Source organism: Pseudomonas sp. TH34 (assembly GCF_016650865.1).
Taxonomy (GTDB): domain Bacteria; phylum Pseudomonadota; class Gammaproteobacteria; order Pseudomonadales; family Pseudomonadaceae; genus Aquipseudomonas; species Aquipseudomonas yamanorum.
In genome coordinates, this window is sequence record NZ_JAEKFB010000032.1 from 115,344 (window position 1) to 173,014 (window position 57,671).

Sequence of the window (57,671 nt, forward strand, 5' to 3'; positions counted from 1 at the left end):
TTACAGCGGCTCACTTTGGAAAAGCCCCAAAGTAAGCAAAGGGCTCTGCCCCGCCTGTCGGCGCCTCGCTAGGGCTCGGCGTTCCCTCACTCCGGCATTGCTCCGCGGGCCGCCGCGACGGGCCATCCATGGCCCGGCGCGGCTAAACCGGCGTCCTGCCGGTTTACCCGCTCCGCACTGCCTGCGTTCGGCCTCGGGCTTATTGGGGCAGTCAGATCAAGATCAAAAGCAGATCAAGAGCACAGCGGCCTCCCGGCCGGCTTGAGTGTTAAAAGCAAAGGCAAAGACCAGAGCGAAAGCCAAATCTGAAGCTGATGCAGCTCTGCTTTTCTGTGGGAGCTGGCTTGCCTGCGATGCAGACACCTCGGTTTTTCAGATACACCGAGGCGATGCCATCGCAGGCAAGCCAGCTCCCACATTTGACCGTGCCCGCTTTAGATTTTGATTTAGCTTTTGCTCTTCAACACTCAAGCCGGCCGGTAGGCCGCTGTGCTCTTGCTTTTGATCTTGATCTTAGGCGCCCCGTTAAACCACGCTGGCCGAACGCAGGCTTTGGAGCGTGGGTAACCCGGCAGGACGCCGGGTTAGCCGCGCTGGGCCAAGGATGGCCCATCGCGGCGGCCCACGGTCCAAAGCCGGAGTGAGGGCACACCGAGCCTAAGCGAGGTGCCGAGTGGTGGGGCAAGAGCGTTTTGCTTACTTTTGCGCTTTTCAAAAGTGAGCCGCTGTAAGAGCGGAACCAATACCAGCCATAACAAAAATAACGGATATACACCCCACCCCATTGGCACAGACAAACAACCACTTGGCAGCCACAACAATTCTTGCAATCCCCCCACAAGGCAGAATCCAGTTGCAAGAATCTGCCAAAGCACCCGCGATTAGCAAAACACAAAAAATTCAGGGAGTGCCCCTAATGCGAAGCAACAGGATCAACGTACAGTCAGCGCTGGGTCTGGGCCTGCTTGTACTCGGCTTGAACAGCGCCCAGGCGGATTTACCGCCAGACACCATAGGCCAGACCACCCTGGCCTTCCCACCGGAAGCCCACCGCGCCTTCGTGGTAGACGTCGAATTCGAAAGCTTCGTAGTCGGCCGCGTCACCGTGGTAGATCCCGACAAAAAGCGCGTCCTCGGTATGGTCCCCACCGGCTTCGCCGCCCCCTCGGCCCTGAGCCACGACCAGAAGACCCTGTACAGCGCCGACATCTACTACTCCCGCGGCACCCGAGGCGACCGCACCGACGTGCTCACCGCCTGGGACAGCTCCAGCCTGTCACCTTCGTGGGAAGTCCTGATCCCGAACAAACGCGCCGAATCCCTGACCCAACGCTACGGCCTGAAGACCAGCGGCGATGACCGCTTCGTCTACATCTACAACTTCACCCCCTCCACCTCCGTGACCGTGGTCGACACCCAGTCCCGCTCCGTCACCGCCGAAATCGCGATCCCCGGCTGCGTACTCAACTACCCCGTAGGCACCCGCCGCTTCGCCTCCCTGTGCGGCGACGGCAGCCTGCAAGTGGTCACCCTGAATGACCAGGGCCAGGAAACCTCACGCAACCGCACGCACTTCTTCGACCCCAACGCCGAGAAGCTCAACGAACGCGCGGTGAACGTGGGCGACACCTACTACTTCACCACCACCACCGGCACCATCCGCCCGGTAGATTTCTCCGGCAATGCGCCGAAAATCCTGCCGTCCTGGTCACTCACCACCGACGCGGAAAAGAAAACCGGCTGGGCTCCGGGTGGCTGGCAGTTGATGGCTGTGGCACCAAAGCTCAACCGCATGTACGTGCTGATGCACGACAACCACGAGCCGATGAAGTGGGAAGACCCGAGCACCATCATCTGGGCCTATGACCTCAAGACCATGAAGAAGATAGCCACCCTGGAAGCCCCGACCCCGGTCTGGAGCATGCAGGCCACCGGCGACGACAAGCCCCTGTTGCTGGGCGCCGACGTCGAAGGCGGCTTGCAGATCTTCGACCTCAAGACCAACAAACTCACCGGTAGCATGGCCAAGGTAGCGAAGACCGCGACCCAGATCATGAGCTACTAAAGAGGTTCGGCCATGCATATCGACCCGATCTTCATCATTGCCAGCGCACTCGCCATCGCGGTGTTGCTGGCCAGTGCCGCGACCCACAAGTTGCGCGCACCGGCACGCTTTGCCCGGCAACTGGCCGATTACCAGTTGCTGCCAGAGGCAGTGACTCGCCCCGCCGCCCGGGTAATCCCGGTGCTGGAACTGGTGATTGCCTTTGCCCTGCTGGTTCCGGCCAGCCGTTCCTGGGCCGCCCTCAGCGCCGCCGGCCTGATTGCGCTGTACGCCGCAGCGATTGGCATCAACCTGTGGCGCGGCCGCCGGGACATCGACTGCGGCTGCGCAGGCCCCGACCAGGCGCAGCCGTTGCGGCCGATCCTGCTGTTACGCAACGGCGCACTGGTGGCCGTAGCCCTGCTGGGCAGCGTGCTGCCGATTGCCCGTGACCTGGGTTTTTTCGACGGCTTCGTCACCGTCGCCGCCAGCGCCGTCGCGCTGCTGATTTACGCCGCAGCCGATGGCCTGCTGGCGAACTCCCCTCTTCTGCTCAAACTGATTGGTAGGTGATCAATGGAAGGCCTTATTGTTTCCAACGTACTGCTGTGGGTACTGCTGCTGGCGCTGGCGTTTGCCGTGATGGGCCTGGTGCGCCAGATTGGCGTGCTGCACGGGCGCATCGCCCCGGCCGGCGCGCTGATGGTCGACAAGGGCGTGGCGGTGAATGAGCCGGCGCCGCAAGTCACCGCTTCCGACCGTAAAGGCCGCCCGGTGAACTTCGGCTATGCCGGTGAGAAGAACCAGTTGCTGTTCTTCCTCTCGCCCACCTGCCCGATCTGCAAATCCCTGTTGCCGGCGATCAAATCCATCGCCAAGGAACAGGCCGACCGCCTTGATGTGGTGTTTATCAGCGACGGCGACATGGAAGCCCAGCAAGCGCTGATCACCGAGCACAAGCTGGACGACGTCACCTACGTGGTCGGCCCGGAAGTCGGCATGACCTACCAGATCGGCAAGCTGCCCTACGCCGCGTTGATCGACAAGAGCGGCACCTTGCGCGCCAAGGGCCTGGTCAATTCCCGCGAGCACCTGGACAGCCTGTTCGAAGTCGAACACCTGAAAAGCGCGACGCTGCAGGAATACCTCAACAGCCAGCCGCATCCCCACGACCACAGCCACGGCCATAGCCACTGATTAAGGCAGGGAGACTCTCATGAAATTGCTGGATCTGTTATTCGAGCGCTCGACCCGTCGCCTGGCCGACACCACGTCGCGACGCAAACTGTTGGCCCGTATGGGCTCGCTGATGGTCGCAGGCGCCGCATTGCCCCTGCTGCTGCCCCTGGACCGCACCAGCAAGGCGCTGGCTGCCGATAACCCGAAAGCCGGTGATCCGGGCGACCCGAACAGTTGCGACTACTGGCGATACTGCTCCATCGACGGTTTCTTGTGCAGTTGCTGTGGCGGTTCGGTGACCTCTTGCCCACCGGGCACCGAGGCGTCCCAGGTGACCTGGATCGGCACCTGCCGCAACCCGGCGGACGGCAAGGACTACATCATTTCCTATAACGACTGCTGCGGTAAGCAAAGCTGCGCGCAGTGCGCGTGCACGCGTAACGACAGCGAAGAACCGGCATACCGACCGTTCAACAACAACGATGTGAACTGGTGCCTGGCGGCCAAATCCCACATCTACCACTGCACGGTCTCGATCATTCGCGGCGTCGCGGTTTAGCCCGATTGGGGCGGCTGGTCCAGGCCATCCGCCCCGACACACTAAGGTGATCGTCATGCACAGGTTGTTATTGCTGGGGCTGGTATGTGCACTGGCCGCCCCGCTCGCCCAGGCTCGGGCCATTCCCAATCCAAACCAGAAGCACGCACCGGGGAATGAGTCGCCACAAACGCCGATTGCCCAGGCCGGGTACAGCGTGGCGACCAACTATCAGCTGCAGTGTGCCGGCTGCCATCTGGGCAGCGGCATGGGTTCGGCGGCGAACGACACGCCGAGGATGACCGGGTTTGTCGGCAACTTTCTGAAGGTGCCGGGTGGTCGGGAGTTTTTGGTACGAGTGCCGGGGATGTCGCAGTCGGCGCTGAACGATGGGCAACTGGCGGATTTGCTGAACTGGCTGATGCGCCCGGACGGGATGGCGGGCAAGAGTACGCCGGTGGATTACAAGCCTTACAGCGCTGAGGAAGTCACTGAGTTGCGGCACAAAGCGATGCTCAATCTGCCGGGCACAAGGGCGGGGTTGATCAACGAGATGCGGGCGCAAGGGATTGCCATTGAAGATGGAATGCCCAACTGAACGAAACGCGATCCAAATGTGGGAGCGGGCTTGCTCGCGAATGCGGTGTGTCAGTCGCTATCAATATTGGCTGGGCCACCGCCTTCGCGAGCAAGCCCGCTCCCACATTTTTGATCAGGCGTGTTGTTTGCGGTACTCACCCGGCGCAATGCCGAACCGTGACTTGAACGCCGTCGAAAAATAACTCGAATCCGAAAACCCCCACGAGTACCCCAACACCGAAAGTTTTTCCTCCACCCTGGATTGGCGCAGGGATTCAGCACACAAATCCAGACGCCGGTTCTTGATGTACCGCGCCACCACCAGGCCCTTGCGGGCAAAGATCCGGTACAGCCCGCGCACCGACATTCCCACCTCCCGCGCCAGCCACTCGGGGCACAGCTCTTCGGAGCGAATATGCTGGTCAATGCACTCCAGCGTCTTGCGGAACACTCGCTCATGGGCGTCGCTGCCCTCACCCGCCTGGCTGATCGCCGGGCGCAGCAGGTTGATGATCGCCTCCAGCGTCGCCTCGCTTTCCTGCAAGGTCAGGTTGTCTTGCCGGGTGGCCTCCAGAATCAGCTGCCGGGACAGCATCGCCATCGGCGACGCCGCCTCGATGCGGTGCCCGCATTTGACCGGGTTGAAACGCAAGGTCTGCTCCACCAGGTACGACGGCAGGATCAACGACAACTGCCGCGAATTCTCGCTGTAGGTGAAGTCGCTGGGGTGCGCCGCATCGATCAGGGTAATGTCGCCGGCGCGCAACAGCGCCTTGCTGTCGCCCTGGGCCATGCCCGCCGTGCCGTCGAGCTGGAACACGGCAAAGTACTTGCCGCCCTCGCCCGCCGCGATTTGGCTGGGGGTACGAAACAGCCGCGCCTGACAGGCGTCGACAAAGCTGAGTTTCAGCGCGCCGCTCTGGTACTCGCGGATCTGCCCGGAAAAACCATCCCCCAGGATTTGCCCATCGAATGCGCCACAGATCTGATTGATCTGATGGATCCATTGGTCGAACCCGTCACAGCGCTGTGCAATTGAAGACATCATGTTCAGGCCTCACGCAGGCTTATTTTTATTCTCTACGCCACCTCACTCCACCCGTTCTCCTGAACAGCGTCGCTCCTTATTTCAGGCCCCCGAACCGCCGGTAAAAACTCTCGCCCACGTCCGGCAACGGGCCGTCGGCAGTTTCCAGCGCGCTGTTCAGCCATTCCTCGGCCTTGGCGTAGATCAACCGGTAAATATTGCGGCACAACTGGCGGGCGGCGCGGCCTTCCCAATCGCCGGGGAGCAATTCGTCGGGCAATTGCGGGTCGCGCAGCAGCAGTTTGCGGTACTCATGAATAAGCAGGACCCGTGCCAGGAAACAATCCGAAGGCTGTAGCTGTTCCTGCTCGCGAAGCGCTTGCCAGAGCGGTCGGAACAGTTGGATGAACTCGCTGTAATGGGCCGCCAGCTCCTCGATGTTCCAGCTCTCGCGCACCTGCACCCGCAGGGCCTTGGAGGCCAGTACATCCTGGGCGGTGGTCTCGAAGACGATGGTGTCTTCCTGCGCACCCAAGTCGAGCAAGGTGGCATTGACGTCGGCGCGGTCACTGCGCGGGCAGGCCAGCACGGTCGGGGCAATCGCACCAAAACCTTGCCACTCCAGCTCTTCACGCACTTGTTTGCGCTTGTCCTGGGTCAGCTGCGTGAGCATCACCAGGCACCACGAACCATCCCACGCCGGCACGCTGGAGCTATAGACCCGCTTGAAGGCCTTGTCGAAACGCCGACGCCCGGCACCGGTCAGGCTGTAGTAGCTGCGGCGCCCGACTTTTTCGGCGGTCAGCCAGCCTTCCTTGGTCAGGCGAAAGATCGAGGTGCGGATCAGCCGTTCATTGATGCCGATGGGTTCGAGCAACTGGATCAGGCTGCCCAGCCACACCGTCCCGCCGTGGGGTTCGATGGCGTCCCCGTACAAGGTGATGATCAAGGAACTGGCGCGAATCGGCGTCTGCTCCTGGAAGCGGGTAATCAGTTGGTTCAGGGGTGTCAGTGACGACATGGGCGTACCGAGGCAAAAAGAGAAAATATACCGTTTTTAGCGGCGTCGGGATGCAGGCGATTCATCTGCCCTTGGGCCGCAGGCCGCTGTCGCTGATGCGTGGGCGATCAGCTTCCGGTGCGCTCAGGGGTGCGCATTCCTGCATCTGCTCCAGGCAACGCTGGGCCAGGCGCTGGTATTCGCGGGTGCCGGTTTGCTTCCAGTGCACCTCTTCATCACTGAGGCTGCGCTTGACGCTGGCCGGCGTGCCCATCACTAGGGACTGCTCGGGGCACTCGAAACCGGCTTTGACGAACGCCGCCGCCGAGACGAATGAGCGAGCGCCGATACGGGCGTTGTCCATCACCACCGCATTCATGCCCACCAGCGCATCGGTGCCGATCCGGCAACCGTGCAGCACGGCGCCGTGGCCGATATGGCCGTTGCGCTCGACCACCGTGTCGCTGTCCGGGAAGCCGTGCATCACACAGGTGTCCTGCAGGTTGGCGCCTTCTTCGAGGACGATGCGCCCAAAGTCGCCGCGCAAACTCGCCAGCGGCCCCACATAGCAATGGGGGCCGATGATCACATCGCCGATCAGTACCGCCGAGGGATGGACGTAGGCCGTGGGGTCGACCACCGGGGTCAGGCCGTCGAGGCTGTAGCAAGTCATGGGGATTCCTTTTATGGCGTATTCGCAAAGCGATGCCGATCTTGGTTTATTTTGTATCACATCATTTTTACAAGCACAAAGCTGAAAAAGCGTATCGCTTGGATCAAGTGTCGTCCTGACGTGATATGGCGCCGTCAATATTCGACTTAAATCCAATGAAATAGGGGATTTATCAAGTATTTATCGACCAACACAGTGAGCAATTCATTTTTATCAAACCCAAAACAAGACACACCAAATCAATTTTATCGTTGCATTTATGTATCACGTTAAAGCTATACTCCGGCAAAACCGGCTGACCACGCCGATCCAATAATGAGCCGGCTGACCGCCGAGCGTGCACCGTGAGGGCCTCACGACCATGAACTTCGAACACATCCTGTTTTCCATCGAGGCCGGCGTCGCCCTGCTCAGCCTCAACCGCCCCGACCAGCTCAACAGCTTCAATACGCAGATGCACGGCGAAGTCCAGCAAGCGTTGAAGCGGGTCCAGGAAAACCCCGACGTGCGCGTGCTGCTGCTCACCGGTGAAGGCCGCGGCTTTTGCGCCGGGCAAGACCTCAGCGACCGCAACGTGGAACCCGGCAGCGCGGTGCCGGACTTGGGTGAATCCATCGAGAAGTTCTACAACCCGCTGATCCGCCAACTGCGCGACCTGCCCCTGCCGGTGATCTGCGCGGTCAACGGCGTGGCGGCCGGTGCCGGCGCGAACATCCCCCTGGCCTGCGACCTGGTGCTGGCAGCCCGCTCGGCGAACTTCATTCAAGCCTTCTGCAAGATCGGCCTGATCCCCGACTCCGGCGGCACCTGGACCCTGCCGCGCCTGGTGGGCATGGCCCGCGCCAAGGCCCTGGCCCTGCTGGGCAATCGCCTGAGCGCCGAGCAGGCCGAGCAATGGGGCCTGATCTACCGCTGCGTGGACGACGCCGAATTGCGCAACGAAGCCCTGACCCTGGCCCGCCACCTGGCCACGCAACCGACCTACGGCCTGGCGCTGATCAAGCGCAGCCTGAACGCCAGCCTGAGCAACAGCTTTGACCAACAGCTGGAGCTGGAGCGCGACCTGCAACGCCTGGCCGGGCGCAGCGAGGATTACCGCGAAGGCGTCGCCGCCTTCATGGAGAAACGCAGCCCAAGCTTCAAGGGCCACTGAAAGGAGCGCACCACATGACCAACCATGAAGCCATAAACCTGGCCAACCAGTGCGCCCAGGCCATGTTCAGCCGCGATGCCGCCAGCCAGGGCATGGGCATGCGCCTGCTCTCGGTGGCGCCGGGTTGCGCACGACTGGGCATGAGCGTGCGCGCCGACATGATCCAGGGCCACGGCACCTGCCACGGCGGCTATCTGTTTGCGCTGGCGGACTCGGCATTCGCCCTGGCCTGCAACAGCTATAACGATGCCACCGTGGCGCTGGGCTGCAGCATCGACTACATCGCCCCGGCCCACCTGGGCGACACCTTGAGTGCCGATTGCCGCGAGCAAAGCCGCTCGGGTCGCACCGGCAACTACGACGTCCGTATCGAAAACCAACTGGGCCAGCTGATTGCGCTGTTCCATGGCAAATCCTACAAAGTGCGCGGCACGGTGCTGGCGCAGGAGAATCCGAATGAATGACGCCTTGATCATCGACGCAGTCCGCACCCCGATCGGCCGCTACGCCGGTGCCTTGAGCAGTGTGCGCGCCGACGACCTCGGAGCGGTGCCGCTGCGCGAACTGCTGCGCCGCCACCCGCAAGTGGACTGGAGCAGCGTCGACGATGTGATCTACGGCTGCGCCAACCAGGCCGGCGAAGACAACCGCAACGTGGCGCGCATGTCGGCGCTGCTGGCCGGGCTGCCGGTGAGCGTGCCGGGCACCACCCTCAACCGTTTGTGCGGTTCGGGGCTGGACGCCATCGGCAGCGCGGCCCGGGCGATTCGTTGTGGCGAGGCTGGCTTGATGCTGGTGGGCGGCGTGGAATCGATGTCCCGTGCGCCGCTGGTAATGGGCAAGGCCGAGCAGGCGTTTTCCCGCGACGCACAGCTATACGACACCACCATCGGCTGGCGCTTCGTCAACCCGCTGATGAAAAAGGCCTACGGGATCGACTCGATGCCGGAGACCGCCGAAAACGTCGCCGAGCAGTTCAATATCTCCCGCGCCGACCAGGACGCGTTTGCCCTGCGCAGCCAGCAACGTGCAGCCGCCGCCCAGGCCAGCGGGCGCCTGGCCAGGGAAATCGTCGCGGTGGAGATCCCCCAGCGCAAAGGCCCGGCCAAGGTGGTGGAACACGACGAACACCCCCGCGGCGACACCACCCTTGAGCAACTGCAGAAACTCGGTACGCCATTCCGTGAAGGTGGCAGCATCACCGCCGGCAATGCATCCGGGGTCAACGACGGCGCCTGCGCCCTGCTGCTGGCCAGCGCGGAAGTTGCCAAGCGTCACGGCCTGGTCGCCCGTGGCCGGGTGGTGGCGATGGCCACCGCCGGCGTGGAACCGCGCATCATGGGCATCGGCCCGGTGCCGGCGACCCGCAAGGTGCTGGAACTGGCCAACCTGAGCCTGGCGGACATGGACGTGATCGAACTCAACGAAGCCTTCGCCGCCCAGGGCCTGGCGGTGCTGCGCGAGCTGGGCCTGGGGGACAACGACCCACGGGTGAACCCCAACGGCGGCGCCATCGCCCTCGGCCATCCGCTGGGGATGAGCGGCGCACGGCTGGTAACCACCGCCCTGCATGAACTGGAGGAACGTGGAGGCCGCTACGCCCTGTGCACCATGTGCATCGGTGTAGGCCAGGGCATCGCGCTGATCATCGAGCGCCTGTCCGACTAAAGATTCGCGATTCCCGGGGAGCCTAGCGGTATCCTTGGGGCATGCACTCAAAGCCCGCAGTGTGCGGTGGGCTGATACACAAAAATAATTCGAGTGAACTCATGAACATGCCTATTCCAAACGCCGTGCTTAACCCCGTACTGGACCCGCTGGAAACCGCCAGCGTCGACGAACTGCGCGCCCATCAACTGGAGCGCCTGCACTGGAGCCTGCGCCACGCCTACCAGAATGTGCCGTTGTACCGTCAACGCTTCGACGCGCTGGGGGTGCACCCGGACGACATCAAGTCCCTGGAGGACCTGGCCAGATTCCCCTTCACCACCAAAAGCGACCTGCGGGACAGCTACCCCTACGGCATGTTTGCCGTGCCGATGAACGAGGTGGTGCGCCTGCATGCGTCCAGCGGCACCACCGGCAAGCCGACGGTGGTGGGTTACACCCAGAACGACATCGACACCTGGGCCAATGTGGTGGCCCGCTCAATCCGCGCGGCCGGTGGGCGACGTGGCGACAAGGTGCATATTTCCTATGGCTACGGGCTGTTCACCGGCGGCCTTGGTGCCCACTACGGCGCGGAACGCCTGGGTTGTACGGTGATTCCGATGTCCGGCGGGCAGACGGAAAAACAGGTGCAACTGATCAAGGATTTCCAGCCGGACATCATCATGGTCACGCCCTCGTACATGCTGAACATTGCCGATGAAATCGAGCGCCAGGGCATTGATCCACAGAAGCTGGCGTTGCGACTGGGGATCTTTGGGGCCGAGCCGTGGACTGCCGAGCTGCGCAGTGCAATCGAGGCGCGACTGGGGATTACGGCGCTGGATATTTACGGGCTGTCGGAAATCATGGGGCCTGGGGTGGCCATGGAGTGTGCGGAAACCAAGGATGGCCCGACCATTTGGGAGGATCACTTCTACCCGGAGATCATCGACCCGGTGACGGGTGAGGTGCTGCCGGACGGGCAGATGGGAGAACTGGTGTTTACCTCCTTGAGCAAGGAGGCGCTGCCGATGATTCGCTACCGTACCCGGGATTTGACGCGGTTGCTGCCGGGGACTGCGCGGCCGATGCGGCGGATCGACAAGATCACCGGGCGCAGTGATGACATGTTGATCATTCGCGGGGTTAATGTGTTTCCCACGCAGATCGAGGAGCAGGTGCTTAAAATAAAACAGCTTTCAGAATGTTATGAGATACATCTGTATCGTAATGGCAACCTGGACAGTGTGGATGTGCATGTGGAGCTCAAGGCTGAGCATCAGCACCTCAATGCTGAACAACAGAAAGCCGTCTCCAGCGAACTGAGCAGGCACATCAAGACGTATATCGGGATCAGCTCGCGCATCGTTTTGCAGCCGCTGCATTCGATCAAGCGGTCTGAGGGGAAGGCATGCCATGTGATGGATCGTCGCCCTAAAGCATGACTGCTGCACCTTTTTGGCCCCGCATTTGCGGGGCTTTTTTTTGCTCGTTTTTTGGGCTGGGGGTAGAGCACCAGCAAAATCAAAGGCGCACACGGTTCAAATGTGGGAGCGGGCTTGCTCGCGAAGGTCGTTAACGATGACGCGGGCATCCTGATTCAACGCGGCGCACTCAGGTTCTTCGCGAGCAAGCCCGCTCCCACATAAAGCGGCCCTGTTTTTTGCCTACTGGCCCTGCTTACCACGATGACCGGGAACCCTATGCCGCCGTTACCGTAGCGACAGATATCTGCTCCCTTCCCGCAAAGCGATACAAAATCAAATAACGACACCATATTTTGTGTTTGATATTAATTTCCGTATCGCTTATAAAGTCCTCCATGCCTACGACAAAACACAAGGCGGGAGACCCCCCATGTACGCACAGCTTGTAGAAACCGGAGTAAAGCGCATCAAGGACCTCTCCGAGATGTCCGACCAGGAACGCGCCTTCCAGGAAAAAATCGACGCCGAAATCAAGATCGAAGCCAAGAACTGGATGCCTGACGCCTACCGTCAAACCCTGATCCGCCAGATCTCCCAACACGCCCACTCGGAAATCGTCGGCATGCTGCCCGAGGGCAACTGGGTCACCCGCGCCCCCACCCTCAAACGCAAGCTGCAACTGATGGCCAAGATCCAGGACGAAGCCGGCCACGGCCTGTATCTCTACAGCGCCATGGAAACCCTGGGCGCCGACCGCGACGAAGAAATCGCCAAGCTCCACAGCGGCAAGGCCAAGTACTCCAGCATCTTCAACTACCCCACCCTGAACTGGGCCGACATGGGCGCAGTAGGCTGGCTGGTAGACGGCGCCGCCATCGTCAACCAGGTGGTACTGCAGCGCACCTCCTACGGCCCCTACTCCCGGGCCATGGTGCGCATCTGCAAGGAAGAAAGCTTTCACCAGCGCCAGGGCTACGAACTGCTGCTGACCATGATGCGCCAGGGCACCCAGGCGCAAAAAGAAATGGTCCAGGACGCGATCAACCGCCTCTGGTGGCCATCGCTGATGATGTTCGGCCCCAGCGACGAACACTCGCCCAACAGCGCCCAGTCCATGGCCTGGAAAATCAAGCGCCAGAGCAACGACGAACTGCGCCAGCGCTTCATCGACCAGACCATCCCGCAGCTGGAGCTGCTGGGCTGCACCTGCCCCGACCCGGACCTGAAGTGGAACGCCGAACGCGGCCATTACGATTTCGGCGAGATCCAGTGGAGCGAGTTCTACGAAGTGCTCAAGGGCAACGGCCCGTGCAACCAGGAACGCGTCGCCACCCGCCGCAAGGCGATTGAAGACGGTGCCTGGGTACGCGAAGCCGCCGTCGCCCACGCCCGTAAAAAACAGAACAAGAACGCCGCCTGATCGGCCACCTGATGTGGAGTCACCGTTATGTCTGAATGGACCCTGTTTGAAGTCTTCGTGCGCAGCAAGCACGGCCTGAATCACAAGCATGTGGGCAGCGTGCATGCCGCCGACACCACCATGGCCATCGAAAACGCCCGGGAGCTGTACACCCGCCGCAGTGAAGGCGTGAGCCTGTGGGTAGTGCCTTCCGCGCTGATCACCGCCTCGTCGCCGGACGAGAAAGACCCGCTGTTCGACCCGGCCGATGACAAGGTCTACCGCCACGCCAGCTTCTACGAGTTGCCGGCCGAAGTCGGGCATATGTGAGGTCGACCATGAACCCTGAAACCGATCTGATCGAATACCTGCTGCGCCTCGGCGACAGCGCCCTGATCCAGGGCCAGCGCCTGTGCCAGTGGTGCGGCCATGCGCCGGCGCTGGAAGAAGAACTGGCGCTGATGAACGTCGGCCTCGACCTGGTGGGCCAGGCGCGCAACTGGCTGGAATACGCCGCCGAGCTGCTGGACGACGGGCGCGACGCCGATCACCTGGCCTTCCGCCGGGATGAGCGGGCCTATCGCAACCTGCTGCTGGTGGAACAACCCAATGGCGACTACGCGGTGACCATCCTCAAGCAATTCCTGTATGACGCCTGGCACTTGCCGGTGTTGAGCGGCCTGGCCCAATCCAGCGACGAACGCATCGCCGGCATCGCGGCCAAGGCGGTGAAGGAAGTCACCTATCACCTGCGCCGCTCCGGCGAGTGGGTGGAGCGCCTCGGGGACGGCACCGAGGAAAGCCATAAACGCATGCTCGCGGCGATCCCCGAGCTGTGGCGGTTCACCGTGGAACTGACCGGCGCCGACGACAGTGAACAGCGCCTGCACGCCGCCGGCATTACGCCGGACGCCGCTCAGGTTGCCGCAGCGTGGCAAACCCAGGTCAGCGAAATCTTTACCAGCGCCACCCTGCCCCTGCCGCCTGCTGCTAGCTATTTCTACCTGGATGCACGCCGCGGTTTGCACAGCGAGCACCTGGGAATTTTGTTGGCGGAAATGCAGTTTTTGCCCCGAGCGTACCCCGATGCAACCTGGTGAGCTGATCGCCAGCGACCAGGGCGCACGCCCGGCGCAACCCACCGACCTGGCTGCCGCGTGGGCCACCCTGGCGCAGGTCATGGACCCGGAAGTGCCGGTGGTGAGCGTGGTCGACCTGGGCATAGTGCGCGACCTGGACTGGCAGGCCGGCCACTTGCATGTGGTGGTCACGCCGACCTACTCCGGCTGCCCCGCCACCGAAGTGATCGAGGGCGATATCCGCGATGCATTGGAGCTGGCAGGTTTCCGCGCCCCGCAACTGGAACGCAAGCTGACCCCGGCCTGGACCACCGACTGGATCACCAGCAGCGGCCGCGAACGCCTGCGGGCCTACGGCATCGCACCGCCCCAAGGCAGTAGCAGCAAACGCAGCCTGCTGGGAGAAAGCCCGGTGATTGCCTGCCCGCAATGCGGCAGCACCCACACCGAAGTGCTCAGCGAATTCGGCTCCACCGCCTGCAAGGCGCTGCACCGCTGCCGCGATTGCCTGGAACCGTTCGACTATTTCAAGTGCATCTGAGGGGCCAGCGGCCCGCTTGGTTGGAGAACAACAATGAGCAAATTTCACAGCCTGACCATCAAGGATGTGCGCAACGAGACCCGTGACGCGGTGTCCATCGCCTTCGAGATTCCGCAGCACCTGCAAGACAGCTTCCACTTCACCCAGGGCCAGCACCTGGTGATGCGCACCCAGCTGGATGGCGAGGAAGTGCGCCGTTCCTATTCGATCTGCACCGGGGTCAATGACGGCGAACTGCGCATCGCCATCAAGCGCGTGGCCGGTGGGCGGTTCTCCGCGTTTGCCAATGAGCAGCTCAAGGCCGGGCACAGCCTGGAAGTGATGCCACCCGCCGGGCATTTCCATGTAGACCTTGATCCGGCTCGCCACGGCCATTACCTGGCAGTGGCGGCCGGCAGCGGTATCACACCGATCCTGTCGATCATCAAGACCACCCTGCAAACCGAGCCCCACAGCCGCGTGACGCTGCTGTACGGCAACCGCTCCAGCTCCGGTGCACTGTTTCGCGAACAGCTGGAAGACCTGAAGAACCGCTACCTGCAGCGCCTGAACCTGATCTTCGTGTTCAGCCGCGAGCAGCAGGATGTCGACCTCTACAACGGCCGCATCAATGCCGAGAAGTGCGAGCAACTGTTCTCCCGCTGGCTCGACGTGAAAGCCCTCGACGCGGCCTTCATCTGCGGCCCGCAGGAGATGACCGAGACCGTGCGCGACAGCCTCAAGGCCAAGGGCATGGCACCGGAGCGCATCCATTTCGAACTGTTCGCCGCCGCCGGCAGCCAGCACAAGCGCGAGGCCCGTGAGGCAGCGCGGCAAGTGGATGCGGCGGTCAGCCAGATCACCGTGATCAGCGACGGCCGCGCCCTCGCCTTCGACCTGCCCCGCAACACTCAGAGCATCCTCGACGCGGGCAATGCCCAGGGCGCCGAGCTGCCGTATTCATGCAAGGCCGGCGTGTGCTCCACCTGCAAGTGCAAGGTGATCGAAGGCGAAGTGGAGATGGACAGCAACCACGCCCTCGAAGACTACGAAGTGGCCGCCGGCTATGTGCTGTCGTGCCAGGCATTCCCGGTCAGCGACAAGGTGGTACTGGATTTCGATCAGTTTTAAGGACACACCGCTCCCCTGTAGGAGCGAGCTTGCTCGCGAAGATCGTTAACGATGACGCGGGTAGCCTGAATCAACGCGGCGCCCTCAGGTTTTTCGCGAGCAAGCTCGCTCCTACAGGACGCAGGCTTAACCACAACAACAATAAAAAGGAGCACACCACCATGACCCCCGACGATATCGAGCGCATCCGTCGACATCCCGATTTCATCCAGTTGGTACGCCGCAAACAGAACCTGTACTGGTCGCTGTCGCTGATCATGCTGGTGATCTATTTCGGGTTTGTGCTGTTGGTAGCGTTCTCCCCGGCTACCCTCGGGCAGTCGTTGAGCGGTGGCGTGACCACCGTGGGTATGCTGGTGGGTGTGGTGATTGTGCTGCTGGCGTTCGCGCTGACCGGCTTTTATGTGTACCGCGCCAACCATGTGATCGACCCGCTGAACGACAAACTCAAGCAGGAGTGCACAGCATGAGCCGGCTGGTAGCGTGGTTTCTCCTGCCGCTGGCATTGGCCACGGACCTTGCAGTCGCCGCCGACGGCGCATCCCGGCCACTGAACTGGAACGCCATCGGCATGTTCCTGGTGTTCGTGCTGTTCACCCTCGGCGTGACTCGCTGGGCCGCCCTGCGCACCCGTTCCGCCAGCGACTTCTACACTGCCGGCGGCGGCATGAGCGGCTTCCAGAATGGCCTGGCGATTGCCGGCGACATGATCTCGGCGGCGTCATTCCTCGGCATCTCGGCGATGATGTTCCTCAACGGCTATGACGGCCTGCTCTACGCCCTGGGCGTGTTGGCCGGCTGGCCGATCATCCTGTTCCTGATCGCGGAGCGCCTGCGCAACCTGGGCAAATACACGTTTGCCGATGTGGTGTCCTACCGCCTGGAGCAGACCCCGGTGCGCCTGACTTCGGCCTTCGGCACCCTGACCGTGGCGCTGATGTATCTGGTGGCGCAGATGGTCGGCGCCGGCAAGCTGATCGAGCTGCTGTTCGGCATCGACTACCTGTACGCGGTGATGCTGGTGGGCGTGCTGATGGTGTTCTACGTGACCTTCGGCGGCATGCTCGCCACCACCTGGGTGCAGATCATCAAAGCGGTGATGTTGCTGTTCGGCACCACCTTCATGGCCTTCATGGTGCTCAAGCATTTCGGCTTCAGCACCGAGGCAATGTTCGCCGGTGCTACCGCCGTGCATGCCAAGGGCAGCGCGATCATGGCGCCGGGCGGCTTGCTGTCGAACCCGATCGATGCGATTTCCCTGGGGCTGGGCATGATGTTCGGCACCGCCGGGCTGCCGCATATCCTGATGCGCTTCTTTACCGTCAGTGACGCCAAGGAAGCGCGCAAGAGCGTGTTCTACGCCACCGGTTTCATTGGCTACTTCTACCTGCTGCTGATCATCGTCGGCTTCGGCGCTATCGTGATGGTGGGTACTGACCCAAGCTTCCGGGATGCCAACGGCGCGATCATCGGCGGCGGCAACATGATCGCCGTGCACCTGGCACAGGCTGTGGGCGGCAACCTGTTCCTCGGATTCATTTCGGCGGTGGCCTTCGCGACCATCCTGGCCGTGGTCGCCGGGCTGGCATTGTCCGGCGCGTCGGCGGTGTCCCACGACCTGTATGCCTGCGTGATCCGCAAGGGCCAGGCCAGCGAGCAGCAGGAAATCCGCGTGTCGCGCATCGCCACGCTGTGCATCGGCGTGCTGGCGATCATCCTCGGCCTGCTGTTTGAGTCGCAGAACATTGCATTCCTTTCCGGCCTGGTATTGGCGATCGCCGCCTCGGTGAATTTCCCGGTGCTGTTCCTCTCGATGTACTGGAGGGGCCTGACCACCCGTGGCGCGGTGACCGGCAGCCTGGCGGGACTGGTCTCGGCCATTGTGCTGCTGGTGTTGAGCCCGGCGGTGTGGGTCAACGTGCTGCATTACGACAAGGCGCTGTTTCCTTATTCCAACCCGGCCCTGTTTTCCATGAGCCTGGCGTTTTTCAGCGCCTGGGTCTTTTCCGTCACCGACCGCTCGCCCCGCGCCGCCATTGAGCGCGGGCGTTACCTGGCGCAGTTCATTCGCTCCATGACCGGCATTGGTGCCGCAGGCGCCAGCAAACACTAACTCTCATTTTCCAACCCGGAGGAATCGTGATGCCTCACGCCCCTACCCTGCAAAGTTTTATCGCTGGCAGCTGGATCGGCCACCACGGCGCCCAGGTGCTGCGCAGCGCCATTGACGGCCACGAGCTGGCACGCACTCACGAAGAGCGCCCGGACTTCGCCGAAGCCATCGAGCACGGGCGCCGCCAGGGTGTCAGCGGGCTGATGGCCCTGGATTTCCAGCAACGGGCCCAGCGCCTCAAGGCCATTGCGCTGTACCTGAGCGAGCGCAAGGAACAGCTCTACGCCCTTTCCCACCACAGCGGCGCTACCCGTGCCGACAGCTGGATCGATATCGAAGGCGGCAACAGCACGCTGTTCACCTACGCCAGCCTGGGCTCGCGGGAATTGCCGTCGGGCAATATCGTCCACGAAGGCCCCGCGATGCAGTTGAGCAAGCTCGGCAGCTTCGCCGGCACGCATATCCTGGTACCCCGTGGCGGCCTGGTGGTGCACATCAACGCGTTCAACTTCCCGATCTGGGGCATGCTGGAAAAATTCGCCCCGAGTTTCCTGGCGGGCATGCCATGCATCGTCAAGCCGGCCAGCGCGACCAGCTACCTGACCGAAGCCGTGGTGCGCCTGATGGACGAATCCGGCCTGCTGCCACCCGGCAGCCTGCAACTGGTGATCGGCAGCACCGGCGACCTGCTCGACCGCCTGCAAGGCCAGGACGTGGTGACCTTCACCGGCTCCGCCGACACCGCCGCCAAGCTGCGGGTCAACCCGAACCTGATCCGCAACTCGGTGCCGTTCAACGCCGAGGCCGACTCGCTGAACTGCGCAATCCTCGCCCCGGACGTGAGCCCGGACGACGAAGAATTCGAGCTGTTCATCAAGGAAGTCGCCCGGGAAATGACCACCAAGGCCGGGCAGAAATGCACCGCCATTCGCCGCGCCATCGTGCCGGCCAAACATATCGACGCCGTCGCCACCCGCCTGCGGGACCGCCTGAAAAAAGTCGTGGTGGGCGACCCGTCGGTGGAAGGCGTGCGCATGGGCGCACTGGCCTCCCACGACCAGCAGAAAGACGTCGCCGAACGCCTGGAAAGCCTGCTGCAGAGCAGCGATATGCTGTTCGGCGCCCGCGACGGCTTTGAACCCCGCGGTGAAAACGTCAGCCAGGGCGCGTTCTTCGCCCCGACCCTGCTGCAAGCCCGCGACCCGCATGCGGAAGGCGGCGCCCACGACATCGAGGCCTTCGGCCCGGTCAGCACGCTGATGGCCTACGACGACCTCGACGAAGCCCTGGCCCTGGCCGCACGCGGTAAAGGCAGCCTCGTCGCGAGCCTGATCACCAAAGACCCGCAGATCGCTGCCAAAGCCATCCCGCTGGCTGCCGCGTGGCACGGCCGCCTGCTGGTGCTCGACCGCGAATCCGCCGCCGAATCCACCGGCCACGGCTCACCCCTGCCGCAACTCAAACACGGCGGCCCGGGCCGTGCCGGTGGCGGCGAAGAACTCGGCGGCTTGCGCGCCGTGAAACACTACCTGCAACGCGCAGCCGTACAGGGCTCACCGACCATGCTGGCGGCGGTCACCGGCGAGTACGTACGCGGCGCCAAGGTCATCGAGACCGAAGTGCACCCGTTCCGCCGCTTCTTCCAGGACCTGCAGATTGGCGAATCGCTGCTGACCCACCGCCGCACCGTCACCGAGGCCGACCTGGTGAACTTCGGCTGCCTGTCGGGCGATCACTTCTACATGCACTTCGACGACATCGCCGCCAAGGAGTCGCAATTCGGCAAGCGCATCGCCCATGGTTACTTTGTGCTGTCGGCGGCGGCCGGGCTGTTTGTGTCCCCGGCACCGGGGCCGGTGCTGGCGAACTACGGGCTGGACACCCTGCGGTTTATCAACCCGGTGGGCATTGGCGACACCATCCAGGCGCGGCTGACCTGCAAGCGCAAGATCGACCAGGGCAAGAAGAGCCCCCAGGGGATTCCACAGGGCGTGGTGGCGTGGGATGTGGAGGTGACCAACCAGCTGGGTGAGCTGGTGGCCAGTTATGACATCTTGACGTTGGTGGTGAAGCGCGAGGAGTGACCGCTCAGACCAATGTGAGAGCTGTCGAGCCCCAGCGAGGCTGCGATGGGATCACCGCGCCGTACCTGCCAGACCGCGGCGCCTGCATCGCAGCCTCGCTGGGGCTCGACAGCTCCCACAGTTGATCTCAGTTATCTCAGTTATCTCAGTTATCTCAGTTATCTCAGTTATCTCAGTTGATCAGGAGAGTGTGCTCGTATCCCGTGACGCCTTGCGTCACCACTGAACAGATTGATTTTTTATTCCGCACGACACACCTTAGCGAATCGTTTTTCTAAAAGGTGACGCCCGTAGTGTCCGATTTTCCGACTCTCAAAACCGAACGCCTGACCCTCAGAGAACTTACACAGGAGGATGCGGTGGGGTTGTTTGCGATTCATAGCGACGCTGAAGCAATGAAGTGGTTCGGTGCCGACCCAATCACCGAGCCTCATCAAGCGGAGCAACTGATCGAGCTGTTTGCCAGTTGGCGCACGTCACCCAATCCAGGGATTCGCTGGGGGATTGAGGACACAGCCATGGCGAAGCTGATCGGCACCTGTGGTTTCTTCAAATGGAATCGTACGTGGCGCAGTTGCGCCATCGGGTTTGAGATGGCGCAATCGGCACAGGGACAGGGGCTCATGAAGGAGGCGGTTTACGCCGCCCTTCGATGGGCGTTCCAGCACATGGAACTCAACAGGATCGAAGCGCTGGTTCATCCTGACAACGCCCGGTCACTGAACCTGCTTGAAAAAGCCGGGTTCGTGCGTGAAGGAACGTTGAGGCAGGCGGGTTACTGGAACGGAGCTAATCAAGACCTGGTTCAGCTTTCGCTGCTGCGTGGGGAGTGTGAGTACCTTTAAGGTCAGCGTGCGGCCCGGCGGTAAACCAGCGTATCGCGTACGCCGAAGTACTCGCAGCGCCGCGCGCCTTGAAGGGTTTCCACCCATTCAAATCCCGCCGCCTCAGCCAGTCGTTGGCTGGATAGGTTCGCCGAAGAAGTGGTCAGACGCAGTGTGTGCCCGCTCAACTGCAAAACCAGAGCAGTCAATGCCTCCCTCATCAGCCCATGACCGGCGTGAGCCTGATTGCCCCAATAGCCAACTTCGAAGCTGTGAATCTCATCGGCCAGCGGCAGCAGGCCGATACAGCCCACCAATGCCTGGGGATCGTCGCGAGATAACAGGAAATACCTTTTCTCCCCAACAGGTGCATCGAAGTCTTTTGCCGCGCGCTGCAGGCTTTCCTGCGTGTCCTCCAGCGTCCAGTGCGGCTTGCTCCATACGAGAAACCGGCGGTGCAGCGCGTAGCTGGCGTTCAAGGCATCGGCGAGTTTTTCAGCGAGCGCCACGTCGGGCGCAACCAGGCTCATCCGGGCAGTTTGCAGGGTTGTGGGCAGCGGCGCCTGTTGTTCAATGGTTTGCACCCAGACGAATCCTTCGTCTTCACTGGGTGGCTCGAGCATGCTGAACACGCTTTTCAGCGCGTCCTCCGGCACCTTTTTGTCAGCATTGCGTTGGGCATTTCGCGCCAGCGCCAGCTCCAGCGGTGCGCTCACCAGGATGCCGATCACCGGGACTGCATAGTCCCTCGCGATGGACAGCAGCTCCTCTCGATGACGCCGCGCGGGCAGGGCGGCATCGAAGACAATTGCTCGACGTCCCAGCCGACCGGGGTTTTCCGACACCCAGCGAGACTTGCCCGCCCCCTGCACGCCCATGACCACGTAGACATGAGTGCCCTTTGCCGCCTGTGACAGCTCGTGCCTCAACCGCGCATACGCGAGCTGCCATGCCTGGCGATTGCGCTCAGGTGTGAACTCCCTGCCGAACTCGGTTTCCAGATAGTCATCAGGGTTGATCACAACGGGCAGGCCAGCACCTTCGGCACTGGCTTTTTTATGGAATAAGCAAACATGGGGAGCCTCCTTGCGAGGCCCCGAATTTTGCCAGCCACCCCGTTCGTAAAAGAGCCGTGCCTGTGTATTGGTCGGCGTCGCGGACAGCCGCAGTGACTCACAACCCAACCCGCTCAAAAATGACCAGGCGTAGGCCTCCAGCAACTTACCCAGCCCTCGCCCGCGCATATCGTGAACCAGATAAAAAAGGCTCACGTAGCCTACCGTCAAATCCTCCGGCGCCCGGCCCATCTCAATCTGGCCAATGATGTCTTCGCCCAGCCACACGTGTACAACGCTGCCTGGCAGGTCCGTCGACTTGGTCCTTAGCCAGTCGGCGTAACGTTCGGTCCCTTTGCCATCGCTTGTGTGAAAGCGTTCTGCCGACCCGAAGGCACAAATTTGAGCGTCTATGGCGAAACGTACACAAACGTCGAGATGCGCATCCAGGTTCACCGGCCTGAATGCCAGCTTGGGGTGTTGGGCGTTATCCGTCATGGAAGTCGATTCAAGCCTCAAGTGGTGTGTTCGAATACAGTCAGATTGAGCAAGTGCCGCCGTGCTTTTCCAGATAGTTCTGATGCTCTTCATCGGCCAGCTGAAATTCAGCCAGTGGCACAATCACGGTCGCCACTGGTTTGCCCAACTGTCCCGAAGCATCCAGCTTTTGTTTGGCAACCAGCGCCAGTTGGGCCTGTTGAGCTGTGGTAAAAAATACCGCTGAACGGTATTTCACCCCAATATCTGCGCCTTGGCGATCTACTGACGTGGGATCGTGCAATGTCCAGAAGTGCGATACCAGTTGGGTGAAGGGTATCACCCTCGCATCGAAGTCAACTTGCACCACTTCGATCAGCGGTGAGTCACCTTGGGATGACCGGGCAAAACCGACCCGACTGTCGAGCACGCCGGGCAAGCCGTTGAAGGACGCCTGCGCGCCCCAGAAACAGCCGGCGCCAAAGGTCGCCTGCTCAACCACATTCTGCTCACTCATTTTCCAGCCACCTCTGTTTGCGGTATCAGGTGCAGGTGCAACTGCGCGATGTGCTCGGGCCCGATGCCGCAGCAGCCGCCAATGATGGTCGCGCCCGCCTCGACCCAGGTTCTGGACCAGTCCAGGTAAGACTCGGGGCCCAGGTCACTACGAATTTCCAACAGCGTACTATTCGCCTTGGCCTCTGTGCTGACGGGAGGAAACGCGTTGGCATAAACCCCCAGCTCGATGCTTTGGCCAAGGCTTTGAATCACCATCCGGGCCTCGGTGAGTGCCGCTGCCATGACTTCCGGCTGGCTGCAATTGAAGAGTACCGCCTGCGCGCCCAATTGTGCCGCCACACGTACGGCGTCGCCCACCGATTCGGTGGAACGCAGCCGCGCGAGCCCATCCGTTTCATCCAGCAGCGTAAACGATACCCAAAGCGGCTTGGATTGCGCGCCCAACGCCTCAACGACCGCTCGAACTTCAGCGGTCGAGCTCTGGGTCTCCGCCAGCCAGACATCCACATGGGCTTGCAGCCCGTCGATCAGCTCGCGATGGATCGCGACCGAGCGTTGATGATCAAACAGGTCAGGCCGATAGGAGCCCAGGGCCGGTGGCAACGAGCCCGCGACCGCCACTGGCTCGACACCCGCGGATGCCGCCTGACGCGCCAGGCGCCCTGCCCGCTCTGCCAGCAAACGACCCTGCTCGGCAAAACGTGCATCGCCGATATGAAACGGCACCACGGCATAACTGTTGGTGGTGATGATCCGGGCACCGGCAGCAATGAATGCTCCGTGAGCCTGGAGCACAAACTCCGGTGCCTCGATCAACGCCAGTGCCGACCATTCAGGCTGGCGAAACGGCGCTCCGATGCGTTTCAATTCCCGCCCCATACCGCCATCGAGCAGGCGCAAAGCAATCTGGCTCATGGGTTTGTACTCACTTTTTGCGCCGACGGAGCCAACCATTGATCAACCGTGGCCGTATTCGCCTGGACCCACGCCTTGGCCGCTGCATCTGCCGGCAGTTTCTCTTTTTCGATCTTCAGGATCAGACCATTGAGTTGCGCCGGTTCAATCGAGAAATTACGCAGGAATTCAGCGATTTTTGGCGCACGCTTCTGCAAGGCCGTCGAAGCCAGCACATAGACCTTGGCGTCGGGGAAGGCGCAGGTGATCTGGCTCTTGTTCAGCCAATCCGGGTCGACCGTCGGGCTGATAAATTTCCAGCAGCCATCTGCCTTGTACAGCGGGTCATCCTTTTTGTTGTCCTGGGCATAACCGTCGAACGCTGGTTCTTCCAGGCGTCGCAGGTCAAAGGCCGAGAAGATCCAGTCCGGGGTGTAGGCATAAAACACCACGCCACGTTGCGCCTTATACGCCGAGGACAGCTTGGCGTAAGTCACGGAAGCCTCAGTGGACACCGCCTCGAACTTATCGGCGAACCCATAATCCTTGGCCTTGATCTCGCCAATATAGGTCGACTCCCAGCCCGCCGGGCCGACCAGTAACTGTGCCTCACCACCGCCCAGCGGCTCGAACAGCTTGGCCACTTCCGGTTTCTTCAGGTCGTAGACCGACTTCACACCGTACTTGTCCTGAATATATCCCGGGATGTAAAACCCCTGCTCGCCTGCATAAGGATGGTCGTTCGGAACCAGTGAACGGGTACCACCCGTCACGTATCGGGCCCATGCCGCCGACTGGTTGGGCAACCAGATGTCGGTCAGCACATCCACCGCGCCATCACCTTTTGCGGCAGCACTGAACAGCACCGGCACGTCCCCCGCCAGGTACGACACATCACCGTTCAGACGGCTTTCGATGACTTCTCCAAGAATGTGCTGAATGGCGATTGCGCCCGTCCAGTTCTGCTCGCCAATGACAATTTTGTCCTTGGCGAAAACCGTCGGGGAGAGAATCAGGGAAGCCAACAGTGCGGCGGCTCCCAAGCGGCGCGATAAGGGTGTGTTCACGATAAATCTCACTATGGGTTGTGCAGGTGATCTTGCTTGCGCAAGCTCGATTGAATGATTCGATCCGGGATAAGCGCACACAAGACAATCGCGACGCCGGCCAGCATGCCCTCGCCCCCCTTGATGTTGCGCAGTGCCGTCATCACGTCATAACCCAGGCCGCCTGCACCAATCAGCGCAGCCACCACGACCATCGACAGGCTCATGACAATGGTCTGGTTGATGCCCAGCAACAACGAACGGCGAGCCAGCGGCAACTGGACCTTGATCAGGGTTTGCCAAGGGCTTGCGCCATGGGCGACAGCCGCTTCGACGGCATCCTTGGGGACTTCCTGGATACCCAGCGATGTCAGGCGAATCATCGGCGCCAAGGCAAAAATCACCGTCGCGATCACCGCCGGCGTCTTGCCCACGGAGAAGAACGCCACGGCGGGAATCAGGTACACAAAGGTGGGCAGCGTCTGCATCACATCCAGCAATGGCGTTACCACACGGCGAAACAGCGGTCGTTTCGCCAGGAGGATGCCGGTGGGCACGCCGATGACCAGCGCGATCAGTACCGACGAGCCCACCAGTGCCAGCGTGGCGATGGTTCGCTCCCAGAAACCGAACAGCCCGATGTACAGCAACGCAGCGCTGCTCGTCAGTGCCAGCGCCAGGCCGGCCGAACGCCAGGCCAACAACACCAGCGCCAATGCCGAAACTGACCACGGCAACCATCCCAGCAGGTTCTCGATGCCCTCGATGACGGTACGGACGGCGACAATCACCCCGACAAATGCGCCCTCGAAGGTCACCTGAGACCAACCGATGAACTGGTCGATAGTGTCTGCTGCAAACAGCAAGGCTTGCCGGTTTGCCGGAAACTGGAGCAACGCGCTACTGGTGTCCGGCGTGATGACTCGCCAGACCACCAGCGCCTCGCTGGCAAGCAGTACCAACAACGGCAGCACCCAACTCGATACGTTGCGGCGCACCGGCTGACGGCTGAGGGAAACAGCCAGGAAACGACTGGCGCCGAGTACCGCCATGGCGGCCAGGACCGCGAGCCATGCGCCGCTGATAATGCCTTTGACCAGGAAGGTCAACGCGGCAAGTTCGGCGGCGAATGTCAGCCAGAACCAGCCGCCCCTGCCACGGGCAGCCAGCGCTGCCGGCCCCAGCGGCAGCGCTTGCCAGACGTGTAGACCGGGGCTGGCGTGTTGCTCACGGGGCTCGGCATCGGGAGCCTGGAGGCGGACGCTGGCAACCTGTTGCACCGGGGATGGCGTGGGCGTGCAGTCGCGGAAAAAATCGGCAACTTCTGCATCGACAGGATGCTCAAGCAACTGTGCCGGAGTGCCCAATTGCACCAATTGGCCTTTGCGTAGCACGGCAATACGATCGGCCAGCAGGATGGCTTCTGCCGGGTCGTGGGTGACCAGCAAGGTGCTGATCCCACGCTCACGTGCCAGGGCCAGGAAATGACGCTGCAAATCGCGGCGGATCGTGGGGTCGAGTGCGCTGAATGGCTCGTCCATCAGCAGGATATCGGGCTGCGTCACCAGCGCCCGGGCCAACCCGACGCGTTGCTGCATGCCTCCGGACAGCTCATGGGGATAATGCTCTCCCCAACCGTCCAGCCCGACGGCCTTTAACTGCGTAATGGCGGCCGCATGACGAGCCGGCTCGGGTTCCCCGCGCAACTCCAATGGCAACGCGACGTTGTCCAGAACCGTACGGTGGGGTAACAGGCCGAAATGTTGAAACACCATGCCGATACGGCGCGAGCGCAGTGCACGCAAGGCCTTGCTGCTCAGCTCGCTGATGGCTTCGCCTTCAATCAACACCTCGCCACTGGTGGGCTCGATCAAGCGGTTGATGTGCCGCAGCAACGTCGACTTGCCGCTGCCGGAGGTGCCCATCAGACAAAGGACTTCTCCGCGGCGTACCTTCAAGTTGATATTGCTGACGGCTGGCAGCGCCGACGCGTCTTTTCGCGCATAAGCCTTGGTGATGTTTCGCAGTTCAAGCACCACATCACCGTCGTTCGCGTGATCGTCTCCGGTCCCCTCAGGGTGTCGGGAAAGCTCGACCCAGGCAGTCGCCAACGGGGATTGAATGATTGTCACAGTAGCTCCAGGTAGCCAAACGCAAAAAAAAGCGCTGCGCTTGAAGCGCAACACCTTCCGTGGGCATAAAGCTAAACGATCTTAAAAAGCGGGAATAAATACCTTTTTTGCATTAGCTTAAGCGCTGTCGTTCGGACGCTGCCGGCGGTGGTGGCCCACGATGAAATACGTATGTGCAGGCGAAAAAATGGACCTCTTTTCAGAGGTCCATTTTCAATTTCTGTCGCGTAAAGCCTGACGTCTACAGGTTCTACTCTTGAACATCCATGAACTCTTTGGCCCAGCTCACGTAGGTGTCGGGGAACGTATAGGTGTGGGTCAGTTCGCTGGCGGTCAGGTTCGACGTGCTGCGCGTGAGGTTGCGCTGTTCGCGAAGGCTGTCGTAGGTGGCCTTGATCGAGGCGAAGTAGGCGCCGTGGCCGGCAACCACAATCCGCACACCCAGTTTGGCCAGGCGTTCGTTGTCATTGAGATTCGGGTTGGCGTAGGTCACCAGCATCAACGGGACCGTCAGGCCTTCGGCGATCTGTTCAAGGTGGTCGAAGTCACGGACACCCACCATGCAGATGCCGTCTGCACCGGCTTCTTGATACGCCTTGGTGCGATGGATGACGTCTTCCACCGGCAGCACGGCGGCGTTGGTTCGCGCGATGATCGAAAGCTGCGGATCGACCCGCGCCTCCAGGGCTGCCTTGACCTTGCCCACGCCCTCTTCCGTGCTGATGAGGTCGGTGGATTTGCGCCCGAACTGCGCGGGCAGCAAGGTATCTTCAATGGTCAGCGCTGAAACGCCCGCACGCTCCAGTTCCTGGACGGTGCGCATCACGTTGAGGGCGTTGCCGTAGCCGTGATCGGCGTCTGCGATCACCGGAAGCTGCGCCACCCGGCCGATGCGGGTGGCCTGCTCGACGAACTCACTCAGGGTAATCAGCGCGAAGTCCGGCGCAGCCAGAACCTGCAGCGACGCCACCGAGCCACCCAGGATGCCGACTTCAAAGCCCAGGTCTGCCGCGATCCTGGCAGACATCGGGTCAAACACCGAGGCGGTGTGAAAGCAGTGTTGGGAGGCCAGCAGCTCGCGAAACGAGCGCCGTAGATCATGGTGGGAAATTTTCGACATGTTCACTCCTCACTGTCGCCGTATACGCGGGAACGACCAGTGCCAATTCAAAAGTAAGGCTAGCGTATCACGCCGTAAAAAGATGGTTGATGACGTTTGAGAAACTTATACATCACGTTTAGCAGCGACGTCTGATGGCGCGGTGTTCGAGGGCTGAGACCACCAGCCCCCACCGTTAAACCGCGCCTTCGGCCTCAAGTGCGTGCCCCCGCAGTCGATACACAGGGGGTACGCATGGCCACACCCGCCGTCAAAACAATACATGCGACGTTCGACCCAACTGTTTTCTCCTTGCCAAAACTATAAATACCCGCAGGTGAAGTCATGAATATCAAGCAGAAGCTGACCTGGGCCTTTGCGGCCATCGCGTGTCTGCCAGTCATCCTGGTGGCCATTCTGGTGGTGCTGAATGTGCGCGAGGGGGCCATGGCCAATTTCCTCGACAGCAGCGGCCGCGAGATCCGTCAGATCGACAACGGCATGAAGCAATTTTTCGACGGCATCAGCCAGAACGTCGAATACGTAGCCAAGGACCCGCGCGTTGTCGCGGCCAAGGACCTCAAGAGTTATGCCGGCGCCGACGCTGCGCAAATCCCGCTGACTGCGACCAACAAAGACCTGCTAGGGATTTTCGATCAGTTCGCCAAAAGCCATCCCAGCACCGCTTACCTGTCGCTGGGACTGAGCGACGGCGGTTACGCCAGTTGGCCTGACGACACCAAACTGAACAACTACGACCCGCGCGTGCGCCCCTGGTACCAGGCGGCCATCGCCGCGCCAGGCAAGACCGTGCGTACCGGCGCCTACTATTGGGCGCCAGACGATGTGTCGCTGATCGGCACCGTGCACACCGTCGCCGACGACACGGGCAAGATCCTCGGCGTCGTCGGCCTGGACGTGTCACTCAAGCAACTCACCGAACTGGTGCGCAACATTAAGCTCGGCGACAGCGGCTACCTGATGCTGGTGGAAGCCAACGGCAACGTGCTGGTAGACCCCAGCGACGCCAAGCACAACTTCAAACCGATGGCCGACTTGGGCCCTGATTATGCCGAGCTGGCCAAGCGCGGCGACGGCGTGACCCAGGTCGACATCGAGGGTGTGACCTACATGGCCAACGTGGTCAGTTCCAAAGACCTGGGCTGGCGTTTTATCGGCCTGATCAAGCGCGACGAAGTGATGGCCGGCGCCACTCGCCTGACTTGGCTGATCGCCGCCATCGCCGCCGCACTGGCCGTGGTGTTCGCGATTGTCGGCGCCAGCTTTGCCAGCGTGATCGTGCGCCCGATTCGCGGGGTGGCCGACGGCCTGCAAGAGATTGCCGAAGGTGAAGGCGACCTCACCCGCCAGCTCAAGGTGCAGGGCAAGGACGAAACCGCCAGCCTGGCGGGCTGGTTCAACCAGTTCCTGAGCATGATCGCCCAGTTGGTGCAACGCATCGGCAATGCCTCTTCCGACCTGCAAGCCGCCGCCGCCGACACCCGCGACGTCGCCCATAACATGAACCAGGCGGCAGGCCGCCAACGTGAAGCCGTGGAGCTGGTCAGCACCGCCTTCAACGAAATGGTGGCGACCGCCAACGAAGTCGCCCGCTCCTGCAGTGCCGCCGCATCGAGTGCCGACGAAGGCTACCGCGATGTACACGACGGCCAGCAGCATATCGGCGAAGCCACCGGCAGCGTGCTCAAGCTCAGCGAAGACCTGCAGCGCTCCACCCAGACGATGCAGCAACTGGAGCAGGACAGCAAAAACATCAACACCATCCTCGACACCATCCGCTCGATTGCCGAACAGACCAACCTGCTGGCGCTCAATGCCGCCATCGAAGCCGCACGTGCCGGTGACCAGGGCCGTGGGTTCGCCGTGGTCGCTGACGAGGTGCGGGCCCTGGCGCGACGCACCGCCGACTCCACCGGCGAAATCGACAGCCTGCTGGGCAACCTCGCCCGCCGCACCCAGGAAGTCACCCAGCAGATGCAGGGCAGCCTGCTGGTGTCCCACACCAGCGTGGAACGTATCCAGCAGGCCCGCGACAGCTTCGACAAGATCCGTGGCTCCGTCGACTCGATTCGCGACCAGAACACCCAGATCGCCACGGCCGCCGAGGAACAGCACCAGGTGGCTGAAGAGATCAACCGGCACATCGCGCAGATCCATGCCGACGCGCAGTTGGTGGAAGGCTTTGCGCATTCGGCACAGACCGGGTCCGGGCGGTTGACGGATATTTCCGGTCAGCTCAAGGGCCTGGTGGGGCGCTTCAAGTTCTAGGCATTTCGCTGAGGGTAATGCCTGAACCGCTTACAGCGCGGGCAAAAAAAGCGCCACTCAACGAGTGTAATGCTGTTCACTTAAGCGGAGCAGCCTTACGGTCTACTGGAAATCGGGTTTTTGAGATCTTCACCGTCCTTGGCCTCGAAGGCCTTGGACGGTGATCCAGAAACAATCCTCCGATACCTGCCCTTAACTCTGCCAATCGTCTCCCTGTCGCTGAAATCGGGTTGGCCGCAGCCATCACAATCAATTGCACCGCGATGTACTGACAAGCCGGTTTGAAACGGATGTCCGAGGGCGCTCGGCCAAACGCCACCGCTGCCTGACTGGCTTCCCGACGAATTACGTTGTAAGCCAGCAAAAGTCCCCACACCTCCTGATAAATCAGCTCGACTTTTTTGCTGCGCAAGGTCATAGCGTTCTGTTGCATCGAACTCTTGATGTCCCTGAAGCCCAGCTCGATCTCCCAGCGTTCCTGATAAAGCTTGGCAACGGCCTTGGTGTTGTAGGTCTCGGCCGGCAAGGACGTCATGACGGTCTTCACTTTGCCTTGTATTTCATAGCTGACTTCACGTACCTCCCAGTGCGATGGAAGGACCGGATTTCGCTTTCTGGCCTGCGGTGAGACTTTCATGCGCACCAAACGGTCATGCATGCTGTAACGGGCCACTTCCTCACAGACCAGTCCTTTTTTGCCGGGATCAACCAATGACGGTGGGTGCCCGAACGGCTCAAACTCGACAGTAGCTCGGCGCCCCAGAACCCTTTGTCGAACAGCGTCACTGAGTGGTCGGGAATCTGCTGCAAAAACTCGTCGGCCAAGCGCATTTCACTGCGTCGGTAAGGGCTCAATTGAGCATCCAGGATCACATGCGAACGCACATTCATCAGCGCCACCAGGCGCAGCATGGGAAACGGTGTCTGGCGCTCACTCGGGGTGTTTCCCGATCCAAAGTGATCTCGCAGCTCGGGCGTATCCGGAGTGCGTAAAAGTGCACCGTCCACCGCGAATACCTGCAGGTCGTGCCAGGCATCATCGTCGTAGCGCTCCGCCCCCCATTGAGTACCGGTCTTGCGAAACAGCCACTCAACAGGATCGGCACCGAGCCGCTTTCGCGCCTCGGTCACACCGCTGCGGGCCAACAAGTGGTCAGAAGCCAGGCCTTGGGCGCAGATGTTCAAACGTCTGGCCACTTCGTGAACCGGCTCATCTCGAAATAGCGCCATCCCCAGTACCAACCAAAGCACTTGATCAGCGGGCAGGCGACGCCGGCGAATGGTGGCCTGACTGGAAAGATCCAGCGCAGACGCTACCCACTCAATGGGAATATTTTGGGTAAAGGTGCTCAGGTCGCAGAAGTTGAAAAGGTCGCCGAGGTCAAGCAGGTCCTGTTGAACAGACATAAAAAATCCGATGCCAGAGGTCTGGTATCGGATTTTCTAGGAAGCCCGGCGTGGGCTCAAATGCTTAAGTGAACAGCATTACACTCAACGAGTGGCGCTTTTTCTATTCCCTAGGCGCAGCTTGAGGCTCTACCCCACCCAACTGATGGCGGTCTTTGGAATCACTTCGGATTCATCGAGCTTGGAAGCGAACATGCTCACCGCCTCGACCGCATCGCTGGTGCCATTGCGAATCTGCAAAATCACCGAACCGGCTTGATCGGCCAACGTGACGCCGCGCTGCGCCCCTTCCTGAGTGGCGTTCATGCTGACGACCGCGTCCCGTGTCTCGGCGAGAATCTTGCTGATCATCTCGGCGATCTCCGCCGTAGAGCGGCTGGTGCGCCCCGCCAATTGCCTCACCTCGTCGGCGACGACGGCAAACCCCCGCCCTTGATCCCCGGCGCGGGCGGCCTCGATGGCGGCATTGAGCGCCAGCAGGTTGGTCTGGTCAGCAATCCCGCGAATGGTATTGACGATGGCGGTGATCTGCTCGGAGCGATCGCCCGGTTGTCCCACCAGTCGCGCAGACGCCCCGATGTTTTCGGCAATCCGACGCATCTCACTGGCGGTCTCTTGAATGACCTGGGTGCCCTGCTCGGCAAACTTCTCGGTCTCGGCAGAAATATGGTAAGCCCGGGAAGCGCCACGGGAGTCGGCCTCGAATTTCTCGACCCGCTCGGTGATGTCACTGGCGAACTTGACGATCTTGGTCAACTTGCCGTCGGCGTCATACACCGGGTTATAGCTTGCCTCCAGCCACACGACGCGGCCGTGCTTGCCCAGGCGTTTAAATTGCCCGCTGAAAAACTCGCCCGCATTCAGGCGACGCCAGAAGTCCGTGTACTCATCGCTGTTCACCAGGCCGGGTTCGCAGAACATCCGGTGATGCTTACCCTTGAGTTCCGCCAACCCATAACCCATGACATTCAGAAAGTTTTCGTTGGCGACCAGCACATTGCCGCTCAGGTCGAACTCGATCACCGCCATGGCCCGGTCCAGCGCCGCAAGCTTGCTGCGGGTGGCGGCCTCCTGGGCCACTTTGTCGGTGACGACAAGCGCGTACTTGACGACCTTCAACACCTGGCCACGTTCGTCCAGCACCGGGTTATAACTGGCCTCCACCCAGACAATCTGCCCGTCTTTATTGACCCTCTGAAAGGTGCCGGAAACGAATTTGCCGGCCCGAAGCGCGGCCCAGAATTCACCGTACGCTGCGCTGTTCGTCAATGCAGGCAAGCAAAAGTCCCGATGCGACTTTTCACTCAATTCATCCGGGCGATATCCCAACGCCTGCAAGAAGTTATCGTTGGCGCGAAGCACCTTGCCGTTCAAGTCGAACTCGACCACGGCCATCGAGCGCTCAAGCGCAGCCATCAATCCTTTGTACTCTGCAACGTCGGCCGTCCTGGCCGCCAGTTCTGTTTTCAGCGTTTTATTGAACATGACGTACCCCTTCAGAGCAATGGACTCTAAAGGCGCTATCGGCTGTCAGTTACGGAACTAAACACAGCCCCGCAGGCTTTTTATTTGACGTCAATTTAGTGCTCTTTTCCTTGCACTACGAGGCCTGCAGGACGCTCACACCACCAATGTTAAAATATGTTATTTGAAAAAATAACTTCACATAATCCGATCACTGATGGATTATCAGCCCAACATGTCTCACCCCCTGACCACAAAACAGGAACCCTCATGAATAATAAGAACGTCGGTGTTATTGGACTTGGCGCGATGGGCCTGGGCATTGCCCGCTCGTTGCTGCGCAACGGTTTCAATGTGCATGCCTGTGATGTGCGTGAAACCGTCACACAACAGTTCGCCAGCGAAGGCGGCGTAGCTTGCAGTTCTCCGGCACAGATGGCGGGTGAATGCGATGTGATCATCACCGTGGTGGTGAATGCCGAACAGACCGAGACCGTCCTGTTTGGTGAACACTCGGCGGCCGCCGCATTGCGCTCGGGAAGCCTGGTGATTGGCTGTGCCACGGTGGCGCCGACCTATGCCGTGGAGCTGGGCCAGCGCCTGGCAGACGCCGGGTTGCTGTACCTGGACGCGCCGATCTCCGGCGGTGCCGCCAAGGCCGCGGCCGGCGAAATGACCATGATGACTTCCGGCCCGGCCGAAGCCTATGCCAAGGCGGATGCGGTGCTCGCGGGTATGGCAGGCAAGGTTTATCGACTGGGCGACGTGCATGGCCTGGGCTCCAAGGTCAAGATCATCAACCAGTTGCTGGCGGGCGTGCACATTGCCGCCTCCGCCGAAGCGATGGCGCTGGGGCTGCGCGAAGGGGTCGACGCCGATGCCTTGTACGAGGTAATCACCCACAGCGCCGGCAATTCCTGGATGTTCGAGAACCGCGTACCGCACATTCTCAAGGCCGATTACACGCCGTTGTCCGCCGTGGATATTTTCGTCAAGGACCTGGGCCTGGTGCTGGATACCGCACGGGCCAGCAAGTTTCCGCTGCCGCTGTCGGCCACCGCGCACCAAATGTTCATGCAGGCCTCCAGCGCCGGTTTCGGGCGTGAGGACGATTCGGCGGTGATCAAGATTTTCCCGGGCATCGAACTGCCGACCGCCAAGCCTGACTCCGTATAAGGACCGCGCCATGAACCTACCTGCCGCACGCCCTTTGCTGGGCTGCATTGCCGACGATTTCACCGGGGCCACCGACCTCGCCAATATGCTGGTGCGCGGCGGAATGCGTACGGTGCAGAGCATTGGCATTCCGAGCGACGAAGTCGCGGCCGGGCTGGACGCAGACGCAATCGTCATTGCCCTGAAATCCCGCACCCTGCTGGTTACCGACGCCATCGCCGACTCCCTGGCCGCCCTGGAATGGCTGCGCGCAAAGGGTTGCGAGCAGATTTTCTTCAAGTACTGCTCCACGTTCGACTCGACGTCCGCCGGCAATATCGGCCAGGTCAGCGAAGCGCTGCTCAAGGCGCTGGGCAGTGACTTCACCCTCGCCTGCCCGGCGTTTCCGGAAAATGGCCGGACGATCTTCCGTGGCCATTTGTTCGTGCAGGACCAGTTACTCAACGAGTCGGGCATGCAGCACCATCCGCTGACCCCCATGACCGATGCCAACCTGGTCCGTGTGCTGCAATCGCAAACCTCCTGCAAGGTTGGGCTGCTGCGCTACGACAGCATCGCCCAGGGCGTTGCGCAGGTTCGCGAGAAAATCGCCGAACTGCGCGCCCAAGGTGTGGGCATGGCGGTTGCCGATGCGCTGTCCGACCAGGACCTTTATACCCTCGGCGCTGCCTGCGCCGACTTGCCGCTGTTGACGGGTGGCTCGGGCCTGGCCCTGGGGCTTCCAGAAAACTTCCGCCGTGCCGGCAAGCTGCACGACTTCGACCCGGCCTCACTGTCAACGGTGGAAGGCGGCGAAGTGGTGTTGGCCGGTAGTGCGTCGATCGCCACCAACGGCCAGGTTGCCGCCTGGATCGAGGCCGGGCGGCCAGCGCTGCGCATCGACCCACTGGCCCTGGCGGCCGGTGAACCGGTGGTGGCAAACGCCGTGGCTTTTGCACGCAACCAGCCACACACCGTGTTGATCTACGCCACCAGTACTCCGGACGACGTCAAGGCGGTCCAGCAGCAACTGGGGGTCGAGCATGCGGGCAAGCTGGTGGAGAACGCCTTGGGCGCCATCGCCCAGGCCCTTCGCGACAGCGGCGTACGGCGCTTCGTTGTCGCAGGCGGTGAAACCTCCGGTGCGGTAGTCAAGGCTCTCGGCGTACAGCTGTTGCAGATTGGCGCGCAGATCGACCCCGGGGTGCCGGCCACCGTGAGCAACACCGCCGAGCCGCTGGCGCTGGCCCTCAAGTCCGGCAACTTCGGCGGCCGGGACTTTTTCGACAAGGCCCTGAAGCAATTGGCCGGAGGTGCGCAATGAGCCGCGAAAACGCACTGCGCGAGGAGATTTGCACGGTTGGGCACAGCCTTTATCAGCGCGGATTTACCGTGGGCAGCGCCGGCAACATCAGCGCCCGGCTCGATGATGGCTGGCTGATCACCCCCACCGACGCCTGCCTTGGGCGCCTGGACCCTGCGGCCATTGCCAAGGTCGATCTGGCGGGCAAATGGGTGTCGGGCGACAAGCCGTCGAAGACCCTGGCCCTGCATCGCCAGGTCTACGATCGCAACCCTGGCGTGGGTGGCGTGGTGCATACCCATTCCACGCACCTGGTGGCCCTGACCCTGGCCGGGGTGTGGAGCCAGGACGACATCCTGCCGCCACTGACGCCGTATCAGGTGATGAAAGTGGGTCATATCCCATTGATCAACTATCAACGCCCTGGCGCCCCCAATGTCGCCGAGCAGGTGGCGCAACTGGCCAACCGCGTACGCGGTGTGATGCTCGAACGCCTGGGGCCGGTGGTCTGGGAAAGCTCCGTGTCCAAGGCCAGTTATGCCCTGGAAGAACTCGAAGAAACCGCACGGCTTTGGCTGATGAGCAACCCGCGACCGGCGCCACTGGACCAGGCCGCACTGGACGAACTGCGGGAGACGTTCGGCGCCCAGTGGTAGGTCTCCGGTTTTACCCGCAACCCCCTTGATGCACGCCTTCGCGACCCGAGGCAGCCACGCTGTCGCGACTGCGTGCCTGAACAATAAAAACAACAGGACATTCCAGCATGATCAAGCCCTACTGCAGTGTTGACCCTTACAGCGGCACTCACCTTTCGCACGTTCAATGCGCAGGGTGGATGCTATGAGCCCGCTTATTCTGATGGCAACCGCCGGCCTTGGGATCGCACTCCTGCTGTTCCTGGTGCTCAAGTATAAATTCCAGCCGTTTGTGGCGCTGATGCTGGTGAGCATCCTGGTGGCGTTGGTCGCCGGGGTGAAACCGGCCGACCTGGTCGCCACCATCGAAGGCGGGATGGGCAAGACCCTCGGCCACATCGCAATCATCATCGCCCTGGGCGCCATGATCGGTCGCATCATCGAGTTGTCCGGCGGCGCCGAGGCGCTGGCGAAAACCCTGATCGAACGCTTCGGTAACCGACGCACGCCGCTGGCGTTGACGGTGGCCGGCTTCATCATCGGTGTGCCGGTGTTCTTCGAAGTGGGGGTGATCATCCTGATGCCGCTGGCCTATGGCGTTGCCCGCCGTGCGCGCAAACCGCTGCTGATGTTTGCCTTGCCGATGTGCGCGGCGCTGCTCACGGTGCACGCCTTCCTGCCTCCGCATCCCGGTGCCGTGGCGGCCGCCAGCCAACTGGGCGCCGACCTGGGCCGGGTACTGATGTTCGGGCTGCCGCTCACGGCCTTCCTGTGCTACGTCGGCTACCGCGTGGCCGGACGCATGACCCGGCGTTTTTACCCGATGTCTGATGATATCCGTGCAGAGGTCTACGGCCCCCACGTGACCAACGATGACCTGCGCGCCTGGCATAACGGCAACGCCCAGAACGTCGAACAGAGGGCTGGTGCCGTCGCGCACATGGGCCTCGAAGAGTCCACCAGCAGTCTCGTTGCCAAGCTGCCGCCCGCTCCGGCGCCGGGTTTCGGGCTGATCGTCAGCCTGATCCTGTTACCCATCATCCTGATTCTGCTGGGCACCCTGGCGACGTCGCTGCTGCCCATCGAGTCGACGTTACGGGCGATCATGACCGTCCTCGGTGCTCCGTTGGTGGCACTGCTGCTCGATACCTTGCTGTGTGCCTGGCTGCTGGGCTCCCGTCGCGGCTGGAGCCGTACCCAGGTGTCCGATGTGATCGGCTCGGCATTGCCCGGCGTGGCCATGGTGATCCTGATCGCCGGTGCCGGCGGCGTGTTCGGCAAGGTGCTGGTGGACACCGGGATCGGAGCGGTGGTCTCCGACTTGTTGCGCACCACCGGGCTGCCAGTACTGGCGCTGGGCTTTTTGCTGACCATGCTGTTGCGCGCGGTACAGGGTTCGACCACCGTGGCACTGGTGACCACAGCGGGTATCATCAGCCCGTTGATTGCCACGCTCAACCTGACGCCCAACCATATGGCCCTGCTGTGCCTGGCCATGGGCGGTGGCGGGCTGGCGATGTCGCACATCAACGATGCCGGTTACTGGATTTTCACTAAACTGGCCGGGCTCAACGTGGCCGACGGCCTGCGTACCTGGACGGTGATCACCACCCTGCTGGGTACCCTGGGTTTCCTTGTCACCCTGTTGATCTGGCCTTTTGTCTGAAGGAGTTCCCATGCCTCGCTTTGCTGCCAACCTGAGCATGCTCTACCCCGAACGTCCGTTCCTGGAGCGCTTCGCCGCGGCCGCCGCTGACGGATTCGAGGCGGTGGAATATCTGTTTCCCTATGAGTACAGCCCGCAGGAACTACGGCAACGCCTGAACGACAACGGCCTGGTGCAAGCCCTGTTCAACGCGCCGCCGGGTGATTGGGCGGCGGGCGAGCGCGGCATCGCGACCTTGCCGGGTCGCGAGGACGAGTTTCGCGCCGGTTTCGACCGGGCGCTGGAGTACGCCGCCATGCTGGGCAATACCCGCATCCATGTAATGGCCGGCTTGCTGGCGTCGGAAAGCGACCGCGCACGGCACCATGGGGCGTACCTGGAAAACCTCGCCTACGCTGCCGCCCAGGCGGCGCAGGCCGGCGTTACCGTGCTGCTGGAACCGATCAACACCCGAGACATGCCAGGGTTTTTCCTCAACCGCCAGGATCAGGCACAGGCCATCTGCAAGGAGGTCGGCGCCCGCAACCTGAAGGTCCAGTTCGACTGCTATCACTGCCAGATCGTCGAGGGCGACCTGGCCGTCAAGCTGCGCCGCGACATGGGCGGCATCGGCCATATCCAGATTGCCGGCGTGCCTGATCGGCATGAACCGGACCTCGGGGAGCTGAATTACCCTTACCTGTTCGAGCTGATCGATGAACTGGGGTATGACGGCTGGATAGGCTGCGAATACCGACCGCGGGGTGACACCTCGGCCGGCCTACAATGGTTGCGGGACTGGAAAGCACGCTAAACAACGCTACCCTCCCCTGCGCGCCGCTCGCAGCAGACCGAAAAGGCCCGTCAGGCGGGCGTGAGATCGGACGGCAACATCAGTTCGACCCCTTGCTTGCGTATGCCGTCCGCTGCGGCGGGCGCCAGCGCGGCATCGCTGATGACGATATCGAACTGCTCCAGCCCGGCGATCTTGTACATGCTGAAGGTGCCGTACTTGGAACTGCTGGCCACCAGCACCACTTGCGACGCCGACTGCATGGCAACCTGCTTGACCTCCACCTTCAACGCCGAAGGAGTGGTTATCCCGCGTCGCAGGTCCCAGGAACTGGTAGAGATAAAGGCGATGTCGGTGACCACTTGGCGCAGGGTGGCCACCGCAAGCCCGCCCACACACGAATGGTTGGAGTGATCCAACTGCCCGCCCGTGTGAATCACCGTCACTTGCGGGGCGTCCATCAGTGCCTGCACCACGCCGAAGTCGTTGGTCACCACCGTCATGCCGGCGAGTGCCTTGATGTAAGGCACGATCTCCAGCGTGCTGGTGCCTGCGTCCAGGTAGACCGTCATGTCCGCACGCAGCAAGCGCGCGGCAAGCTTGGCCATGGCCTGCTTCTGCGGCAACTCCACCACGGCCTTGAGCTGATGGCTCGGCTCGCTGTGAAGCTGGCTGGCAATGCGCACCCCACCAGTGACCGAATACGCCCGGCCTTCCTGCTCCAGCAATGCAATGTCGCGCCGCACGGTCATGTGGGAGCAGTCGAACATCTCCATCAACTGATGAACACTCAGCACTTGATGCTTGCGCAATTGACGCAGTATCAACTCACGGCGCTGATCAGGAATCATCGGTGCGCCGCTCTCGGCGGTGATGTCCTTCTGGCTTGGCATTCAAGGCTCCAACGGGTACGGCGGGTGGGTTCGGGTGAACCCCATAGTAGCGAATCCACCGCGGCCCGCGCGAGCCTGGCAAAAAAATGCAGTAGGCACACGCACCTACTTCAACCGCCCGGCCTCACCCAGCCAAGCAGGTGCGCCTTTGTGCAGCCAGTCAGTGGCCGCAGGATTGTGTTTGACCCGGCTGTCCAGAAACGCCACGCCAATGGCCTGGATCGCCGCGACTTGCTTGGGATCCGGCGCCGGTTCGCCCGCCATCTGGCTACCGCCGCCAGGTTTGGCGCCGTGCTTGTGCCCTCGACCTTTGGGCGCATCGCCGGACGAATCACTGCCTTTATCGGCCTTTTTCGCCGGCCGGTTGAATAACTCACTGCCCGCCAACGTCTTGTGCGTCGCACTGTTCAGGTCCAACCGGACACTCCCGGCTACCCTCACCGACTCACCCAATACTTCCCGCTGGCGATAGGAACTGACCCAGTTGAATGGGTCTTCATCCTGCTGACCGGTCATCGACAGCACGGGCGCCGATATCCGGGCATACCTGTCTGGCCGAGCATCGGCGTCCACATAAGGGCTGAGCAGCAGCACTGCCTTGGGCTGAACCGCATCGCCCGACGCAGCGCCAGGCTCCAGCGCCCCGGCGAGCGCCTCGGCGGTCTGCGCGCCAAAATCAAAGCCGGCCACCACCACCTGGTTCCAATCGATGGCTGCCAGTTGCGTATCGCCCTTGGCGGCCCGTGACCGAACCTCAGTCAGGACTTTCTGCAAGGTGGACAGCCTGTCGCGCAGTGCGACGTCGGAATAATGACTGCTCGCCATCCCGCGAAAATCGCCATATTGCGCCTGCTGCGAGGCGAAGATCGACTGATCATGGGCGTGCTCCTGAACCGACAGCACCGCATAACCCGCCTGCGCCCAAGCCTTGCGCCACGCCACGCCGCCCGAGGCCGACTCTCCCAACCCCGGCAAGTAGATAATCAGCGGCACACGCTCCTGGGTCACCGGCGCCAACCACGCCACATTCACCGATTGCTGATCGACTTGCCAGGTCGCGTCCCAGCCGGCCGTTTCGTAGTGGGACGGTTGATAAGCGGTACTCAGTTCCTTATCGACCCGCTCGCTGAAAGCGGCTCGCGGGTTTGGCGGATCGCCCGCACACCCTGCGATCAATCCCAGGCTGCCCACCAGGGCGCCCACCGCCAGCCAGTACCGCGGTTGAAGGCTCATTCGATGCATACCGTCATTCAGTTCAAGATGAATGGCAGCGTAACCGACCCGCTGGCGAACGCAGCACACGCACAGGTAAAGAATGGGTAAAGCGTGACGGCACGATGGCCTTTCTTGCGGGTCTTTGTTTTATGAGAACCGGAAAAACTTCATGGAGACGCCTGTGAGCATCAGAGACAACCCCGAGGACTACCAGGATCTCAAGCGGGCCGTCGGCTTGCTTGAGTCACCCTCCCTGACTGCCAGGCTGTCCGGCATGATCGGCTCCCCCATTGAAAGTGCGGTGAAGGCCTTGCCGGGGGTGGTTTCAAAAAGGATCAATGGCGCCGTGGCGGCGGCGCTGCACTCCTCCGCCGGCGCGGCGCTGAAGAGCCTGGAGAACAGCCCGAAAAAGCCAGCCTCGACCCGACTGCACAAGGCCTTCGCAGCGACCTCGGGCGCGATCGGCGGAGCCTTCGGTTTTGCGGCGCTGTTTGTCGAACTGCCGATCTCCACCACCATCATGATGCGCGCGGTCGCCGATGTGGCGCGCAGCGAAGGTTTTGACCTGGGGGACTTTGCGACCAAGCAGGCGTGTATTGAGGTGTTTGCCATGGGCGGCAACAGCCAGGTCGACGATGCAACGGAGACGGGTTACTACATGACCCGCAGCTTCACCACCCAGGCCATGCAGCAACTGTCGAAAGAACTGGCGGGAATCGCCGCCAAGCAGGGTTCCAAGGCCATCAGCACCTTGTCCCCGGGGCAAGCCGGCAAATGGCTGGCGATCCTGATCGACAAGGTCGCGACCCAGTTTGGCTTTACCATTTCCAGCAAGTTCGCGGCGCAGGCCGTTCCCGTGATGGGCGCCTTTACCGGGGCGACCATCAATACGCTGTTCACCCATTTCTATCAGGACATGGCGCAGGGGCACTTCATCGTCAAACGGCTTGAAGATAAATATGGGTTCGAGGCGGTCAAGGATGAGTACATGGCCATCAAGGCAGCCCCCCTGGTGCACTAGACGCGGGGGAAATGCCTGGCACCACGATGCCCCGGGAGCAGGTTTTCCGGGAGAGGCCGCCCGGATGCATACGTTTGAGCTATCTGTTGAATAGAAAAAACAACATCATAATGATGGCACTGTCTGATACTTTGTTGTACGAACACAGCCACTCCGAGGATTGTCATGGGCGAAGGCGCTCCTATTCCGCCGAATGAAGTTGAACGGCTAAAAGAGGTCGCGAAATTTTGTCCACCCGACAGCGACCACGATGATGTCTTTGAAAAAATCGTCGAGATGGCGTCTGCCTACTTCAACGCCCCCATCGCACTGATTTCAATTGTCGATAAACACCGGCAATGGTTCAAAGCACGCGTGGGGCTTACAGAAACGCAGACACCGCGAGAAGTCTCTTTTTGCGCCTACTCCACGCTGGACAATTCCCTGTTGGAGGTGCTGGACGCCACGCTGGATGCCCGTTTCAAACACAACCCCCTGGTAACAGGGCCGCCGCATATTCGTTATTACGCGGGCGCGCCGTTGATTACGGAGGATGGTTTTACACTGGGAAGTCTCTGCATCATTGACACCGTCTCCCGCCCTCCCATGAACGAGCGTGACAGTGCCATGCTCAACGGCTTCGCGGAACTTGTGATGATGCGCATACAGGGCATGCGGTCTCGCAACTTTATAGACCAGCCCACGGGGCTGTTTAATCGACTCAGGCTTGAGGAAGATATCCGTCAAGCGGTGAAGCTTAAAACCCGGTGCCAGGTGTATGCCGTTGACATTATCTCGCCAAAGTTCCTCAACGATATCGTAAAGGCCCTGGGGTATAGCTTTGCGGGAGACTTGGTCCTGGCGATCAAATCTCGCCTGCAAACACTCTTACCCGCGCGGTGCCTGCTTTACAAAATAAGCCCGACCCGGTTTGGCTTCCTCCTTGAGGAGGAACAAACCACCGAGCACATCTGCGCAAGTATTCTGACGGACTTCAAAAAGCCGGTTGAATGCCACGGCATCCCCATACTCATGCAAGTGGGAATTGGCGTCCTGCCCATTCATGGCGCAGGGCAGCAAGACTGGCTGCGCCTGCTGGTGAGTGCGGCAGATGAGGCTCGTGACCGCAAGCTGGGATGGTCTCTTTATGAACCTCAGTTTGATGCGGCTCAACAACGTGCTTTCATGTTGTTGAGTTCGTTGCCGGAGGCGGTCAGCTCCGACCAACAGTTCAGCCTGGTGTATCAGCCCAAAATCAAACTGCCCTCAGGAAAGTGTGATTCGGTAGAGGCATTGCTACGATGGACCCATCCGTTGCTTGGCCCCATCAGCCCTGCTGAATTCATCCCCTTGGCTGAAAAAACCGCCCTGATACCCTCCGTGGGACTATGGGTGCTCAACGCAATCATCCGGCAAACGCTTGTCTGGAAAGCGCAAGGTGTGCGCCTGCGGATAGCGATGAATATCACTGTCAGCGATCTGGAAAGTTCCGAGTTCGTAGACGCGATGATTCATGAAACTCAAACGCACGGCCTGGACCCGGCCAGCTTTGAACTTGAGTTTACCGAAAGCATGCTGATGACCAATCCTGAAGAAGTCATTCGGCAGTTGGAACGGGTTCGTAAGTTTGGCGTAGAGGTTGCCGTTGATGATTTCGGCACGGGCTACAGTAACTGGGCGTATTTGAAGGAACTGCCCGCCACTACCGTCAAGCTTGATCAATCACTTATCAGCGGACTGGGCACCAATCAAAATGACAAGCAACTGGTTAAAACCCTGATAGGCCTGGCAAAGGGACTCTGCTACCGCGTCGTTGCCGAAGGCGTAGAAAATGAAGAGATCCTGGATCTTTTAATACAGTGGGGGTGTTCCGAGGCGCAGGGCTACCTGATAGCAAAACCTATGAGCGCAGCGGATCTGGAAGCCTGGATAAACCAAGGCCGCTAGCGAACAGGCCCACAGCGTGGGCCTGTACAAGTAAGGCGCTGGTGTCAGGCCAGTTCGAAGCGATCCAGATTCATCACCTTGGTCCAGGCCGACACGAAGTCTTCGACGAACTTCTCCTCGGCGTCGGCACTGCCATAGACTTCGGACAGCGCCCTCAACTGGGCATGCGAACCGAACACCAGGTCGACCCGGGTGCCAGTCCACTTGACGGCACCGGTCTTGCGGTCATGCGCCTCAAAGGTATCGTGGGTGCCGGTGACTGGCTTCCATTCAACGCCCATGTCCAGCAGGTTCCTGAAGAAGTCATTGGTCAGGGTTCCCGGGTGCTCGGTGAACACCCCGTGCTTGCTTTCCCCGACATTGACACCCAAGACCCGCAGCCCGCCCAACAGCACCGTCATTTCAGGTGCGGTCAATGTCAGCAGTTGTGCCTTGTCGACCAGCAACGCTTCCGCCGACACCTTGTAGTGCCCCTTCTGGTAGTTGCGAAAGCCGTCGGCGACCGGTTCAAGGAAGCCGAACGACTCGACATCCGTCTGCTCCTGGGAAGCATCCGTGCGCCCTGCCGTGAAAGGCACCGTGTTCTGGCGGCCGGCATTTTTTGCCGCCAACTCAACTCCCACGCTGCCCGCCAGCACGATCAGGTCGGCCAGGGATATCCTTTTGCCTCCCGCCTGCGCGGCGTTGAAGTCGCCCTGAATAGCCTCGAGATGCTTCAATACGCCTGACAGTTGCTCAGGCTGGTTGACCGCCCAGTCCTTCTGCGGAGCCAGACGCAGGCGCCCGCCATTCGCTCCCCCGCGTTTATCGGAGCCACGGAAGGTGGACGCCGCTGCCCATGCCGTCGAAACCAGCTGTGAGGCCGTCAGCCCCGCGGCGAGAATCTTTTGCTTGAGCGCCGCCACATCCTGCTCATCCACCAGTGGATGATCGAGCGCAGGAATCGGGTCCTGCCACAGCAACTCTTCCGCGGGGGTTTCCGGGCCGAGATAACGGGCAAGGGGGCCCATGTCACGGTGGGTAAGCTTGAACCAGGCACGGGCGAAGGCGTCCGCCAGTTGGTCGGGGTTGGCCAGGAAACGTCGGGAAATCTGTTCGTACGCCGGATCGAAACGCAGCGCCAGGTCCGAGGTCAGCATGCTCGGCGCATGCCGCTTGCCAGCGTCATGGGCATCCGGAACCTTGCCGGCGCCGGCACCGTTCTTCGGTGTCCACTGATGCGCTCCCGCCGGGCTTCTGGTCAGTTCCCATTCAAAGCCAAAGAGGTTTTCGAGGTACTCATTGCTCCATTTCGTCGGCGTCGAGGTCCAGGTCACTTCCAGCCCGCTGGTGATGGTGTCACCGCCCTTGCCGCTGCCGAAGCTGTTTTTCCAGCCCAGCCCCTGCTCTTCCAGGCCAGCCGCTTCCGGTTCCGGGCCGACGTTATCCGCCGGGCCTGCGCCGTGGGTCTTGCCGAAGGCGTGACCGCCGGCAATCAGTGCAACGGTCTCTTCATCATTCATCGCCATGCGGCCGAAGGTTTCACGGATATCCTTCGCCGAGGCAACCGGGTCCGGAACCCCTTCCGGCCCTTCCGGGTTCACGTAGATCAGGCCCATCTGTACAGCGGCGAGAGGGTTTTCCAGATTGCGCTCGCCGCTCCCGGTGCGGCTTTCTTCGTTGCCATGGTTCTGCGGCTCGGCAACCAACGTACCATCGCCCGGCTGCTGCATTTTCTTTTGCACGCCGTAACGCTCTTCTCCCCCCAGCCAAGTGGTCTCGGCCCCCCAGTAAACGTCTTCGTCCGGTTCCCAGACATCCGGGCGACCGCCAGAGAACCCGAAGGTCTTGAAGCCCATGGACTCCAGCGCAACGTTACCGGTGAGGACGATCAGATCGGCCCAGGAAATCTGGCGGCCGTACTTTTGCTTGACCGGCCAGATCAGGCGACGGGCTTTATCCAGGCTGACGTTGTCAGGCCAGCTGTTGAGCGGTGCAAAGCGCTGCTGACCGGTACCGGCACCGCCACGACCGTCAGCGGTACGGTAAGTCCCGGCGCTGTGCCAGGCCATGCGAATGAACAGTGGGCCGTAATGGCCAAAGTCCGCAGGCCACCAGTCCTGGGATTGCGTCATGACATCGCGCAAATCCTGCTTGACCGCTTCAAAGTCAAGACTCTTGAACGCCTTGGCGTAATCGAACCCCTGACCCATGGGGTCGCTGAGGGAGGAATGCTGATGCAGGATCTTCAGATTCAGTTGCTGGGGCCACCAGTCTCGGTTCGTGGTGCCGCCACCCGCAGCGTGGTTGAAAGGGCATTTCGATTCAGTTGACATGCTTGATACACCTTTTCGTCATGTTCATCCGTACCATCCTGTCCGCTGGAGCACGCTGGACATTGATGGTGAAACTCAAAAGTGCAGGCCTCTCAATAATGATCGGGCGGCTCTGCAAGTGGCGCTGATCAGCTTGCCGCCAGGCGCTTGAACGAAATGCTGGCACTGACGTCTGCAAAGATTAGCCTCGTTCGCAGAAAACTCTAATAGCCGCAACCTTACCGCTTGATAGACCGACTCTTGGGATTGAACGCGCAACTGATGGTACTGCATCCCCCCATACATACCGTGGACGACCCTGACGGCTGGGAAAGACTTAATTCCAGACTTGTTTTTGCAACATTTAAACAGCCAAACGAGAAGTGGGTGTTTTGGGCGCCGCAGGTGAATTAGTGCTGCTGGCCTAAGGAAAGGCTGAAACCTCTTATGCAAAAAGGATTAACTACCAATGGTAACCAAGTCCCACGGTAAGCCCGAAATCACCCTGTGCAGTACCCGCCCCGGTTGCACTGTAGGTCCATTTCCCACCCCTGGAACGCGCCGTCAACCCAACGGCCAGAGCGGGCTGGCCCTCGTACAAAGCGGTTGCCACCGCCACCATCGACTTGCCCGGCGAGGAAGCCACCGGCAACCCGGAAGTGGCCATCACCGTCGCAATACCGGCATACACGTCCTGCCGCAGGCTGCCGATACGACGGTCGGCATAGGCATTGGCCTCACTTAGCGAGCGAACGGCGGCCTGGTTTGAAAGCCGCTTCGCCTGCCGGAAGTTGACCGCATCCGTGCCTCGCGCAGCCTCGGCAACATGGCTGATTTGACGCTCGGTGCCGTGGGCGCCTACAGACACACTGTTGGCCCGACCGGTTCGGGAACCCTCCCCCAACGCCACACTGTTCGCCGCATTGGCACTTGCCCGCGAACCCAGCGCAGTGCCCTGTTCACCCTGCGCAGTGGCGCCCGCCCCAATGGCTACACTGCGCTCGCCTCCGGCTTGAGCCTGCGCCCCGAGCGCCACGGATTGACTACCCGAACGGGTGGATGAATTGTCGCCAGCTTCGCTCGCATCCACGGCGATGCCGGAAGACTGCTGGCCTAATTGCTCGGCCTGCCGGTTCACTGCCTCCAGTTGGCGCCCGTTGACGGAATCGAGACTGGTAGAACTGACCTCACCACCCTCAATGCCAGCAAGGCTGCGCGGGCCTTGGCTGCCAGTGACATCGACCCGGGCCCCATCAGCGGCACCGGCCAACTGTATGTCACGACTGAACGGATCCTGGCGGACCAGCCCTACCTCACCACTGTCCATTTGTTTGCGCAGGGTGTCGGTTTGCGCACTGACGGCGCTCGATTGATCGTCGGCAGCCACAACACGGTCTTCGAGTTGACCGAGTGCCTGTCCAATAGTGTCGACCTTGATCGACTGAGCCCCGGCGCCCTTCTTGCCAGGCTGCGTCAGTGTGTAAGGCGAAGGACTCGTTGAACCGTCGGCGTTCACAGTTGCGGCGCCGCCCAATGCGGTAGCCAGCGCTTGGTCATGGGCTCGAGCGGCGTCCTGGATGTGCCCGAGTACGGTTTCGCCTTGGGCAATACCGTACAGCCTTGCAGCTGACTGGTCCGCGACCTGACCGGCGAGCGTCGCGCTGGCGTGCGCTGCATCGGCGCGATCACGCACCATTGCAGCGGCAGTTTGTGTGGCCTCGGCAATGCCCATGGCCGCGTCTGCACCCGTCCTTGCAGTGACAGCGGCGTCTGTCGCACGCACGGCTGCGCCTTGCGTCTGGTCTGCCATGGTTTTCCCAGCCTCGGCGGCACTCCGGGCTGCCGCCGCGACGCGATCAACTTCATCCAGCTGGCCCTTGTTCACCGCATCGGCCGGTGTGCGACCGGAGGCAAGTTGGACGATGCGGGCCGGCTCACTGCCCGAATGATCACGGCTGGCATTGTAGGCCCCGTCGATACCACTCCACTGCAACGTGTCATCGCGCAGGCCTTGTATGTCCTCGCCCACCGTACCAAGCGCCGTGGCGTGGGTACGTACGGCATCGTTGAGCGTGGAAAGACTGCCCGCCACCGCATTCAGCGCATCCCCTGCGTTGTCGTGTTTGATTGCAGGCTGAACACTACCATCGGTCGCGATCACGGGGATGCCATAGGCGGGCGCCGTGGGTTGGCTTTCGGCGTCCACGGTTGAGCCGCCACCCAGCAGCCGGGTGATGGCCTCACGGCCAAGGCCTGAAGCCGTCTTTAGCGCGGCATCAAGGCGCTCTACCACGGTCTGTCCGGAGTCGAGGCCGGCAAGCTGAACGGCCGCCACATCGGCGGCGGACCGGGCAGCGTTGGCGGTGCCCTGGGCATTATCGACCGCTCGCGCGGCTTCTGACGCAGCGCCCGATGCCATGCCTGCCGTAACTTGTGCGGCAGCGGCACGCTGGCTTGTCTCAGTTGCGGTGCCTTGTGCCTGATCGGCGTCCGACTGCGCCGCGGCGGCGACACTCATTGCATCGATGCCGGCGCTGTTTGCTTGCTGCGCCGAGGCCTGAGCCGTGTCCGCCTTACGCCGCGCGGTGTTTGCCGTCTCCAGGGCCGCATTGGCGCTGCCTTGGGCGGCCAGGGCCTTCTCATTGACCGCCAAGGTGGTCAGCATCGCATGGTCCGCCGCACCCTGCGCCGTCTGCGCAGCCGCCTTAGCGGTGGATGCCGCGGCCAACGCAGCGTCAGCCTTGGCTTGGGTGTCCAGCACGGCTTGTTGTACGCCGGACGCCGCAGCGGAGGCGGTGCCGGCAGTGCCTTGGGCAGCCTGAGCGGAAGCTTGTGCGCCGGTGGCGAGGTTCAGCGCTTGATTGGCGGTAATGCTGGCAGCGCTGGCAGCCTTCCGTGCTGTCGATGCCGCACCGAGTGCTGTGTCGGCACTGTCGCGCGCTGCCATGGCGGTATTGTTCGCACTGATGGCAGAGCCCTGCGCAGCGCCGGCGGTGTGCTGCGCGGCATCCGCAGACCGCTGCGCCTGCAAGGCCGAGGACAACGCAACGTCAGCGATGCCTTGAGCTCCATCGCTGATAACCGCAGCGTTTTCCAGAGCGCCCAATGCGCTGTCTGCGAAGCGCTGGGCGACATCAGCCAGACCTTGGGCAGAAGCCGCGGTGCTGTGAGCTTTTGTTGCGGTGCCCTGGGCATTCTGCGCATTGGTTTGCGCAGTGGCGGCCGCAGCACCCGCCGAGTCAGCTGTTTGCCGGGCGGTGGCGGCCGTTGTCTGGGCGTCGGTTGCCGCGCCAAGCGCGGCATTGGCTGCAACCTGTGCCGAACCGGCGGCGCTGAGTGCACCAGCAGCCGCGTCCTGGGCTCTGTCAGCCATGCTTTTGGCGACCTCACCGGCGCCCTGGGCCGTCGACGCAGCCCCCGTGGCCTGATCGGCAATTCCACGAGCGGTAGCCGCCGCAACCTGTACGGCGTTCGCTGCGCTCATGGTCTGGCCGGCAGTGGCTTGCGCAGCATCCGCGGCAACTTCGGCGCCGTTGCCAGCAAGCAAGGCCGCATCCGCAGCACGCTGTGCAACATCGGCCACCCCCTGTGCACGTGAAGCTGCAGTGGCAGCCTGGTCCGTCCGGTCTTGTGCATCCGCAGCAGCGGCCTGCGCCGAAGTGACTGCACCCGAAGCAGCATCAGCCGAGCCCAGGGCAGCTGTTGCGGCAGTCGTGGCCTCGTCCACGATATCGACCACTTCCTTCACGCGGGTTTGTGCGGCGCTGGCCAGAGCCTGCGCCGTCGTTGCGCTGCTTTGTGCTTGCGTGGCGGCGCCCTGGGCGGTCTGGGCCGACTGCTGAGCACTGGTGGCAACAACGCCGGCACGCTCCGCTGCTACTTGCGCGTTGGCGGCAGTCGCGCCGGCCTTGCTGGCGGCGCTTGCCGCCGCACCGGCGCTGCCCTGGGCCAGATTGGCGGCGGCGAGTGCGCCAGCTGCCTCCTGGGAGGCATTGTTGGCCCGTGCCAACGATGAGTCGGCGGCATCCTTTACCGCCAACGACACCTGACGAGCCTTGTCCACGGCAGCACTGGCGGTGTCGACCGCTTGTTGAGCACGCATCGCGCTGCTTTCAACAGCGTCCAACTGACCTTTGTTGACGGCGTCGGTTGCCGCTACGCCGGCAGCCATATTGATTATCGACGCGGGCACACCGGCGTCCCTGTCGGCATCATACGCACCGGTCTGTGGGTTCCAGTAGAACCTCTTGGTCGCCCTCAACACTTGGGCTTTTTCCGAGATATCCATGACGGAATCGAACACTTCCCCCATGCGCCCATCAGTGACTTTGTGCGCCTCGTCCAAAGCCGCCAGCGCCCCCAACAGCGTGGTGGGCGGCGGTGCTCCCTGGTCGATGCTGGTCAGCACAAGCGGTGCCGGCACTACCCGGTTGCCCTGGGCCAACGGGCCGGACCCCAAGGCCTGAGCCACCGACTCAGCGGCCGTGGTCTCACGTGTGCCGAGACGGCGGATCGCCTCATATCCCGAGAACAACTGGGCACCATTAATGGCATTTGTACTCGTGGCGTTCACCGCCCCTGGAGCTACAAAAATCCATTGGCGCAATCGCGCCGCACTGCCGCCGCTGACCGTGCCGACCGCGCTGTTGCGGTCGAAAGAGTAGACGCGTCCATTGAGGGTCACGGGCGCAACTTCGCGCAGATCGTCAGTGGCCGAAAAGCTGCCGAGCGCGACACTCGCCCTCTGAGGGGCCTGGGCGCTGTAACCAAGTGCCAGGCTTTCCAAGTTGGATGCGCTCGCGTTCCTGCCGATCGCTACCGAGTTGTCCCCTCGTGATACTGCGAATCGCCCGCCGGCGAACGAACCCGCACCGCCCGCCTGTGCGCTCGCGCCGAGTGTAGTGGCATACTCACCTGAAGCAGTGGATGCCGAACCGAATGCAGTACTGAACGTATTGGAGGCCGTAGCGGTATTCCCGAACGACAGCGCATAGGGGTTCCGGGCCCTGGCGGTAAGACCCAAGGCCATGGTCCAGGCGGCCGTGCTCTGGGCACCGCGGCCGAAGGCAAAGCCGTTATCAGTCACAAACGGGGCGCCAACCTCGATGCCGGAATGGCCAATCGCGATGCTGCCGTCGACACCTCCCAACATCAGCCGCCCACTGTTGATATACAGCTCCCCGCCCAAGGAAAGCGAGGTTGCCCCAACACCCGGCGTTCCTGACGGCCGATAGAACATCACGCTCTCGGTTTGGCCACCTTTGGCGTCCGAGTCGCACCGTCCCGACTGACCATCCTTGAAATTCAAGCTTTCGTTCAAATAGGCTCTGTCGGCCCCGGTGCCTGCAATATAAGTATTTTGGGGGTCATTGAGACTGACGCATTCGCCGCTGTCATTCGCATTGATGTGTACACCATTGCCTGCACGGGCATCAGACACGCCCAGCAGCGCCGAAACCCCGGTAAGGGTCAGCAGGCCGAGAATCGGCCAACCGCGTGATGTGACCGCAAACTCGGGGCAGTAGAAGCCGCGAATGAGGGAGCGAAGTGGGTTGAGAGGAACAGCATGCAGACAAGCGACCTGCGAATCGAAACGCAATGTGACTTTCACGATGACTTACCTGAGACATTGACGGATGCGTCGAACCGAAACAAGGCACCACGGCAATCCGATGGCTGAGACGGGTTCCACGAGTGGTAGCCGCTGCGACAGCGGGCAATGATTACTGAGGGTTATTGTGGACAGTGAGGCCGGAGAGGAATATCGGACTGCTCCTAAATCGGCAGGCCGAGGGCCAGCCCCTCGACCTGCCGATATCAGGCCCTACCATTCGTAACCCACGCCAACCGCCAGCCCGACACTTCCCTGGGCACTGCCCGAACCATTGGCCTTGTACGCCCAACGGCCATCTTCGGTGCGCCCCGAGAGGCCAACGGCCAAGGCTGATTGCCCCTCATAGACCGACGTCCCCATGGCCACCATGCTCCTGCCCGGTGTCGAAGCCACAGGCAAGGCTGCCATGGCCATGGCCGACGCGATGCCGGCATAGGCGTCCTGGCGCACCGCGCTGATCTGGCTGTCGGTATAGGCGTTGGCTTGCCGTAGCGTGCGGTCAGCGGCCTGGTTGGAGATCTGCGTGGCCTGGCCGAGATTGACGACATCCGTCGCCTCGCTGGCTGCCCCTACGTTAGTGATTTGCCGCTCGGCGCCCGGCGCGCCCACTGAGACGGTATTCGCCCGCGGGGCCTGGGAGCCGGCGCCAAGCGCGACGCTGCCTGGCGCATCGGCCTTGGCACCAGCCCCCAGTGCAGTGCTGCGAGGCGCCTGGGCCACTGCACCGGCCCCCGTGGCAACACTGCGTTCGCCACCGGCCTGGGCGCTGGCCCCTGCCGCCACGGACTTGCTGCCCGGCGCCACCGTCGCCTTGTCACCGCCTTGAGTGTCTACCGCGATGCCGGAGGCTTGCTGTGCCAACTGCTTGACCTGCCGGTTGACGGCATCGAGTTGTCGACCATTGACGGCATCGGTGCTGTCGGCACCCAAGGCGCCGTCCTTCACACCCGTCAGAATCCGAGGTCCCTGGGTACCACTGAGATCGACACGAACGCCGTCAGTGTCCCGCGCCACCTGGATGTCCCGGTTGAGGGCGTCCTGTCGAACCAGGCCGGCCTGACCGTTGTTCACCTGCTCGCGCAAACTGCCCATGCTCGCTGTGGCCTTGTCGGCCTTGGCGTTGACTGCATTCAGCGACACGTCGAGTGTTTTGATCGCTTGCCCGACGTTGCCAGCCCGGACCTGGCCAGCGGGGCCCCCCTCAGAGTCGATCCGGGTCACAGCGTAGGCCGGTGCTTTCACGGAACCATCCGCGTTGACAGCAGCGCCACCGCCCAGCGCATCAGCCAATGCCTGTCGACCTGCGTGGTTCGCTGACTGTATGCGATCAAGTACGGTTTCACCCTCCTCCAGCCCCTGCAATTGCGCTGCGGCGCGCTCCGCCACCTGGCCAACCTGACTGGCGAACGTGTGAGCAGCGTTTGCAGCCTCATGTGCGTCGGCAGCAGTGCTGCCAGCGGTATCGGCAGCATGTTGCGCGGCATCAGCAGCGGTCTGGGCGAAAGTAGCAGCAACCACCGCGCCATCCGCTGTCCCATGGGCCTTCACCGCTGCCGCCCGGGCTGCGTCAGCGGCGCTGCCGGCCTGCGATGCGGTGGTCGCGACGGTATCGAGCTGCCCTTTGTTGACGGCATCGCTTGGTGCAACACCGGCCGCCAGGTTACCGATGCGTGCCGGCTCATTGCGATCCGCGCCACGACCCGCGGTATAAGCGCCGCTGGCCTCGTCCCACACAACGCTATCGTCACGCAGGGCCCGGACGCCCTCACCCAAGGCGCCGAGTGCTGCGCCCTGGCGGTTCACGGCGGCGTTGACCGTGCCGACATTGTGGTCCAAAGCCGTCAGGGCAGCGCCCACGTTGTCATGGAGTTGAGGAGCGGGCTGGACGCTGCCATCGGCATTGATCTGACTGATGGCATAGGCCGGCGCCGTCGGCTGGCCATCGCTACCCACGGTGGAACCTCCTCCCAGAGCCTTGGCAACGAACTCACTGGCTACACCTGCGGCGCTTCGGATAGCCGCGTCAATGCGCTGGACGACCGTCTGGCCGTCGTCCAGGCCCTTGAGCTGGCCGGTGGCGATATCGGCGGTGGCCTTGGCCGCATCAGCGGTGTGTTGGGCGGCGACCGCCCCTTTCTGGGCATTGCTTGCGGCGTCCAAAGCGTTGTCGGCGCTGGCCTGTGACGTTGTCGCGGCCTGCAGCGCATCGTTTGCCGAGCGACCGGCGGCGTCCGCCGTGCTCTGGGCCTTGTCCGCCACATTGCGTGCGGACGCGGCCGAAGCCAGGGCGGTATCGGCGGAGCTCTGCGCGGTTTCAGCGGTTTTCTGCGCGCCGGAAGCCGAGCTCAATGCCGTGTCTGCCGTGCCTTGGGCAGCATCTGCGGCGTGCTGTGCCCGGGCCGCCGAAGCCAATGCGCCGTCAGCGGTACCCTGGGCGTTACCGGCCGCGCTTTGCGCGCTGGCTGCGGCGGTCAGCGCTGCATCGGCCGTGCCTTGGGCCGTCTCGACCGCCTGGTGCGCCGTGGAGACCGTGTTCAGTGCCTGGTCTGCGGTGGATTTGGCGGCGTCGGCCGTGCGCTGTGCCGTGGAGGCAGCACCAAGGGCGGTGTCCGCCGTGCCTTGCGCGGCATTTGCGGCCTGTTGTGCACCGGCCGCCGAACTGCCGGCGGCATCCGCGCGATCCTGAGCCGATTGAGCGGCAGTCTGCGCCCCTGTCGCCGTTGCCAATGCCGAATCCGCCGCGCTTTGGGCCGCGTTGGCGGATTGCCCGGCACCCTCGGAGGCGCTGAGCGCCTGATTGGCTATAAGCTGCGCGGCATCGGCGCTTTTCTGCACCACGGCGGCCTTGTCCAGCGCCGTGTTCGCAGTGCCTTGGGCCACGTCGGCAGTCTTGTGGGAGCTGGCGGCTGCAGCCAAGGCGGCATCGGCGGAGCCCTGGGCGGCCGTAGCGGTTTCGCCGGCCCGAACAGCCGTGCCCAACGCCGTATCGGCAGAGCCCTGCGCAGCATTCGCGGCTTGTTGGGCGCTGGAGGCCGTGGTCAGCGCGGTATCGGCAGTGCCTTGGGCCGTCGCGGCGCTTTTTTGCGCTTCAGACGCCGAACTCAGTGCTGTGGTGGCTGCCCCTTGTGCGGCTTCGGCCGTCTTCTGGGCAGTGGCTGCCGAGCCCAGGGCCGTGTTGGCGACACCCTGTGCGGTTTCGGCCGTCTGTTGTGCAGTCGCAACGGCCCCTTGCGCCCGTTCGGCGGTTCCCCGGGCGGATTCGGCAGTTTTCTGGGCGTCAGCCGCGGAGTCCAGCGCGGTACTGGCCGTCCCTTGCGCCACACCTGCGCTCTTTTCGGCGCTGTCGGCCTTGGCCAAAGCGGCATCGGCAGCAGCTCGCACACCGTCTGCCGCCTTACGGGCATCATCGGCACCGGCCAACGCCGAGCTCGCCTTGCCTTCTGCAGCCTCTGCAGTTCGCTGCGCCGTCGTTGCGGAATTCGCCGCCACGTCCGCAGCCTCCTGTGCAGCCTGTGCCAGTTGCTGCGCGCCGCTTGCCGACCCCAGTGCCGAGCTGGCGGTGCCTTGGGCGGCATCAGCTGTCGCCTGCGCGGTTGATGCCACCCCCATCGCGGCAGTGGCGGAACCTTGCGCGGCTTCTGCAGCTTTCTGTGCGGTTTCGGCCGAGCTGGAGGCGTCCTTGGCGGTGCTCTGCGCATTATCTGCCGTTGCCCGTGCTCCCGCCGCCGTTTGCAGGGCAGCGTCGGCACCCTCTTGCGCCGCGCTTGCCGTTTTGCGGGCATCGTCAGCGGTGGCCATCGCTGCGTTGGCACCGGACAGCGCGCTGGCAGCAAGGCTGTTCGCGTTATTGGCCGTACTTTCCACGGCGTCCAACTGGCCCTTGTTCACCGCGTCGGTAGCAGCCACACCTGCGGCTACATTGGCAATCCGGCTCTCAGGGTGGGCGCCTTCGCTGGCCGTGTAGGCCTGCTGGTCCTCGCTCCAACGCAGGTATTTCTCAGCCATCGCCAAACGAACTTGCCCTGCCGTTGCGTTGGCCAGTTGATCAACATCATTCAAGGCTTCCTGCGTACCTTTATGGGCCTGATCCAAGGCCTTGATCGCCCCCACCACCGATGTGGGCTGTTCCACGCCAGTACCCAGGCTGGTCAGGGAAAAGGCCGGCAGCACCACCTTGCCGTCCTTGACCGCAGTACCCTCACCGAGGGCATCCGCCACCGACTGAGTGGCCACCAACTCCCGATCCCCGAGCTTCTGGATCGCATCGTAGGCAACGAATAACTGGGCGCCATTGACGCCATCGGTGCTGTTGTTGCTTACCGCCCCGGGGGCCATGTTGATCAGTTGGCGAGTCTGGCTGGCATTACCCAGGCTGACTACGCCCATGGCCGACGTACTATCGACACTGTAGGCAGTGCCATTGATCGTCACCGGCGCAACCGCCTTCAGGTTTTGCGTCGTTGAGCCACTGCCCAGTGCAACGCCGTAGTTGTGTTGCGCGCTGGCCTTGTTGCCCAAGGCAACCCCTTCATTACTGCTGGCCGTCACGCTGGCCTCAGAGCCCACCGCAACGCTGTGGGTGCCGTCCGCCCTGGCGTCGCGACTCGCGGCAAAAGCCCCGCCGCCACTGGCCGATGCACCGGCGCCCACAGCCGTGGCCCGCTCTCCCGCCGCCGTCGTATTTGCGCCGATAGCCGTGGCGTACTGATTCGAGGCCTGGGCGTTATAGCCAAATGCGTGGGCATAGTCAGCCAGGGACTTGGCCTGGAACCCCGCCGCCATGCCCCAGCGGCCGAGGCCTTGGGCCCCATGACCAATGGCAGCCCCGTCGGCGCTGGCTTGAGTACTCTCGTTACCAATCGCCATATTGCCGCCGGGCTGCCCGAGGATCACCCGGCCGCTGTTGACGAACAGTTCGCCGCCCAGGGTCAGAGAGGTCGCCCCTACGCCAGAAACGCCCCCTGGACGGTAAAACAATACCGAATCGGTCTGCGAACCTTTAGTCGCGGAATTGCACTTGCCCGAGGCCTGATCCTTGAAGATCAGGTTTTGCGCAAGATACGTCGCGGCATTGCCATCGTTGTTCTGCGGGTCATTCAAACTTACGCACTGGCCGTCCGCATTCGCGTTGATGTGCACACCATTGCCGGCATGGGCAGTTGCACTCAGCAATGCCGTTATGCCGGTCAGGGTCATCACCCCCCATATCGCCCAATCCAGTTGACGGTGTCGGGACTGACAAGCATCAGGCGCATGGCAATAACGCATGCGAACCCCGTGGCGAATTGGATTAAGCGGGGCTGATCGCAGGAACGCAAACGGCAAGACTGAACGCGACGTGACTTTCACAATAACTCACCCTGTAGCACACACACATCGTCAGGTATGAGGCCTCACGAAGTGGCATTGAAGCGCAGAGCAACAGCTGTCGGCGACAGCGTGCGTGCACTCGTTCTGTAATGCCCGCACATGCTGCGAGCCGCCATGAATCGGGGTGAATTCTGTAGAGCGCTCGCCAAATCCGATATCGGACTGCTCTTAAATTTCGGATCAGCACAAGCCGGGCCCCAGACAGGGTCCAGCCGCGATTTAGTCCCAGTCTTATATTTCTCTCACATCGCCTTTGCTCAAATGTGACCTCACCACAACCACCGAGCATCAGCTGATGGCAGCCCACGTCATCGTTCCCTCCGAGCACGCCCTGCAAAGCCTGGTCATCCTGGCCAGTGACGAGCAGTACGCCCACCGCGTAGCCACGCAGCTCAACGGGAGCCCCCTTTTTCATATCGAACACATCGATTCGTTGAGCGAGTTGATGACCCGCTTGCGCAAGCAATCTGTCGACATCATCGTCGCGCAGATTCATGCCGACCATGTCGACAGCTTGATGTTGCCGTGCTGTGTCAGCGACCTGAATGCTTCCGGGCTGCTACACAGCATTCCGCATATCGTCTGGACCGCACAGCCACAATCCGAGCATGCGCTGCCCCCCGGCGTACTGACCGCAGGCCTTGAGCAGGGCTGGACGCACACTCTCAATGGCGTCTCGACGGCAGCCCTGGCTTCCCATGCACGCCTGGCCAGGGCTTCAGGTATCCGGGTAGAGATCGCGGTGGAGCAACAACCCGAGCAACTCCTGGCAGTGATCAGTCAATTGGCGCATACCGCCCATCCGGCACCGCGCAGTCCACATGAGGAAAAACTGGAGCAACTGCTCAATGACGATGAGGTGGTGGCGGCCCTCGCCACCGGCGAAGGATTAAGAGTGGTCTACCAGCCCCAATATGACCTGGCGACACGAGAGATTGTCGGCGCGGAAGCCCTGATCCGCTGGCACCATCCACGGCATGGGGATGTGCCACCCTCGGTCCTGAT

General features: G+C 62.0%; 41 protein-coding genes and 4 pseudogenes (1 of these 45 only partly in view). 28 read left to right on the forward strand and 17 right to left on the reverse strand.

Going from position 1 to position 57,671, the window contains the following annotated elements; genetic code table 11:
- The first annotated feature begins 916 nt into the window (after positions 1-916).
- The 5 genes from JFU58_RS24805 to JFU58_RS24825 are packed head-to-tail and all read left to right on the forward strand — an operon-like array spanning position 917 to position 4,359.
- Entirely contained in the window at positions 917-2,065 is a 1,149-nt protein-coding gene (locus JFU58_RS24805; RefSeq protein ID WP_201142626.1) for an amine dehydrogenase large subunit, read from the forward strand.
- A 12-nt stretch (positions 2,066-2,077) separates the two neighbouring features.
- Positions 2,078-2,617 carry a MauE/DoxX family redox-associated membrane protein gene (locus JFU58_RS24810; protein ID WP_201142627.1) on the forward strand — a complete coding sequence of 180 codons (540 nt, stop codon included), beginning with the start codon at positions 2,078-2,080 and terminating at the stop codon, positions 2,615-2,617.
- A 3-nt stretch (positions 2,618-2,620) separates the two neighbouring features.
- A complete protein-coding gene (mauD, locus tag JFU58_RS24815; protein WP_201142628.1) occupies positions 2,621-3,241 on the forward strand; it encodes a methylamine dehydrogenase accessory protein MauD in 621 nt (206 codons plus the stop codon).
- A gap of 19 nt (positions 3,242-3,260) precedes the next feature.
- Positions 3,261-3,782 carry a methylamine dehydrogenase light chain gene (locus tag JFU58_RS24820; RefSeq protein WP_003208877.1) on the forward strand — a complete coding sequence of 174 codons (522 nt, stop codon included), beginning with the start codon at positions 3,261-3,263 and terminating at the stop codon, positions 3,780-3,782.
- A gap of 55 nt (positions 3,783-3,837) precedes the next feature.
- On the forward strand, positions 3,838-4,359 hold the full coding sequence (locus tag JFU58_RS24825; RefSeq protein ID WP_063029033.1) for a hypothetical protein: 522 nt from the start codon (positions 3,838-3,840) through the stop codon (positions 4,357-4,359).
- Between the two features lie 114 nt (positions 4,360-4,473).
- On the opposite strand, the gene feaR is transcribed toward JFU58_RS24825, so the two are convergent.
- The 3 genes from feaR to paaY all read right to left on the reverse strand — a co-directional run bounded on the left by feaR (position 4,474) and on the right by paaY (position 7,040).
- Positions 4,474-5,388, reverse strand: coding sequence for a transcriptional regulator FeaR (feaR, locus tag JFU58_RS24830; protein ID WP_008431054.1), 915 nt, complete (start codon positions 5,386-5,388; stop codon positions 4,474-4,476).
- A 76-nt stretch (positions 5,389-5,464) separates the two neighbouring features.
- Positions 5,465-6,388: a phenylacetic acid degradation operon negative regulatory protein PaaX gene (paaX, locus tag JFU58_RS24835; RefSeq protein ID WP_063029029.1), complete on the reverse strand. Its 924-nt coding sequence runs from the start codon at positions 6,386-6,388 to the stop codon at positions 5,465-5,467.
- A 61-nt stretch (positions 6,389-6,449) separates the two neighbouring features.
- Positions 6,450-7,040: a phenylacetic acid degradation protein PaaY gene (gene paaY, locus JFU58_RS24840; RefSeq protein ID WP_134326259.1), complete on the reverse strand. Its 591-nt coding sequence runs from the start codon at positions 7,038-7,040 to the stop codon at positions 6,450-6,452.
- 361 nt (positions 7,041-7,401) lie between these two features.
- Here paaY and paaG point away from each other — a divergent pair, with 361 nt between their 5' ends.
- From paaG to JFU58_RS24905, 13 genes are all read left to right on the forward strand, one after another.
- Positions 7,402-8,193 carry a 2-(1,2-epoxy-1,2-dihydrophenyl)acetyl-CoA isomerase PaaG gene (gene paaG / locus JFU58_RS24845; protein ID WP_201142629.1) on the forward strand — a complete coding sequence of 264 codons (792 nt, stop codon included), beginning with the start codon at positions 7,402-7,404 and terminating at the stop codon, positions 8,191-8,193.
- A 14-nt stretch (positions 8,194-8,207) separates the two neighbouring features.
- Entirely contained in the window at positions 8,208-8,657 is a 450-nt protein-coding gene (gene paaI / locus JFU58_RS24850; RefSeq protein WP_201142630.1) for a hydroxyphenylacetyl-CoA thioesterase PaaI, read from the forward strand.
- Positions 8,650-9,861 carry a 3-oxoadipyl-CoA thiolase gene (gene pcaF, locus JFU58_RS24855; protein WP_063029023.1) on the forward strand — a complete coding sequence of 404 codons (1,212 nt, stop codon included), beginning with the start codon at positions 8,650-8,652 and terminating at the stop codon, positions 9,859-9,861. The genes paaI and pcaF overlap by 8 nt, the downstream gene beginning before the upstream one ends.
- Before the next feature lie 101 nt (positions 9,862-9,962).
- Positions 9,963-11,288: a phenylacetate--CoA ligase PaaK gene (paaK, locus tag JFU58_RS24860; RefSeq protein ID WP_201142631.1), complete on the forward strand. Its 1,326-nt coding sequence runs from the start codon at positions 9,963-9,965 to the stop codon at positions 11,286-11,288.
- A gap of 412 nt (positions 11,289-11,700) precedes the next feature.
- Entirely contained in the window at positions 11,701-12,690 is a 990-nt protein-coding gene (gene paaA / locus JFU58_RS24865) for a 1,2-phenylacetyl-CoA epoxidase subunit PaaA (RefSeq protein ID WP_201142632.1), read from the forward strand.
- Between the two features lie 27 nt (positions 12,691-12,717).
- Positions 12,718-12,999, forward strand: coding sequence for a 1,2-phenylacetyl-CoA epoxidase subunit PaaB (gene paaB / locus JFU58_RS24870; RefSeq protein WP_003208899.1), 282 nt, complete (start codon positions 12,718-12,720; stop codon positions 12,997-12,999).
- 8 nt (positions 13,000-13,007) lie between these two features.
- On the forward strand, positions 13,008-13,769 hold the full coding sequence (gene paaC, locus JFU58_RS24875) for a 1,2-phenylacetyl-CoA epoxidase subunit PaaC (protein WP_003208901.1): 762 nt from the start codon (positions 13,008-13,010) through the stop codon (positions 13,767-13,769).
- On the forward strand, positions 13,756-14,289 hold the full coding sequence (gene paaD, locus JFU58_RS24880) for a 1,2-phenylacetyl-CoA epoxidase subunit PaaD (RefSeq protein ID WP_003208903.1): 534 nt from the start codon (positions 13,756-13,758) through the stop codon (positions 14,287-14,289). The genes paaC and paaD overlap by 14 nt, the downstream gene beginning before the upstream one ends.
- Before the next feature lie 33 nt (positions 14,290-14,322).
- Positions 14,323-15,399, forward strand: coding sequence for a 1,2-phenylacetyl-CoA epoxidase subunit PaaE (gene paaE / locus JFU58_RS24885; RefSeq protein WP_201142633.1), 1,077 nt, complete (start codon positions 14,323-14,325; stop codon positions 15,397-15,399).
- Between the two features lie 161 nt (positions 15,400-15,560).
- On the forward strand, positions 15,561-15,869 hold the full coding sequence (locus JFU58_RS24890; protein ID WP_003208907.1) for a DUF485 domain-containing protein: 309 nt from the start codon (positions 15,561-15,563) through the stop codon (positions 15,867-15,869).
- Positions 15,866-17,512, forward strand: coding sequence for a cation acetate symporter (locus JFU58_RS24895; RefSeq protein WP_177027476.1), 1,647 nt, complete (start codon positions 15,866-15,868; stop codon positions 17,510-17,512). The genes JFU58_RS24890 and JFU58_RS24895 overlap by 4 nt, the downstream gene beginning before the upstream one ends.
- Positions 17,513-17,541: 29 nt before the next feature.
- Complete coding sequence (paaZ, locus tag JFU58_RS24900; protein ID WP_201142634.1) at positions 17,542-19,596, forward strand: phenylacetic acid degradation bifunctional protein PaaZ; 2,055 nt, start codon at positions 17,542-17,544, stop codon at positions 19,594-19,596.
- 293 nt (positions 19,597-19,889) lie between these two features.
- Positions 19,890-20,441, forward strand: coding sequence for a GNAT family N-acetyltransferase (locus tag JFU58_RS24905; protein ID WP_201142635.1), 552 nt, complete (start codon positions 19,890-19,892; stop codon positions 20,439-20,441).
- Between the two features lie 2 nt (positions 20,442-20,443).
- Here JFU58_RS24905 and JFU58_RS24910 read toward each other — a convergent pair whose 3' ends face one another.
- The 6 genes from JFU58_RS24910 to JFU58_RS24935 all read right to left on the reverse strand — a co-directional run bounded on the left by JFU58_RS24910 (position 20,444) and on the right by JFU58_RS24935 (position 27,663).
- Positions 20,444-21,973, reverse strand: a complete 1,530-nt coding sequence (locus tag JFU58_RS24910) for a GNAT family N-acetyltransferase (RefSeq protein ID WP_201142636.1) — start codon at positions 21,971-21,973, stop codon at positions 20,444-20,446.
- 40 nt (positions 21,974-22,013) lie between these two features.
- Entirely contained in the window at positions 22,014-22,469 is a 456-nt protein-coding gene (gene msrA, locus JFU58_RS24915; protein WP_201142637.1) for a peptide-methionine (S)-S-oxide reductase MsrA, read from the reverse strand.
- Positions 22,466-23,386, reverse strand: a complete 921-nt coding sequence (locus tag JFU58_RS24920) for a homocysteine S-methyltransferase family protein (protein ID WP_201142638.1) — start codon at positions 23,384-23,386, stop codon at positions 22,466-22,468. Before JFU58_RS24920 ends, msrA begins: the two co-directional genes overlap by 4 nt.
- Complete coding sequence (locus JFU58_RS24925) at positions 23,383-24,432, reverse strand: ABC transporter substrate-binding protein (RefSeq protein ID WP_446739989.1); 1,050 nt, start codon at positions 24,430-24,432, stop codon at positions 23,383-23,385. Before JFU58_RS24925 ends, JFU58_RS24920 begins: the two co-directional genes overlap by 4 nt.
- Positions 24,433-24,443: 11 nt before the next feature.
- Positions 24,444-26,522 (reverse strand): ATP-binding cassette domain-containing protein, encoded by a 2,079-nt coding sequence (locus JFU58_RS24930; protein ID WP_201142682.1) that lies wholly within the window; start codon positions 26,520-26,522, stop codon positions 24,444-24,446.
- A gap of 271 nt (positions 26,523-26,793) precedes the next feature.
- On the reverse strand, positions 26,794-27,663 hold the full coding sequence (locus tag JFU58_RS24935; protein WP_017475386.1) for an isocitrate lyase/PEP mutase family protein: 870 nt from the start codon (positions 27,661-27,663) through the stop codon (positions 26,794-26,796).
- A gap of 426 nt (positions 27,664-28,089) precedes the next feature.
- On the opposite strand from JFU58_RS24935, the pseudogene JFU58_RS32660 reads away from it, so the two are divergent.
- Positions 28,090-29,067 (forward strand): annotated as a pseudogene (locus JFU58_RS32660) (HAMP domain-containing protein); the annotation flags it as partial.
- Positions 29,068-29,388: 321 nt separating this feature from the next.
- A pseudogene (locus JFU58_RS32665) lies at positions 29,389-29,931 on the forward strand (methyl-accepting chemotaxis protein); the annotation flags it as partial.
- A 76-nt stretch (positions 29,932-30,007) separates the two neighbouring features.
- Here JFU58_RS32665 and JFU58_RS24945 read toward each other — a convergent pair.
- From JFU58_RS24945 to JFU58_RS32675, 3 genes and pseudogenes are all read right to left on the reverse strand, one after another.
- Positions 30,008-31,338 (reverse strand): annotated as a pseudogene (locus JFU58_RS24945) (IS4 family transposase).
- A 129-nt stretch (positions 31,339-31,467) separates the two neighbouring features.
- Entirely contained in the window at positions 31,468-32,085 is a 618-nt protein-coding gene (locus JFU58_RS32670) for a methyl-accepting chemotaxis protein (protein ID WP_446739990.1), read from the reverse strand.
- A pseudogene (locus JFU58_RS32675) lies at positions 32,059-32,823 on the reverse strand (PAS domain-containing protein); the annotation flags it as partial. The gene JFU58_RS32670 and the pseudogene JFU58_RS32675, both read right to left, overlap by 27 nt.
- 156 nt (positions 32,824-32,979) lie before the next feature.
- Between JFU58_RS32675 and ltnD the strand changes: the two are divergent.
- From ltnD to otnI, 5 genes are all read left to right on the forward strand, one after another.
- A complete protein-coding gene (gene ltnD / locus JFU58_RS24955; RefSeq protein ID WP_274610135.1) occupies positions 32,980-33,978 on the forward strand; it encodes an L-threonate dehydrogenase in 999 nt (332 codons plus the stop codon).
- Positions 33,979-33,988: 10 nt separating this feature from the next.
- Positions 33,989-35,281 (forward strand): 3-oxo-tetronate kinase, encoded by a 1,293-nt coding sequence (otnK, locus tag JFU58_RS24960; RefSeq protein ID WP_201142641.1) that lies wholly within the window; start codon positions 33,989-33,991, stop codon positions 35,279-35,281.
- Positions 35,278-35,916, forward strand: coding sequence for a 3-oxo-tetronate 4-phosphate decarboxylase (gene otnC / locus JFU58_RS24965; RefSeq protein WP_017475391.1), 639 nt, complete (start codon positions 35,278-35,280; stop codon positions 35,914-35,916). The genes otnK and otnC overlap by 4 nt, the downstream gene beginning before the upstream one ends.
- A 184-nt stretch (positions 35,917-36,100) precedes the next feature.
- Positions 36,101-37,561: a GntT/GntP/DsdX family permease gene (locus tag JFU58_RS24970; RefSeq protein ID WP_201142642.1), complete on the forward strand. Its 1,461-nt coding sequence runs from the start codon at positions 36,101-36,103 to the stop codon at positions 37,559-37,561.
- A 10-nt stretch (positions 37,562-37,571) separates the two neighbouring features.
- The gene (gene otnI / locus JFU58_RS24975; RefSeq protein WP_201142643.1) at positions 37,572-38,354 is read left to right on the forward strand and encodes a 2-oxo-tetronate isomerase; all 783 of its coding nucleotides are present in this window, start codon (positions 37,572-37,574) and stop codon (positions 38,352-38,354) included.
- Between the two features lie 50 nt (positions 38,355-38,404).
- Here the strand turns inward: otnI and JFU58_RS24980 are convergent, their stop codons facing one another.
- Complete coding sequence (locus JFU58_RS24980) at positions 38,405-39,226, reverse strand: DeoR/GlpR family DNA-binding transcription regulator (protein ID WP_063028990.1); 822 nt, start codon at positions 39,224-39,226, stop codon at positions 38,405-38,407.
- 105 nt (positions 39,227-39,331) lie between these two features.
- The gene (locus JFU58_RS24985; protein WP_201142644.1) at positions 39,332-40,459 is read right to left on the reverse strand and encodes an alpha/beta hydrolase; all 1,128 of its coding nucleotides are present in this window, start codon (positions 40,457-40,459) and stop codon (positions 39,332-39,334) included.
- A gap of 151 nt (positions 40,460-40,610) precedes the next feature.
- Here JFU58_RS24985 and JFU58_RS24990 point away from each other — a divergent pair, with 151 nt between their 5' ends.
- Positions 40,611-41,462 (forward strand): EcsC family protein, encoded by an 852-nt coding sequence (locus tag JFU58_RS24990; protein ID WP_201142645.1) that lies wholly within the window; start codon positions 40,611-40,613, stop codon positions 41,460-41,462.
- A 165-nt stretch (positions 41,463-41,627) separates the two neighbouring features.
- Positions 41,628-43,388, forward strand: a complete 1,761-nt coding sequence (locus JFU58_RS24995; RefSeq protein ID WP_201142646.1) for a sensor domain-containing phosphodiesterase — start codon at positions 41,628-41,630, stop codon at positions 43,386-43,388.
- A 44-nt stretch (positions 43,389-43,432) separates the two neighbouring features.
- Here JFU58_RS24995 and katG read toward each other — a convergent pair whose 3' ends face one another.
- The 3 genes from katG to JFU58_RS25010 all read right to left on the reverse strand — a co-directional run bounded on the left by katG (position 43,433) and on the right by JFU58_RS25010 (position 56,492).
- Complete coding sequence (gene katG, locus JFU58_RS25000) at positions 43,433-45,703, reverse strand: catalase/peroxidase HPI (protein ID WP_201142647.1); 2,271 nt, start codon at positions 45,701-45,703, stop codon at positions 43,433-43,435.
- Between the two features lie 442 nt (positions 45,704-46,145).
- Positions 46,146-50,834 (reverse strand): YadA-like family protein, encoded by a 4,689-nt coding sequence (locus tag JFU58_RS25005; protein ID WP_201142648.1) that lies wholly within the window; start codon positions 50,832-50,834, stop codon positions 46,146-46,148.
- Between the two features lie 672 nt (positions 50,835-51,506).
- A complete protein-coding gene (locus tag JFU58_RS25010) occupies positions 51,507-56,492 on the reverse strand; it encodes a YadA-like family protein (protein WP_201142649.1) in 4,986 nt (1,661 codons plus the stop codon).
- Between the two features lie 469 nt (positions 56,493-56,961).
- Between JFU58_RS25010 and JFU58_RS25015 the strand changes: the two genes are divergently transcribed.
- Positions 56,962-57,671, forward strand: the 5' portion of a protein-coding gene (locus JFU58_RS25015) for an EAL domain-containing protein (protein ID WP_201142650.1). 595 nt of this gene lie beyond the right edge of the window; 710 of the gene's 1,305 nt are visible here — the first part of the coding sequence; its start codon is at positions 56,962-56,964; its stop codon lies off the right edge, out of view.

Excerpts from the sequence above, each read along its gene's own strand:
- JFU58_RS24895 (WP_177027476.1), top strand. The coding sequence starts at position 15,866 with ATGAGCCGGCTGGTAGCGTGGTTTCTCCTGCCGCTGGCATTGGCCACG.
- otnK (WP_201142641.1), top strand. The coding sequence starts at position 33,989 with ATGAACCTACCTGCCGCACGCCCTTTGCTGGGCTGCATTGCCGACGAT.
- paaC (WP_003208901.1), top strand. The coding sequence starts at position 13,008 with ATGAACCCTGAAACCGATCTGATCGAATACCTGCTGCGCCTCGGCGAC.
- JFU58_RS24890 (WP_003208907.1), top strand. The coding sequence starts at position 15,561 with ATGACCCCCGACGATATCGAGCGCATCCGTCGACATCCCGATTTCATC.
- katG (WP_201142647.1), bottom strand. The coding sequence starts at position 45,703 with ATGTCAACTGAATCGAAATGCCCTTTCAACCACGCTGCGGGTGGCGGC.
- JFU58_RS24810 (WP_201142627.1), top strand. The coding sequence starts at position 2,078 with ATGCATATCGACCCGATCTTCATCATTGCCAGCGCACTCGCCATCGCG.
- ltnD (WP_274610135.1), top strand. The coding sequence starts at position 32,980 with ATGTTATTTGAAAAAATAACTTCACATAATCCGATCACTGATGGATTA.
- feaR (WP_008431054.1), bottom strand. The coding sequence starts at position 5,388 with ATGATGTCTTCAATTGCACAGCGCTGTGACGGGTTCGACCAATGGATC.
- paaE (WP_201142633.1), top strand. The coding sequence starts at position 14,323 with ATGAGCAAATTTCACAGCCTGACCATCAAGGATGTGCGCAACGAGACC.
- JFU58_RS24990 (WP_201142645.1), top strand. The coding sequence starts at position 40,611 with ATGGAGACGCCTGTGAGCATCAGAGACAACCCCGAGGACTACCAGGAT.
- paaA (WP_201142632.1), top strand. The coding sequence starts at position 11,701 with ATGTACGCACAGCTTGTAGAAACCGGAGTAAAGCGCATCAAGGACCTC.
- JFU58_RS24985 (WP_201142644.1), bottom strand. The coding sequence starts at position 40,459 with ATGAGCCTTCAACCGCGGTACTGGCTGGCGGTGGGCGCCCTGGTGGGC.
- JFU58_RS24820 (WP_003208877.1), top strand. The coding sequence starts at position 3,261 with ATGAAATTGCTGGATCTGTTATTCGAGCGCTCGACCCGTCGCCTGGCC.
- JFU58_RS24935 (WP_017475386.1), bottom strand. The coding sequence starts at position 27,663 with ATGTCGAAAATTTCCCACCATGATCTACGGCGCTCGTTTCGCGAGCTG.
- JFU58_RS24825 (WP_063029033.1), top strand. The coding sequence starts at position 3,838 with ATGCACAGGTTGTTATTGCTGGGGCTGGTATGTGCACTGGCCGCCCCG.
- msrA (WP_201142637.1), bottom strand. The coding sequence starts at position 22,469 with ATGAGTGAGCAGAATGTGGTTGAGCAGGCGACCTTTGGCGCCGGCTGT.
- paaI (WP_201142630.1), top strand. The coding sequence starts at position 8,208 with ATGACCAACCATGAAGCCATAAACCTGGCCAACCAGTGCGCCCAGGCC.
- mauD (WP_201142628.1), top strand. The coding sequence starts at position 2,621 with ATGGAAGGCCTTATTGTTTCCAACGTACTGCTGTGGGTACTGCTGCTG.
- otnC (WP_017475391.1), top strand. The coding sequence starts at position 35,278 with ATGAGCCGCGAAAACGCACTGCGCGAGGAGATTTGCACGGTTGGGCAC.
- paaX (WP_063029029.1), bottom strand. The coding sequence starts at position 6,388 with ATGTCGTCACTGACACCCCTGAACCAACTGATTACCCGCTTCCAGGAG.
- JFU58_RS24970 (WP_201142642.1), top strand. The coding sequence starts at position 36,101 with ATGAGCCCGCTTATTCTGATGGCAACCGCCGGCCTTGGGATCGCACTC.
- JFU58_RS25010 (WP_201142649.1), bottom strand. The coding sequence starts at position 56,492 with ATGACCCTGACCGGCATAACGGCATTGCTGAGTGCAACTGCCCATGCC.
- otnI (WP_201142643.1), top strand. The coding sequence starts at position 37,572 with ATGCCTCGCTTTGCTGCCAACCTGAGCATGCTCTACCCCGAACGTCCG.
- JFU58_RS24910 (WP_201142636.1), bottom strand. The coding sequence starts at position 21,973 with ATGACGGATAACGCCCAACACCCCAAGCTGGCATTCAGGCCGGTGAAC.
- paaY (WP_134326259.1), bottom strand. The coding sequence starts at position 7,040 with ATGACTTGCTACAGCCTCGACGGCCTGACCCCGGTGGTCGACCCCACG.
- JFU58_RS24980 (WP_063028990.1), bottom strand. The coding sequence starts at position 39,226 with ATGCCAAGCCAGAAGGACATCACCGCCGAGAGCGGCGCACCGATGATT.
- JFU58_RS24920 (WP_201142638.1), bottom strand. The coding sequence starts at position 23,386 with ATGAGCCAGATTGCTTTGCGCCTGCTCGATGGCGGTATGGGGCGGGAA.
- paaZ (WP_201142634.1), top strand. The coding sequence starts at position 17,542 with ATGCCTCACGCCCCTACCCTGCAAAGTTTTATCGCTGGCAGCTGGATC.
- paaD (WP_003208903.1), top strand. The coding sequence starts at position 13,756 with ATGCAACCTGGTGAGCTGATCGCCAGCGACCAGGGCGCACGCCCGGCG.
- JFU58_RS25005 (WP_201142648.1), bottom strand. The coding sequence starts at position 50,834 with ATGTTGGGAGGTGTCGACGGCAGCATCGCGATTGGCCATTCCGGCATC.
- paaK (WP_201142631.1), top strand. The coding sequence starts at position 9,963 with ATGAACATGCCTATTCCAAACGCCGTGCTTAACCCCGTACTGGACCCG.
- JFU58_RS24805 (WP_201142626.1), top strand. The coding sequence starts at position 917 with ATGCGAAGCAACAGGATCAACGTACAGTCAGCGCTGGGTCTGGGCCTG.
- JFU58_RS24995 (WP_201142646.1), top strand. The coding sequence starts at position 41,628 with ATGGGCGAAGGCGCTCCTATTCCGCCGAATGAAGTTGAACGGCTAAAA.
- paaG (WP_201142629.1), top strand. The coding sequence starts at position 7,402 with ATGAACTTCGAACACATCCTGTTTTCCATCGAGGCCGGCGTCGCCCTG.
- paaB (WP_003208899.1), top strand. The coding sequence starts at position 12,718 with ATGTCTGAATGGACCCTGTTTGAAGTCTTCGTGCGCAGCAAGCACGGC.
- pcaF (WP_063029023.1), top strand. The coding sequence starts at position 8,650 with ATGAATGACGCCTTGATCATCGACGCAGTCCGCACCCCGATCGGCCGC.